At 70.8% G+C, this 43,388-nt stretch carries 39 protein-coding genes, 5 tRNA genes and 1 pseudogene; 22 read left to right on the top strand and 23 right to left on the bottom strand.

All coding sequences use genetic code 11. The features are described from left to right. The 3 genes from A3G1_RS39955 to A3G1_RS0129950 all read right to left on the bottom strand — a co-directional run. The coding region (locus A3G1_RS39955) for a helix-turn-helix domain-containing protein (RefSeq protein ID WP_157641023.1) at window positions 1-180 on the bottom strand (180 nt) is incomplete at its 3' end. Window positions 181-338: 158 nt separating this feature from the next. Further along, entirely contained in the window at window positions 339-905 is a 567-nt protein-coding gene (locus A3G1_RS37515; RefSeq protein WP_018353199.1) for a cysteine dioxygenase family protein, read from the bottom strand. Next, window positions 902-1,591 (bottom strand): hemerythrin domain-containing protein, encoded by a 690-nt coding sequence (locus A3G1_RS0129950; RefSeq protein WP_018353198.1) that lies wholly within the window; start codon window positions 1,589-1,591, stop codon window positions 902-904. Before A3G1_RS0129950 ends, A3G1_RS37515 begins: the two co-directional genes overlap by 4 nt. 118 nt (window positions 1,592-1,709) lie before the next feature. On the opposite strand from A3G1_RS0129950, the gene A3G1_RS0129945 reads away from it, so the two are divergent. The 5 genes from A3G1_RS0129945 to A3G1_RS0129925 all read left to right on the top strand — a co-directional run bounded on the left by A3G1_RS0129945 (window position 1,710) and on the right by A3G1_RS0129925 (window position 4,425). Next, the gene (locus A3G1_RS0129945; RefSeq protein ID WP_018353197.1) at window positions 1,710-2,006 is read left to right on the top strand and encodes a hypothetical protein; all 297 of its coding nucleotides are present in this window, start codon (window positions 1,710-1,712) and stop codon (window positions 2,004-2,006) included. Window positions 2,007-2,193: 187 nt separating this feature from the next. Further along, the gene (locus A3G1_RS0129940) at window positions 2,194-3,354 is read left to right on the top strand and encodes a sialidase family protein (RefSeq protein WP_018353196.1); all 1,161 of its coding nucleotides are present in this window, start codon (window positions 2,194-2,196) and stop codon (window positions 3,352-3,354) included. Window positions 3,355-3,483: 129 nt separating this feature from the next. Further along, window positions 3,484-3,840: an STAS domain-containing protein gene (locus tag A3G1_RS0129935; RefSeq protein ID WP_018353195.1), complete on the top strand. Its 357-nt coding sequence runs from the start codon at window positions 3,484-3,486 to the stop codon at window positions 3,838-3,840. Window positions 3,841-3,873: 33 nt separating this feature from the next. Further along, the gene (locus tag A3G1_RS0129930; protein ID WP_157641489.1) at window positions 3,874-4,191 is read left to right on the top strand and encodes a hypothetical protein; all 318 of its coding nucleotides are present in this window, start codon (window positions 3,874-3,876) and stop codon (window positions 4,189-4,191) included. Between the two features lie 51 nt (window positions 4,192-4,242). Beyond that, the gene (locus A3G1_RS0129925; protein ID WP_018353193.1) at window positions 4,243-4,425 is read left to right on the top strand and encodes a hypothetical protein; all 183 of its coding nucleotides are present in this window, start codon (window positions 4,243-4,245) and stop codon (window positions 4,423-4,425) included. Window positions 4,426-4,514: 89 nt separating this feature from the next. Here the strand turns inward: A3G1_RS0129925 and surE are convergent, their stop codons facing one another. Together surE and A3G1_RS0129915 are read right to left on the bottom strand one after the other, a co-directional pair. Continuing rightward, a complete protein-coding gene (gene surE / locus A3G1_RS0129920) occupies window positions 4,515-5,252 on the bottom strand; it encodes a 5'/3'-nucleotidase SurE (RefSeq protein WP_018353192.1) in 738 nt (245 codons plus the stop codon). Then, window positions 5,249-6,259, bottom strand: coding sequence for a PfkB family carbohydrate kinase (locus A3G1_RS0129915; RefSeq protein WP_018353191.1), 1,011 nt, complete (start codon window positions 6,257-6,259; stop codon window positions 5,249-5,251). The genes surE and A3G1_RS0129915 overlap by 4 nt, the downstream gene beginning before the upstream one ends. A gap of 105 nt (window positions 6,260-6,364) precedes the next feature. Between A3G1_RS0129915 and A3G1_RS0129910 the strand changes: the two genes are divergently transcribed. Next, window positions 6,365-7,198, top strand: coding sequence for a glucose 1-dehydrogenase (locus A3G1_RS0129910; RefSeq protein ID WP_018353190.1), 834 nt, complete (start codon window positions 6,365-6,367; stop codon window positions 7,196-7,198). Window positions 7,199-7,201: 3 nt separating this feature from the next. On the opposite strand, the gene A3G1_RS0129905 is transcribed toward A3G1_RS0129910, so the two are convergent. Both A3G1_RS0129905 and A3G1_RS0129900 read right to left on the bottom strand, forming a co-directional pair. Next, window positions 7,202-7,861, bottom strand: coding sequence for a dienelactone hydrolase family protein (locus A3G1_RS0129905; RefSeq protein WP_026212666.1), 660 nt, complete (start codon window positions 7,859-7,861; stop codon window positions 7,202-7,204). A 29-nt stretch (window positions 7,862-7,890) separates the two neighbouring features. Next, window positions 7,891-9,927, bottom strand: a complete 2,037-nt coding sequence (locus A3G1_RS0129900) for a HelD family protein (RefSeq protein ID WP_018353188.1) — start codon at window positions 9,925-9,927, stop codon at window positions 7,891-7,893. A gap of 233 nt (window positions 9,928-10,160) precedes the next feature. Here A3G1_RS0129900 and A3G1_RS0129895 point away from each other — a divergent pair, with 233 nt between their 5' ends. Then, window positions 10,161-12,341, top strand: a complete 2,181-nt coding sequence (locus A3G1_RS0129895; RefSeq protein WP_040480135.1) for a DEAD/DEAH box helicase — start codon at window positions 10,161-10,163, stop codon at window positions 12,339-12,341. Between the two features lie 14 nt (window positions 12,342-12,355). On the opposite strand, the gene A3G1_RS0129890 is transcribed toward A3G1_RS0129895, so the two are convergent. Both A3G1_RS0129890 and A3G1_RS39190 read right to left on the bottom strand, forming a co-directional pair. Continuing rightward, a complete protein-coding gene (locus A3G1_RS0129890; RefSeq protein WP_018353186.1) occupies window positions 12,356-13,498 on the bottom strand; it encodes a KamA family radical SAM protein in 1,143 nt (380 codons plus the stop codon). Window positions 13,499-13,605: 107 nt separating this feature from the next. Beyond that, entirely contained in the window at window positions 13,606-14,694 is a 1,089-nt protein-coding gene (locus tag A3G1_RS39190) for a hypothetical protein (protein ID WP_018353185.1), read from the bottom strand. 281 nt (window positions 14,695-14,975) lie between these two features. Between A3G1_RS39190 and A3G1_RS0129880 the strand changes: the two genes are divergently transcribed. Next, a complete protein-coding gene (locus A3G1_RS0129880; protein ID WP_018353184.1) occupies window positions 14,976-17,027 on the top strand; it encodes a hypothetical protein in 2,052 nt (683 codons plus the stop codon). A gap of 95 nt (window positions 17,028-17,122) precedes the next feature. Here the strand turns inward: A3G1_RS0129880 and A3G1_RS40970 are convergent. From A3G1_RS40970 to A3G1_RS40965, 5 genes are all read right to left on the bottom strand, one after another. Then, a tRNA-Ser gene (locus A3G1_RS40970) sits at window positions 17,123-17,212 on the bottom strand. 32 nt (window positions 17,213-17,244) lie between these two features. Continuing rightward, window positions 17,245-17,316, bottom strand: a tRNA-Arg gene (locus tag A3G1_RS0129875). Window positions 17,317-17,349: 33 nt separating this feature from the next. Then, window positions 17,350-17,442: transfer RNA gene (locus A3G1_RS0129870), tRNA-Ser, on the bottom strand. Between the two features lie 180 nt (window positions 17,443-17,622). After that, window positions 17,623-17,695: transfer RNA gene (locus A3G1_RS0129865), tRNA-Trp, on the bottom strand. A 372-nt stretch (window positions 17,696-18,067) separates the two neighbouring features. After that, window positions 18,068-18,159, bottom strand: a tRNA-Arg gene (locus A3G1_RS40965). 151 nt (window positions 18,160-18,310) lie between these two features. Between A3G1_RS40965 and A3G1_RS0129855 the strand changes: the two genes are divergently transcribed. The 3 genes from A3G1_RS0129855 to A3G1_RS0129845 are packed head-to-tail and all read left to right on the top strand — an operon-like array spanning window position 18,311 to window position 20,572. Then, on the top strand, window positions 18,311-18,814 hold the full coding sequence (locus A3G1_RS0129855; RefSeq protein ID WP_018353182.1) for a hypothetical protein: 504 nt from the start codon (window positions 18,311-18,313) through the stop codon (window positions 18,812-18,814). Window positions 18,815-18,818: 4 nt separating this feature from the next. Continuing rightward, entirely contained in the window at window positions 18,819-19,922 is a 1,104-nt protein-coding gene (locus tag A3G1_RS37500; protein ID WP_018353181.1) for a sensor histidine kinase, read from the top strand. Then, on the top strand, window positions 19,919-20,572 hold the full coding sequence (locus A3G1_RS0129845) for a response regulator (protein WP_018353180.1): 654 nt from the start codon (window positions 19,919-19,921) through the stop codon (window positions 20,570-20,572). Before A3G1_RS37500 ends, A3G1_RS0129845 begins: the two co-directional genes overlap by 4 nt. 9 nt (window positions 20,573-20,581) lie before the next feature. Here the strand turns inward: A3G1_RS0129845 and A3G1_RS0129840 are convergent, their stop codons facing one another. Beyond that, entirely contained in the window at window positions 20,582-21,118 is a 537-nt protein-coding gene (locus A3G1_RS0129840) for a hypothetical protein (protein WP_018353179.1), read from the bottom strand. Between the two features lie 139 nt (window positions 21,119-21,257). Here A3G1_RS0129840 and A3G1_RS0129835 point away from each other — a divergent pair, with 139 nt between their 5' ends. Genes A3G1_RS0129835 through A3G1_RS0129815 form a run of 5 tightly spaced genes read left to right on the top strand, consistent with a single transcriptional unit; the run spans window position 21,258 to window position 24,935 of the window. Then, window positions 21,258-21,707: an SRPBCC family protein gene (locus A3G1_RS0129835; RefSeq protein WP_018353178.1), complete on the top strand. Its 450-nt coding sequence runs from the start codon at window positions 21,258-21,260 to the stop codon at window positions 21,705-21,707. A gap of 29 nt (window positions 21,708-21,736) precedes the next feature. Beyond that, window positions 21,737-22,003 (top strand): GlsB/YeaQ/YmgE family stress response membrane protein, encoded by a 267-nt coding sequence (locus A3G1_RS0129830; RefSeq protein ID WP_018353177.1) that lies wholly within the window; start codon window positions 21,737-21,739, stop codon window positions 22,001-22,003. Window positions 22,004-22,051: 48 nt separating this feature from the next. Beyond that, the gene (locus tag A3G1_RS37495) at window positions 22,052-23,170 is read left to right on the top strand and encodes an AI-2E family transporter (RefSeq protein WP_018353176.1); all 1,119 of its coding nucleotides are present in this window, start codon (window positions 22,052-22,054) and stop codon (window positions 23,168-23,170) included. Between the two features lie 54 nt (window positions 23,171-23,224). Further along, window positions 23,225-24,223 carry a YihY/virulence factor BrkB family protein gene (locus tag A3G1_RS0129820; RefSeq protein ID WP_018353175.1) on the top strand — a complete coding sequence of 333 codons (999 nt, stop codon included), beginning with the start codon at window positions 23,225-23,227 and terminating at the stop codon, window positions 24,221-24,223. A 37-nt stretch (window positions 24,224-24,260) separates the two neighbouring features. Beyond that, the gene (locus tag A3G1_RS0129815) at window positions 24,261-24,935 is read left to right on the top strand and encodes an SDR family oxidoreductase (protein WP_018353174.1); all 675 of its coding nucleotides are present in this window, start codon (window positions 24,261-24,263) and stop codon (window positions 24,933-24,935) included. A gap of 12 nt (window positions 24,936-24,947) precedes the next feature. Here the strand turns inward: A3G1_RS0129815 and A3G1_RS0129810 are convergent, their stop codons facing one another. Next, the gene (locus tag A3G1_RS0129810) at window positions 24,948-25,619 is read right to left on the bottom strand and encodes a TetR/AcrR family transcriptional regulator (protein ID WP_083937191.1); all 672 of its coding nucleotides are present in this window, start codon (window positions 25,617-25,619) and stop codon (window positions 24,948-24,950) included. 74 nt (window positions 25,620-25,693) lie between these two features. Between A3G1_RS0129810 and A3G1_RS0129805 the strand changes: the two genes are divergently transcribed. Beyond that, window positions 25,694-26,680, top strand: coding sequence for an NAD(P)-dependent alcohol dehydrogenase (locus A3G1_RS0129805; protein WP_018353172.1), 987 nt, complete (start codon window positions 25,694-25,696; stop codon window positions 26,678-26,680). A gap of 17 nt (window positions 26,681-26,697) precedes the next feature. On the opposite strand, the gene A3G1_RS37490 is transcribed toward A3G1_RS0129805, so the two are convergent. The 4 genes and pseudogenes from A3G1_RS37490 to A3G1_RS37480 all read right to left on the bottom strand — a co-directional run. Further along, window positions 26,698-27,645, bottom strand: coding sequence for a GNAT family N-acetyltransferase (locus A3G1_RS37490; RefSeq protein ID WP_018353171.1), 948 nt, complete (start codon window positions 27,643-27,645; stop codon window positions 26,698-26,700). A gap of 47 nt (window positions 27,646-27,692) precedes the next feature. Further along, complete coding sequence (locus A3G1_RS37485) at window positions 27,693-28,988, bottom strand: hypothetical protein (RefSeq protein ID WP_018353170.1); 1,296 nt, start codon at window positions 28,986-28,988, stop codon at window positions 27,693-27,695. A gap of 214 nt (window positions 28,989-29,202) precedes the next feature. Next, window positions 29,203-30,768 (bottom strand): ABC transporter permease, encoded by a 1,566-nt coding sequence (locus A3G1_RS0129790; protein WP_018353169.1) that lies wholly within the window; start codon window positions 30,766-30,768, stop codon window positions 29,203-29,205. Between the two features lie 62 nt (window positions 30,769-30,830). Beyond that, a pseudogene (locus tag A3G1_RS37480) lies at window positions 30,831-31,514 on the bottom strand (ABC transporter ATP-binding protein); the annotation flags it as partial. Between the two features lie 129 nt (window positions 31,515-31,643). On the opposite strand from A3G1_RS37480, the gene A3G1_RS0129780 reads away from it, so the two are divergent. Then, window positions 31,644-33,584, top strand: a complete 1,941-nt coding sequence (locus A3G1_RS0129780) for a helix-turn-helix domain-containing protein (RefSeq protein ID WP_157641488.1) — start codon at window positions 31,644-31,646, stop codon at window positions 33,582-33,584. Window positions 33,585-33,955: 371 nt separating this feature from the next. Here the strand turns inward: A3G1_RS0129780 and A3G1_RS37475 are convergent, their stop codons facing one another. Further along, window positions 33,956-34,363 carry a DUF6463 family protein gene (locus tag A3G1_RS37475; RefSeq protein ID WP_018353166.1) on the bottom strand — a complete coding sequence of 136 codons (408 nt, stop codon included), beginning with the start codon at window positions 34,361-34,363 and terminating at the stop codon, window positions 33,956-33,958. Between the two features lie 68 nt (window positions 34,364-34,431). On the opposite strand from A3G1_RS37475, the gene A3G1_RS0129765 reads away from it, so the two are divergent. Then, the gene (locus A3G1_RS0129765; RefSeq protein WP_018353165.1) at window positions 34,432-34,989 is read left to right on the top strand and encodes a TetR/AcrR family transcriptional regulator; all 558 of its coding nucleotides are present in this window, start codon (window positions 34,432-34,434) and stop codon (window positions 34,987-34,989) included. A 261-nt stretch (window positions 34,990-35,250) separates the two neighbouring features. Here A3G1_RS0129765 and A3G1_RS0129755 read toward each other — a convergent pair whose 3' ends face one another. After that, window positions 35,251-35,436 carry a hypothetical protein gene (locus A3G1_RS0129755; protein ID WP_018353163.1) on the bottom strand — a complete coding sequence of 62 codons (186 nt, stop codon included), beginning with the start codon at window positions 35,434-35,436 and terminating at the stop codon, window positions 35,251-35,253. A gap of 100 nt (window positions 35,437-35,536) precedes the next feature. Here A3G1_RS0129755 and A3G1_RS39185 point away from each other — a divergent pair, with 100 nt between their 5' ends. Together A3G1_RS39185 and A3G1_RS0129745 are read left to right on the top strand one after the other, a co-directional pair. Continuing rightward, on the top strand, window positions 35,537-38,074 hold the full coding sequence (locus A3G1_RS39185) for an ATP-binding protein (RefSeq protein WP_026212663.1): 2,538 nt from the start codon (window positions 35,537-35,539) through the stop codon (window positions 38,072-38,074). A gap of 46 nt (window positions 38,075-38,120) precedes the next feature. After that, on the top strand, window positions 38,121-38,708 hold the full coding sequence (locus A3G1_RS0129745) for a hypothetical protein (RefSeq protein ID WP_040480129.1): 588 nt from the start codon (window positions 38,121-38,123) through the stop codon (window positions 38,706-38,708). A 157-nt stretch (window positions 38,709-38,865) separates the two neighbouring features. Here the strand turns inward: A3G1_RS0129745 and metH are convergent, their stop codons facing one another. Beyond that, entirely contained in the window at window positions 38,866-42,363 is a 3,498-nt protein-coding gene (gene metH, locus A3G1_RS0129740; protein WP_026212662.1) for a methionine synthase, read from the bottom strand. 75 nt (window positions 42,364-42,438) lie between these two features. Here metH and A3G1_RS0129735 point away from each other — a divergent pair, with 75 nt between their 5' ends. Further along, window positions 42,439-43,296: a PAC2 family protein gene (locus tag A3G1_RS0129735; RefSeq protein ID WP_018353160.1), complete on the top strand. Its 858-nt coding sequence runs from the start codon at window positions 42,439-42,441 to the stop codon at window positions 43,294-43,296. The last annotated feature ends 92 nt before the right edge of the window (window positions 43,297-43,388 follow it).

Here is a 43,388-nt window from a genome sequence, read left to right as displayed (position 1 = left end):
GGACCGGTCGGCCATCCCCGCCTCACCGAGCTCGCGATACCGGCCGGCCCACCGCGCCGCGGTCGTCGCCGACACCTGGAACCGCTCCGCGGCACGGCGCAACGGCCACTGATCATCAACAACGCAACGGGCAAGACGCAGCCTGCCCGTCTCGGACAAGGGTGCATTACGGTGGACCATCGAGGGCCTTCCGGCTCGGGTGCGGCTGACTTGGTAGCTCCACACCTAACCGGCAGGCCCTCACCCTTTCAAGACCCCACATCACCAACGTCCATGGACAGAACATCTAGGGCCGGTCCGGCAGGTGCTCCGGGGCCGGCCAGGAACGCCAAGCGCCGTCAGGCGGCCCGGCGTTCGGTGCGCCAGTGGATCTGGCGGGCTCCGGGCGGGGGTTCGGCCGCGATGGGCTCGCCGAAGACCCGGTTGATCGAGCTGTTGCCGTTGTGCCGGATGTCGGCACCGTAGATGTGCAGGGATACGGCTGGTACGCGGCCGGGGTTGGACACCCGGTGGATGTCCTCGTCGGGTGGTTCGAGGACGGTGACGCGGCCGGCGGTGCTGGTGGTCTGCCCGGCTGGTACGAGGACGCGGCGGCCGCCGATCCGCCACAGCTGGAAGGACTCGTCGAGTTCGGCGCCGGCCAGTACGCCGACGACGCACCACGAGATGTGGTCGTGTATCGGCGTCATCTGGCCGGGGAGCCAGGTCAGCGCGAGCACGGAGCAGGCCGGGGTCGCGTGCAGGAGGCGGGCGGAGTAGCCGTCCGTCTCGCCGGCGCACAGTTCCGGGTCGAGGTCGATGCCGCTCGCGATGCGGCGGCGGAGCAGGTCGGCGGCCGTATGGGCACAGAGGACACCGTCGCGGGCGTACCGGTCGAGATCGGCACAGAGTTCCTGGACGTTCACCGGGCACCGGCACCCTGGGCCGGGCCCTGCCGGAGCCGGGCGGTCGCGCGCCGGTACCTCCGGGCGCCGGCCGCGTACCAGGCCAGCCGGACCAGCAGCGGCAGGCGCCCGAGGAACGTGGCCTGCTCCGACGGGCTGGCGTCCTCGAGGATGCGGCCCGTGGCCATGAGTACCCGGCTGAGCGGCTGGCCGGCCATTCCGGAACGGCCCAGCTCGGCCCACTCCGCGACCGTCAGGAACTCGGCGGCCAGCGGCAGGATGAACTCCTCCTCGTCGTCGAGGTGCTCGGTGAGGACGATGGCCAGCTCGTCGAGCCGGTACGCCAGCTCGGCGCGCCTGGCGAGGCCGGCACCGATCCGCCACGCGGCCAGCGGCCCGGCGATGTCGGTGATGGCTGCGGCGATCCGGTGGTGCTGCTCGGTCATGCGGTCGATCACCAGCCCGTCGACCCGGACCCGCTGGCGGAGCTTCGGCCAGAGCAGCTTGTCCTCGACGTGGTGATGGTGGTGCAGGCCGCGCAGCATGGCTTCGATGTGGATGGTGAGCTCGGCGGCCCGGGCCGTGTCGCCGGGCTGGCACTCGCGGACGAGCCGGGGTGCCAGTGCGAACTCCCGGCGGAACACCCGGTGCACGAGCACCATGTCTGTGACGTCGGGGCGGGCGGAGGCAAGCGTGCGGTCGATCATGTGAGCAGCGTGCCGGGCAGGCGTCAGTACGAGATCAACAGGACGTCAACGCCGGGCTGCCTGTCTCATCCGGGACCCTCGCCTGGCGTACACATTGATGATTTTCCATACTGATCCCATGACTCACATCAGGATCGACTCCAACGACGATCGCCCCGCCCCGGAGATCCTGGCCGACATCGACCTCGGCCGCCGGATGATGCGCAGGGTCCGCAAGGTCGGATGGGCCTGCTATCTCGTCTTCGCCGCGATCGTGGCCGGCGTCACAGCTCTCGTGGCCGACGGCTGGCCGGTGTGGACCGCGCTGGGCGTGCTGGCAGCGATCGCCGTGCTGGCCGAGATCGTCTACGCCCGCATCACGCGCGCTATCGACCTCGCGGAGGCGGAGGTCAGGGCACGCGAGGCCACCGGCTAGCCCACGGACGCCCGGGTGGAGGTCATCTAGAACTGCCTGCCCGGATCATCGACCGTCCGGGATATCCGGTTAGAGTTCCCGACTGTCCACTTGAGATCGTTCACACCCCGGCGTTCTAGGAATGATTGCTTAACGCAGTTGATACTGAGCGGCGTCATCCAACGCCCACCAAGGGGTATGTACATAAATGCGTAAGCTCATCACCGGGTTCGCCGCGGCGCTCACCGTCACCGCGGTCGCGCTCGCCCCGTCCGGAGTGGCCACCGCCGCTCCACTGTGGAACAACCCGACCTGCTCGACGATCACCGGCACGTCCGGCATCACATACACGAAGAACGCTGGCGCCACCCTGACCCCGACCGCGACGTCGTCCGTGCCGATCACGTACACGTGGGGGCTCGTGGCGCTCGACGTCGCCAACACCCTCATCGCGACCAGGGAGTACACCGACCCGGTCACGCTGGTCCAGACGAGCACCGTCCTGCGTTCCACGAACGCCGGCTGCTCGTGGAGCACGATCGCGACCCTGCCCGGCGGCTGGATCATCAAGGCAGTCGCCGGCAAGGGCGGCCGGGCGTACCTGTACTCCGACTCCGGCACCCACGGCATCTACCGCGTCTCCGGCACCACGGTCACCGCACTGGCCGACCCGACCACCGACGGCATCACCGGCCTCGGCGTCGACCCGTCGGACGGGCTGCACGTGATGCTCGGTGACAACGCCGGCCAGCTCTTCGAGTCGTACAACGGCGGCGCGTCCTGGACCATCACCGGCAGCACGCCGCCCGGCGTGAACGCCTACGACGTCTACGACACCGCCATCGACCCGAAGAACCCGTGGCACGCCGTGGTCGGTACCGGCAAGGGCGCCTTCGTCACCTACGACGGCGGCGGCAGCTGGACCTCCTCGACCGGCCTGGACCTCACCCCCGGCGGGTTCGGCGCCACCGTGATGACGGTGGTCGGCTCCCCGTACAACAGCAACGTCTTCTACGCGATGGCCATCGACATCGACCAGGCCGACGCCCACACCAACGGCAACGGCCGGCACCTGTACCGCTCCACCAACGGCGGCCAGAGCTTCACGCCGATCGTGGAGAGCAGCGCGAGTGTCCTGCTGACCAACGGCCTCCAGCTCTGGCCGAGCGCCTCGAACAGCACCGACCTGTGGTTCGTGTACGGCACCCCGTACAACGCCTACGGCACCGACCTGTTCAAGTACTCGGCCTCGACCGGCCAGGTCACCAAGACGCACAACAACGAGCACGAGATCACCGCGATCGCGTTCAACCCGACCTACCCGGGCACGATGTACCTCGGCCTCGCCAAGGAGCCGGGCGGCTCCTGACCGGCCAGCCTGCTGTGAGCGCGGCCCCGTTCCCGGTCTCCGGGGGCGGGGCCGCCCTTTGCTGTACCAGCAGGTCAGGGGCTGGTAAGCGCGCGTTTCGGGTGCCGGGTGCCCGGGTATCGGTGCGGCATGGGATTCGCGTGCGAGGCGCAGCTGCTCGAGGCAGGCTGCCAGTACCTGTGGCTGTCGGGCGAGTTCGACGGGCAGGCCGCGTACCTGGTCACCGAGCTGATCAACCAGGGGATGGCCGGCGGGCAGGTCCGCGTCGTGGACGTCGACATGTCCCGGCTGTCGGCGCTCACGGCCGAGGGGCTCGGCGTGCTGACGGGGCAGTCCCGGATCTGCGCCGCGCGTGGCGTGCGGATGCGGATCGTGCACCCCGCTTCGGTGATCGCCACAGCCCTGCGGCGTTTCGGGACCGCCGACATCCCCGTCCGGTACGGGATGCCGCCGCCGATGGTGACCGTGACGACGCCGCTGCTGTGACTCTTGTCGTACCCACCGGGCATGATCGGACGGGTGAGCACAGTCTGGCCGGTAGCGGCGTTGGAAGGGTTCGCGGCGGAGCTGCGGCGGCTCGGTGATGGGCGCAACGCCCGGGTGCGGGCGGCTGCGGCGCACCACGTGCACCAGCTCCGCCTCATCCCGTGGATGGGCCGCGCCGAGCTGGAGATCCCGCTCCCCCAGTGCGGCACGTCCGCGTCGTTCTACGACCTGTCGGCGATCGAGTTCACCACCGAGCCGGTCGACTGCGACCTGTGCCTGGCCCAGGCCGAGCTGGGCGATCTGCTGCTGGAGGCCGGGGCTGCGCAGGGCGTGCTGTTCGAGCTGCCGTGACCGCTGCCCGCCGACGTTTGCCGGGTGGGTCACTGCGGGTAGTTCCTGGCCATGTCCAAGAACAATGACTTCACGGATGTACCGGACGCGCAGCCGCACGACGACGTCGCCGAAGGTGACCCGCGCAGCGGCACCGCGCACCACCGCAAGGCCGACCGGCAGGCACGCAAGGACACGGCCGCGTTGACGCAGCGCGACGCCGTCCGGAAGAGCAACGGCAAGCCTCGCGCCTGACTACGGCAGTGGCCGGTCCGCGGTGCACGGGGGTTCACCGGCGAACCGGCCACGACGCTGGCATACCCTCCGGCCGGCCTGGCCAAACGTCAGCCGGAGTCGGGCGGCCGTTCCGTGATCGCCTCGACCACGGTGATCGTGGCCCAGCCGGCGGTGAGCAGGACGAGGTCGGTGTCGTCGTCCTCGCGCTCACCCGCCGTCTCGGTGAGTTCGGTGCGGACGAAGTCCTCGCCGTGTTCGGCGAGGCTGATCTGGACGGTGCCGAAGGTGGCCAGCCTGGCCGTCCGCAGCCCGAGCACCCGGCCGTTGCCCGGCACGTTCAGGTTGAGCACGGTTCCCGGAGCGAGTTCACGGAGCCGGGGCAGTACCTGGCTGGTGATCGCGCCGGCCTCGTCCCACCGCGGTTCGGTCACGGCACCGAGCCCGACGTCGAGCGAGGCGGCCAGGGCCGGCACCCCGTGGTAGGCGGCCGTCAGAGCCGCGCCGACCGTGCCGGAGTGCAGGATCGCCCGCCCGATGTTCGCGCCACGGTTCACCCCGGACAGGACGATGCCGGGCGGGCCGCCGAACGCGCCGTGCAGGGCGAGCAGCGTGATCATCGCCGGGGTGGCCTCGACGGCGTAGGAGCCGTCCGGCTGCCGCGTGATCGGGATGTGGCCGTCGTGGCCCGCCACAGCTGTCACCCCTGCCCCGGTACCACTGGCCTGGCTCGCGGGTGCCGCGATCACGACCCGCCAGCCCTGCCGGGCCGCTGCCTCAGCGAGGACGGCCAGCCCCGGTGAGCCGATCCCGTCGTCGTTGGTGACGAGGGCGAGTGGCGCCGTCATCGCCCGGCCCCATCGTCTGTCCCTTGTGGAGTGAGGTTCGCCGCCAGTTCCTCCGGGGTGGTGACCTGTGCCGGCTCGGGTACCGGCGTCGCGTCGAGCGCGTGCAGGACGACCCGGGTGGTCAGCTTGGCGATCGCCCCGGGATCGCCGGTGCCGAGCCCGCGCCGGGTGACGTTCAGCGCTCCGGCGGCAGCCCCGACCCTGACCGCCTCGGGTACTGCCAGCCCGCGCGCCAGCCCGGCCGCGATGCCCGCCGTCATGGAGTCGCCGGCCCCGCGCGGGTCGGCCACCGCCATCCGGGGCATCCGTACCTCGCTCAGGCCCTCCGGCGTCAGCAGCAGGGCTGGCAGCTCGGCGCGGGACACGATCACGGTACCGGCGCCCGCCTGGCGCAGCCGGGCCATCTCCCGTGCCAGGGCCGGGACGTCGGTGCCGTCGAGCCCGAGTTCCTCGTGGCTGACCTTGAGGACGGCGAGCCCGCCGGCCAGGGCTGCTGCCAGGCGGGTACCGGAGAGGTCCGCGACGACCAGGCTGCCGTTGCCGGACAGGTCGGCGGCGAGCCGCTCGTACACCTGGTCTGGTACCTCGGCGCTGACCGGCCCGCTGAGGATCGCGACGGCCGCGTTGAGCGCTTCGGTGACGGTCAGTCCGTACAACTCGTCCATGGTGTGGCGGGGCAGCACGTCGCCGGGTCCCTCCGCGATGGTGACTCGTTCCCCGCTGCGCCGGTCGTGCACGTACGCGCCGTTCGAGAACGCCCCGTCCACGTGGACGACGTCGATGCCCTCGTCGGCCACGAGGTGCCGCAGGACGCGGCCCGTCTCGCCGCCGAGCGCCGCGCAGAGGATGACCGGCACGCCGAGCGCCTGCACCATCCGTGCCTGCCACACGCCCTGCCCGCCCGCGTGGACGTGCACGTCGGGCTGCCCGCCACGGTCCTCGATCGCGACCGTCAGTACCGGAGACGGGGCGAACACGACAACCCGTCCGGCCTCACCACCGGTCATACCTGGTGATTACCCGGCTATGAGCTGCCGAAACCCAGGTTTCCGCCCCGGGCGGGCTGGGCAAACCTCACTCTGAGGAGCGATCGCGGGGAGCGGGTGAGGACGATGGCGGAACGGCAGCAGGAACCGCCCGGGACACTCGGGCTGATGCGCGACAAGCCGGACCACGGCGAAGAGTCCTATGTGGGCAGTGGACGGCTTACGGGCAAGAAGGCGGTCATCACGGGAGGCGACAGCGGCATCGGCCGGGCTGTCGCGATCGCGTTCGCCCGGGAAGGCTGCGACGTGCTGATCTCGTACCTGTCCGAGCACGAGGACGCCCGCGGCACCGCGAACCTGGTCACCGAGGCTGGCCGCGCCGCAGTGCTCGTACCGGGTGACATCGCGAGCCGCCGCCAGTGCGAGGCGATCGCCGGGCGGGCGGCTTCGGAGTTCGGGCAGGTCGACATCCTGGTCAACAACGCTGCGCACCAGCTGACGTTCGACACCTTCGAGGAGATCTCGGACGAGGAGTGGACGCACACCTTCGACGTGAACATCACCGCGATGTTCCGCCTGGTCAAGGCCTGCCTGCCGCACATGGGCGACGGCGGTTCGATCATCAACACCAGCTCGATCCAGGGCGACGCCCCCAAACCGTACCTGCTGCCGTACGCCGCGACGAAGGGCGCCATCAGCAACTTCACGGCAGGCCTCGCGCAGATGCTCGCCGACCGGGGCATCCGGGTGAACGCCGTCGCGCCCGGCCCGATCTGGACGCCGCTGATCCCGTCGACGATGTCACCGGAGCACGTCGAGAAGTTCGGGGAGAACACCCCGCTCGGCAGGCCCGGCCAGCCGGCCGAGGTCGCGCCAGCCTACGTGCTGCTCGCCTCCGACGAGGCCAGCTACATCACCGGCGCGGTCCTCCCGGTCACGGGAGGCAGGCCGATGCTGTGAGGCTCAGGAGGCTTCGGGCGACAGGTGTCTCGTGAACCACTCCACGGTCTGATCGGCGGCTTCCTCCAGCGCGTCCGGCTCGGCGAACAAGTGCGTGGCCCCGGGGACGATGTGCAGTCCCACAACGCCGGGCAGGATTCCGGCTGCCTGCTGGTTGAGTTCGATCACCACCTCGTCGTGGCCGCCGACGATCAGCAGGACCGGTGCCGTCACCTCCGCCAGCAGGCTCCCGGCCAGGTCGGTCCGGCCGCTCCTCGACACGACGGCGCGGACAGCCTCGGGCCGCTGGGCCGCCGCGACCAGCGCAGCGGCGGCACCCGTGCTCGCGCCGGACAGCCCGAGCGGGAGGCCTGCCGTGGCTGGGTACTCCCCCAGCAAGTCCACGATCCCGGCCACCCGGCCCGCCATCATCCCGATGTCGAACCGCCACCGGGCCGTCAGCGCGTCCCTGGTCACCTCCGCCGGTGTCAGCAGGTCGGCGAGCACGGTGCCCAGCCCCGCCGCGCGCAGCCGCCCCGCGACCATCCGGTCACGGGGGCTCAGCCGCGAGCTACCGCTGTCATGCGCGAACAACACCACCCCGCTCGCGTCTTCCGGGACGTCCAGATCGGCTTCCAGGGTCACGCCAGCTGCCGCTATGCGCACGAGAGTGCCACTCAGCATTCTTCTGGTGTACCCGCTGAGGCGCCCTCTCAACCGCCGATCAGCTGCTCGGGCAGTGGCTCGGCGTGCACGATGTGCAGAGCGCTGACCGCGCGGGTGAGCGCGACGTAGAGCCGGTGCAGCCCGCGCTCCTCCGCCGCGGCGATCCGGCCGGGCTCGGCGAGGATCACGGTGTCGAACTCCAGGCCCTTGGCCAGGCCCGCCGGTACGCAGATCAGCCGGCCGGACTCCAGCGCGTCCTCGTCCCCGCCGAGCAGGGCCGGCTCGATCCCGGCCGCGCCGAGCCGCTCGCACAGCGCCTCGATGTCGGCGTCGGCGGCGATCAGCCCGGTGGAGCCCCCGCCAGCGGCCGCTTCCCGGCACGCGGCCAGCAGGACCTCGAACGCATGGTCCGGAGTGGAGTGCGTGATCCGCAGTGCGCCGGCGGCATGCCGGACGGACTCCGGTGCGCCGAGGCCTGGCGCGATGGCGGGCAGCAGCCGGGCCGCGTACTCCAGGATCTCCCCCGGCACCCGGAAGCTCCGGCCCAGCACGGCCAGCCGGGCATCGGGCTTGCTGAGGTGGGCCAGCACCGGGTCCCAGGTACCGGTGGCCCACGGGCTCGTGCCCTGAGCGATGTCGCCCAGTACCGTGACCGAGCCGCCGGCGCAGCGCCTGCCCAGCGCCCTGCACTGCATCGGGCTGAGGTCCTGGGCCTCGTCGACCATCAGGTGGCTCAGGGACGGGGACCGGTCGATCAGCCCGGCCAGCTCGTCGAGCAGGACGACGTCGGCCGGCGACCACTTGGCGGACTTCGCCGACCGGTACGGCTTCGGCCAGAGCAGGGCCGCCTGCTCGGCTTCGGTGAGAATTCCGCCGGCTGCGGCGGCGAGCCGTTCCGGGCTCGACAGCACCTCGAAGAGGACCTGCTCGGGGGTGACCTTGGGCCACAGGGCATTCAGCATGTCGCGTACCGGCTTGGACCGGGTCACGGCCCGCTGCTCCCGGTCGTCAGGCGAGGCTCCGCGCGCCTCCATCCTGGACAGCACGAGGCTGGAGAGGCGCTGGCCGAGGGCGTCGCGGCCGGAGGCGTAGCGGATGCCGGTACGCAGGTCGGCCATCGCCTTCGCCACGTCCTCGCGGTCCACACGGTGCCGGGTCGAACCGTGCACGTACACGAGATCCTCACCCGGCTCGGAAAGGTGACTCCACAGTGCACGGTGCAGCACTTCGGCCATGCGGGCGTCGCCCTTGACCCGGACGGCCTCCGGAGTGTCCGCACCGGTCGCCGGCCGCTCGATCAGCTCGTCGATCGTCCGCTGCTGGACGGAGGCCTCGCCGAGCGTGGGCAGCACGTGCCGGATGTAGGAGAGGAAGGACGTGTTGGGGCCGACGACGGTCACGCCGCCGGTCAGCCGGTGCCCCTCGTTGAACAGGAGATAGGCGAGCCGGTGCAGGCCGACGGCCGTCTTGCCTGTTCCCGGGGCGCCCTGGACGCAGATACTCGGCTGCGAGGGTGCCCGGACCAGCTCGTCCTGCTCCGGCTGGATGGTCGCCACGATGTCGCGCATCGAACCCGACCGGGTCCGCTCGATCTCCTGGGCGAGCAGCGTCCCCGGCTCCCCGCCACCGCCACCGCCACCGGCCAGCGGTTCGTCCTCGAAGGCGGTCAGCTCCCCGCCATCGGAGAACCCGAACCGGCGGCGCAGCCGGACTCCCTGCCGGTCCTCCCTGGTCGCCCGGTAGAACGGCGTCGAGATCGGCGCGCGCCAGTCGACCACCAGCGGACGGCCCTCGGAGTCGCGGACGTGCCGGCGTCCGATGTAGACCCGCTCCTCGCCGTCGTCCCCGGCCAGGCCCGGGTCGTAGTCGAGCCTGCCGAAGAACAGCGGCGTGCCCGGCAGGTCCACGAGGTCGCGGCCCCGGCGGGCTCTGGCCATCCGGTACATCGTGTTGAACCAGACCTCGTCGGTACCGGAAACGAACTCTGGGGTCTCGGTCGCGAGCACGTCGGCGCGCATCCGCGCGAGTTCCGCCCTGGCGGAAGCCAGGTATGCGGCCTCGGCCTCGATCTGGGATGTGTGCATGCCGGAGCTGTCCCTTCGCATGGATCATGGATTCGCGTGGATCATGGATCGGCAGCCACATGTCACAGCCTCGTCCCGGGCACTGCCCACCGGGCCTGGCTGGTGGCCGGCGGCGGAAACGGGGCCGGCCAGAAGGATCGCGAGGCTACGCGCGGGCCCGCCCGGCCGCAACTGGTTTACGGCGGCCACCGCCAGAGCCACGCCACCGGGGCTGATGAACGATGATGGGTCCCATGTCGAGCAGTTCGCCCATGACCGGCGATCCGTTGTCCCGCAGCGAAGCGAAGGCCCTCGTCGGCGGCGCCCGTCGGCTGCACGACACGGCGACCGCGCTGCTCGCAGCCCACGAACTGGCCATGTCCGCCGCTCGCACGGCGCTGGACTCCGTGCAGGCCGGCCTGATCGCCACCGAGCTCGACCGGATACCCGTCACCCGGCTCAAGGAGGTCACCGAGGGCCGCCTGCGGCTCGGGGCGCTCGAAGCCGCCGGCTACACGACCGTCGGCCACGTCTACCGGGCCACGCGCCCAGCCCTCTACCAGGTCAACGGGGTGGGCGCGCAGACAGCGGACCAGGCGCTCGCCGCGGCCGGGCAGATCGCCAAGGCCGTCGAGGAGATCCTGACCGTCCGGCTGGCCGTCGGCGACCGTGACGAGAACACGTCAGGGCTGGTGGTCGCGCTACGCACCCTGATCCGCGCCGAGCCGGACCTGCGCAGGGCGCTCAGCACGGCTCAGCGGCTCGCAAGCACTCTGCCCGCGCTCGTCCACGCCGCCAGGCCCGCGACCGGATTCCTCCGGGGCCTGTTCGCGGGCCGGGCACGCCGTGACGCCTCCGCAGCCGCCGTGCACGAGCTGGACCGCACACTCCGGAACGAGGCCGCTCAGGACACCACACTGCTGCTCAGCCAGGCTCACGTGCACCTCGTGGACGCCCCGGCGCCAGCCGAGGCCGCCTGGGTGGACTTCGAGGTCCGGTCAGCGGAGTACTACAGCCTGATCGCCGAGATCTCCGGGCGGAAGCCGGACGCGCAGGCGGCACAGGGCTTCCTGCCCGGCGAGGTCGCGGCGCGGGTCAACGAGCAGCCGCTCGACGAGAAGTACCTGCGGGTGTCGCTGCGCGGGTACCAGTCCTTCGGCGCGCGTTTCGCGCTCGTCCAGCGGCGCGTGATCCTCGGCGACGAGATGGGGCTCGGGAAGACGATCCAGGCCATCGCGGCCCTCGCGCACGTCGCCGCACGGGGCGCGTCCCACCTGCTCGTCGTCTGCCCGGCCAGCGTGCTGGTCAACTGGACCCGGGAGGTGCAGGGCCGAAGCCAGCTCCGCGTCGTACCGATGCACGGGCCCGACCGGGAGGCGGCCTTCAGCGACTGGCGCGAGAACGGTGGCGTCGCCATCACCACATTCGACGTGCTGCACAACTTCGCGCCGCTCGCGCCGGGGTCGGTCGGGATGGTGGTCGTCGACGAGGCCCACTACGTCAAGAACCCGGACACCCGCCGGTCGAAGGCCGTGCACGCGTGGCTGGGCAGTGGCGGCCGGGTCCTGTTCCTCACCGGTACCCCGATGGAGAACCGGGTCGCCGAGTTCCGCAACCTCGTCGGCTACCTCCAGCCTGGCCTGCTCGGCAGCATCGAGGGCTCGGACGCCGTGGCCGGTTCGCGCGCGTTCCGGATGGCCGTCGCGCCAGCCTACCTCCGCCGCAACCAGGAGGACGTCCTCCCAGAACTTCCCGACCTCATCGAGACCGACGAATGGGAAGAGCCGAGCGCCACCGACCTGTCCGCGTACCGGGCGGCAGTCGAGGCCGGCAACTTCATGGCCATGCGCAGGGCGGCGTACGCCCACCCCCCGCACTCCGCGAAGCTCGAACGGCTCCGCGAGCTGGTCGCCGAGGCAGCGGCCAACCACCTGAAAGTCGTTGTCTTCTCCTACTTCCGCGACGTCCTGAACACCGTCCACCAGGCTCTCGGCGCGCACGTGTCCGGCCAGATCTCCGGCAACGTACCAGCGGCCCGCCGCCAGGCGATCGTCGACGAGTTCACCACCAGGCCAGGACACGCCGTGCTGCTCAGCCAGATCCAGGCCGGCGGTGTCGGGCTCAACATGCAGGCCGCCTCGGTCGTCGTGATCTGCGAACCCCAGATCAAGCCGACGATGGAACAGCAGGCGATCGCCCGCGCGCACCGGATGGGCCAGGTCCGCCCGGTCCAGGTACACCGGCTGCTGACACCCGGGGGCGTGGACGAGCGGATGCTCCAGCTGCTGGGCCGCAAGTCACGGCTCTTCGACTCCTACGCCCGGCGCAGCGACGTCGCCGACTCCACACCGGACGCGGTCGACATCTCCGAGGAACGCCTGGCCCGCCAGATCGTCCACGAGGAACAGGCCAGGCTCCGGAACGCGGGCAGCTAGACCGGGACCGCGGCTCAGGACAGCAGGTCGGGCAGGCCCCTGGCCGGCTTGAGGTCCGTGAACCAGGTCGCTGCCGGGTCCAGCGCGGCGAAGAACGGCCTGCCGACGAGACCGGGATCGCGGGCCTGGAGGTACCTCAGGACGAACACGTCCTCCCCGCCGATCTCCGCGACCCCGTCGATGATCACCTTGCCGGGCGTGGCGGACATGACCGGCCCCCGCACCGTCCGGGCCAGCCCCGAAACCTGCGCGTACGCCGAGCGGAAGACCTCGTACGCCCGCTGCAACGGCACGGCGAAGTGGTCGTGCGGGCCGGTGTCGCGCTCGACGAACAGGTAGTACGGGATCGTGCCGAGCCGGACCATCGTCCGCCACAGGTCCACGAGGACGGCCGGGTCGTCGTTGATGCCCCGGATCATCGGGGCCTGGCAGCGGATCACGGCGCCCGTCGAGCGGATCCGGCTGACGGCTAGCCGGGAGACCTCTGTGGACAGCTCGCGGGCGTGGGACATGTGCGCCATGATCGCGAGGTGGCGGCCGCTGGCGGTCACCGACTCGAACAGGCGCAGCAGCTCGTCCGCGTCGGGGTCGCTGACCACCCGGTGTGGCCAGAAGGCCAGGGACTTCGTGCCGATCCGGATCGAGGAGACCTGGTCGAGGGCCAGCAGCGGCCGGATGTAGCGCGCCAGCACCTCCGCCGTCATGATCAGCGGATCGCCACCTGTGATCAGCACGTCGGTGATCTCCGGGTGCGCCCGTACGTAGGCCACCATCGACGCCACGTCGTCCGTCGCGATCTTCATCTCCGGATCGCCGACGAACTGCGGCCACCGGAAGCAGTACTGGCAGTAGGCGTGGCAGGTCTGCCCCGGCCGGGGAAACACCAGCAGCGTCTCGGCGTACTTGTGCTGGAGCCCCGGCAGCTGCTCGCCGCCGAGCGCCGGCTCGTTGAGCGCGACCTGCCCGGCCGGATGCGGGTTCATCCGGGCCCTGATCTCCTGCGCGGCGGCCCGGACAGCCACCGCCGGGGCGTCCTCGCGCAGCAGCGCGGTCATCCTGGCCAGGTCGGCGGGCGCCAGCATGCCGGCCTGCGGGAACGTGAGGCGGAAGATCGGGTCCTCGGCCGCCGCCTGCCAGTCGATCAGGTGGTCGACCACGTACTCGTTCGTCCGGAAAGGAAAAACCGCCGCAACGGCGCGAAGGGCGAGCCGTTGATCAGCGGAAAGTCCGGCACGGTGCAGGATCTCGTCTAACGAGCGCTCGGTCAGCGCCCGGAACCTCGTCGGTATGATGCCCCCTCGGCAGGCTGCTCAGGCCTCAAGAGTACAAACGAGTGTCCCGAGCGGTCGTACTTCGCTCTATAGTGCGTCACCAGGTCCGCGTGCAGGCTCGACTCGCCGGGCACCAGTTCCAGCGTGTACTGGGCCGACAGGTCGTGCGCCAGGTTCGCCCTGACCTCGTCGTCCCGCGCTCCGGCCAGGTGGGCCAGCACGTAGGAGTCCATGACGTAGTAGTGCCCGTCCGCGCGCACGTACTCGCAGCCGACGTGGCGCTCCCCCGACGTGTCGCGCAGCACCAGCGTGATCGCCATGAAGTCCGTCATCGGCACGCCGTGCCGCCACAGCTCGGTGAAGCGTTCACTGACGAAGGTACCCAGCGGCGAGGCCACCTGAACCTCCAGCTGCGTGCCATCACCGGACAGCCGGCCGATCGGGAGGAAGGACACGAGCGCACGGTCGTCCCACCGGTACATGGTCACTGAGGCGGAAGCACTGTAGAACCGCACCTCGAACCGCTGCCGCGACCGCTCGCTCAGGCCGGCCTGGAACTGGCTGAGCACCCGCACGTTGCGCAGGATCTCCGTCCGCACGTCGAGCAGGCTCGTCTCGCTGCCGAGCTCGGAGGTCCGCTGGGCTGCGGCGAGCGAGTCGGGGTCGAGGATCAGGATCCGGACGGCGGCGTGCCGGGACATCGCCTGCTGCAGCGCCCGCAGGAACCGCGTCGTCCCCGGCCGGTCGAGCAGCCCGGAGAACGTGTCGAGGATCCGCACGTCGGACGTCGCGTGGAAGACCTGGTCGGTGAACCAGTCGTAGTCGAGACGCAGGTGCTCGCGCACCCGGCCGTTCAGGCCCCGGGTGATCAGCGGCGTGATCACGAAGATGACGACGATCGCGCCGAACAGGTCAGCTCCGAGGTTGAGCGCCAGGTTCTCCCCGAAGCGCTCCACGTTGCGCGCGTCCCACAGCAGCACACCCGCCAGCACCGCGATCAGGACGGCCGCGGCGACCACCTTCGGCCTGAGCTGCTGGAGCGCCCAGATCCGGAACGCCCTGACGTGCCGCCCCAGTCTCACGTGGACCTCCACCCCCTTCGATGCACCGCAAATATACCGAAGGGTACGGCCGGGCACCGGCCCGCAGATCCATATCGGACGGCCGCCGGTACGGGCCAGCGGCTTCACGGTACGCGGCAGGAACATCACCGACTGTTCCACATTTCGTCCAATATGTCGGGTCCGGAGTCGGGGATGTGCCGTTGGCGATGTGTGATATTGCACTAAGGTTCAGCGTTCATTCATGATGGCCTCTCCCTGGCCGGGCACCCCTCGCCCGGCCGGACGGGAAAGGACCCCTCATGCGCCACATCAGACAGTTGTCCCTCACCGCGATCCTGGCGCTCGGCGCCGGACTCGCGCCGGCCACCCTCGCAGCCGCGTCGCCGGCGGCCACGGCCTGCTCGTTCACCACCTCCGCGCACAGTGAGGCCGCGCCGAAGTGCGTGGCAGCAGAGGTCAGCCTCGACCGGCTCCCCGCTGTCGGCGAGTCGGCCACGGTCCGGATCCGGGTGCGTTCGCAGGTATCGGTGGCCTCGGCCCGGCTCAGCGTGCGGTTCTCTGACACGCTCCGGATCGACACTGCCGGGACGGGCCTGGCGGCTGCGCGTCAGGTCGGCCTGGACCGGCTCACCGAGCAGGGTTTCGCCCTGAACACCAAGGGCCGGACCGTCACCCTGCGGGTCACCGCGCTGGCCGCCGGGCCGGCACAGATCCAGGCGGATGTCACCGACGCCGGCCAGCCGGACCAGGAGCGTTCCGCCCACGGCTCGGCCGAGTTCACGGTCGGCGCCAAGGCCTCCGCCGCAGGGATCGCGTCCACTGAGGACGGCGGGATCACGACGGTCGCGCCGCGCCTTGCTCCCGCGCTGGCGCCGCCCGGGCAGATCTGCGCCACTGGCCAGTTCACGGTGGCTGACAAGACCGGGGCCTGGCTGGCCGGGCGCAACATCCCGGTCGCCGTGCAGGGCAAGACGACGTCGTCGGCCAGCCTGACCACGTACGCGACCGGGCTCACCGCCGTGGCCGACGGCCGGTACAACCTGTGCTTCACCGCGCCGGTGAGCACCATGTACCAGGTACAGGTCAAGTTCACCGCCGACTCCAGCGTCTGGCGCGTGACCAACAACGCCGGCAGCACGGTGTACACGGTGACGACAACGGCGAAGAGCAACTTGCCGTCCGGTACCGACGCCGACTTCGGCACCACGTCGCCGACCAGCACCAACATGCGCGGCTGGCACGCCTTCGACGCGGTCAACTACCTGTGGTTCATCCGGTCCTCCGGCACGAACTGCTGGACGGCCCGCGAGTCCAGCAACTGCACCAAGATCACGATCCACTGGCAGCCGGGCAGCACCGACGGCACGTACTTCTCGCCGTCCGGCCGGTACGTCGCCCTCGCCGACGCCGACCCGGACTCCGAGCACCTGGTCCTCCACGAGGCCGGGCACGCCTTCATGGACCTGCTGTACAACCGGTGGTGGCCGCCGTCGGACTGCCCGAGCCCGCACTACCTGCACAGGCGCTCCGGCTCGTCCTGCGCGTGGACCGAGGGCTTCGCCAACGCCATCACCGGCTACGCCAAGGGCGACGGCATGTTCTACTGGCCGACCGGCGAGTCCGTGAACCTGATGGACACCAACTGGTTCGACCCGTCCAAGCCGGCCAGCCGGACCAACATCGAGAACGGCGACCAGGTCGAGTGCCGGGTGGCGGGTTCCCTGATCGACCTGTGGCGCAACGTCGACGGCGGGCCGGCCGGCACGTTCAACCTGATGCGGCAGTACCAGTCGAGCTCGTTCCGCGAGTACTTCAACGACGACCGGCCGCTCACCGGCCAGAGCACCTCCACGGCGGCCCGTGACCTGGTCTACGCCCACACCATCGACTACCGGATCGCCCAGGGCGGCCCGCTCACCAACGGCGGCTTCGAGAGCGGCACCGCCAACTGGACTGTTGTCGGCGGCGTGATCGGCAACTGGAGCAGCTACCCGGCCCAGGCCGGCTCCTGGTACTCCTGGTTCGGCGGCAACGGTGTCACCAACACCGACTCGATCACCCAGCAGATCGCCGTACCCACCACCGGCAACGCCAGCCTCGGCTACCACCTGCGGATCGTGACCAAGGAGACCGGCAGCACGGTGTACGACACCTTCAAGGTCCAGGTCATCGACGGCTCGACGACGACAACGCTCGCGACGTTCTCGAACGTCAACCCGAGCGGTTCCTACGTCGCCCGCACCGTCAGCCTGGCCAGCTACCGGGGCAAGACGGTGACGCTGAAGTTCGTGAGCTCCGAGGACGCCAGTCTCCAGACCGACTTCCTGCTCGACAGCCTCACCCTCGCCTGACCCTGAGATGCCGAGACACCTGTGGCCGGGCCACCGGATCGAATCCGATGGCCCGGCCACAGGGAAGTCCACAGTGAACGGCATGGTGCGGTGCGCGGAGGAAGGCGGGGTCGAACCGCCACGGGACTCTCGTCCCCAACCGTTTTCGAGACGGTGGCCGTCGCCATCTGTCGGCTGGCTCCTCCTCGGTCGGATGCGATGGACTCCACCCGATGCGTACCCCGGCCAGGAATCGAACCTGGGCCTCCGGCTTCGTAGGCCGGCGCTCTGTCCGCTGAGCCACCAGGGCATGTCGTGCTGAACGGTACTTCTTCGTACTGAGTGGAGGGGGCGGGATTCGAACCCGCGGGCGGACCCATTGGGCCGCCTCGCCCTTAGCAGGGGCGCGCCTTAGACCAGACTCGGCCACCCCTCCGCGACGTGCTCTGCTGTGTGCCAGGCCGGCCGGCGGGGGTGATGGACCCGCCGGACGACCACAGCACCCCGCGAACTGGCAAATGCCATCAGCACGGCACGTACCTGCTTTCTTTCATGCCATTCACTGTGGAATTCTCAAGAAACAATTAGCCGCAGGGAGCGGCTATTGCTGCTATTGCACGGGCGGCAGGAATCGAACCCGCAACCGCCAGATTTGGAGGCTGGTGCTCTGCCAGTTGAGCTACACCCGCTTGTGTGGAACCCGTCCGCGTGGGGCGCGAACCGGGGAAAAGAAAAACCGCCCTGTCCGAGAAGGACCGGGCGGTGGCGGCAACGCTGGATGCGCTACGCCTGCCACCTGCCCGTCGCCGCCCAGCTGGCCAGACGCGGCTGGCTCAGGGACGGCTGGGGGTCCATGCTCACAACGGAATAGTGTCCGGAGGATCGGTAGGACATGTGCGCGGCGAAATCGCCGCTCACAGCGATGCGCTGCCAGCTGGTGGCGACGAGCTGTGACATGTCTTCCCTCCTCAGAATGCGGTCTTCCCTCAAGCGATGGGCCAACCATAGGCAACGACGGAGGCCCTGGCAATCCTTTTCCGCCGGCTATTCGAGATGTCTCGTGGCGGAGAGGGCAGGATTCGAACCTGCGGGGGTCTTGCGACCCCTCCGAGCCGGAGCCCAGATCCCGATAGGCCACTACGGGGACCTCTCCCAGTTCCTTGCTGCTTTCTTTCGTGTACCCAGTCTGGCAGCCGGCCCTGATCAGGCCCTGACTCCGCGCTGATCCCGTACGCCCGGTGACGTAGCCGGGGCTGCGCCGACGGCCGGATGTGTCGGGGCGGGTGCGGCGGCACGATCGGCGCATGACGGTTTCCTTCCGGCTCGGCGGGCCGGCCCGTAAGGCGGTACTCCTGCTGCACATCGTGGCGATCTGCGTGTGGCTCGGTGTGGACGTGGCGCTGGCGATCCTGGTGTTCACGGCCGAGTTCACCGCCTCGGACGCCACGGCAGCCCTCTGCTACCAGGCGATCGGGATCTTCGCGATCTGGCCGCTGATCGTTTCGAGTCTCGTGAGCCTGGTCAGCGGGGTCGTGCTCGGGCTTGGCTCCAAGTACGGGCTGGTGAAGTACTGGTGGGTCACCGTCAAGCTCGTCCTCAACGTGGTCCTCAGCGGACTGATCGTGTTCCTGCTCAGGCCCGGGCTGGCCGCGGCGGCGGAGTACGGGGAGGCGGTGGCCGCTGGGCGGGCTGCGACTCTTCCCGAGCACCTGTTCATGCCGCCGGCCGTGTCGATGGCGGCCCTGCTGGTCGCCACGGTGCTGACGGTGTACAAACCGTGGGGCCGGACGCGGCGGCGGATAGGCTGAGCCGGTGGCTTCCCTGCTGACCCGGTCGCGGCTCGCGGACTACGGCGTGGGTGTGCTGCTCGCCTGCGCCGGGGCCGCCGGCGTCCTGATCACCGATCAGTACAGTCCTGCCGATCGGGAGGCCGATGGGTGGGGGCTTGGCCTGGCGGTGGCTGCCGGGCTGGTGCTGTGCGCGCGGCGGGTCAGCCCGCTGGCCGTACTCGGCGCGAACACGGTGGTGGTCACCGCTTACCTGCTCATGGGCTACCCATACGGCCCGGTCCTGTTCACGTTCTGCGTCGCGGTGTACACAGTGGCCGGTCGTGAGCCGCTGGCCCGGTCGGTCCCGGCTGCCGGGATCGCACTGGTGGTACTGCTCAGCCACCTCCTCACTCATCCGGCCTCCCTGCCGGGGCTGCTCGGCCTGGTGCCCGGTACCGCGTGGGTGGTCGTGCCGTACGCGGCCGGGCGCACAGTACTCCTGAACCGCAGGGTCGCCGAGCGCGACCGGGCCGAGGCACTGCACCGCCGGGTGATGGACGAGCGGCTGCTGGTGGCCCGGGAGGTACACGACGTCGTCGGGCACGGGCTGGCCGCGATCAAGATGCAGGCCGACATCGCCCTGCACGTCCTGGAACGCCAGCCGGCCCACGCCGCCACCGCCCTCGCCGCGATCAGCGAGACCAGTGCCGGTGCCCTCGCCGAGCTGCGGGCCACCCTGAACGTCGTCCGCTCCGCCGTACCGGCCCAGGGGCTGGGCGACCTGGAGGCGATCAGGGGGCGGATGGCTCTGGCCGGGCTGACGGTTGAGCTCGGCATCCGGGGCGAACGGCCTGACAGCCTGCCGGCCACTGTGGACCTCGCCGGGTACCGGATCGTGCAGGAAGCCCTGACCAACGCGCTCCGGCACGGTACAGGCGAAACTGCTCTTGTGCGGATCTGCTATCGGCCCGCAGCCGTCGACGTGACGGTGACCAACCCGTCGCCTGCCCTTCCCCCGCGTGCCGGAGGGCTCGGCCTCGCCGGGATGCGGGAACGGGCCACAGCGCTGGGCGGGACGTTCTCCGCCGGCCTGGCCGGGGAGTCCTTCGAGGTCAGGGCCACGCTGCCGTGCGGAGACCACGCGTGATCCGGGTCCTGGTCGCCGACGACCAGCAGCTCGTCCGGGTCGGCCTGCGTGTCCTGATCAGCAACGAGGACGACCTGGACCTCGCCGGCGAGGCCGCCGACGGGCTGGCAGCCGTGGCCGCCGCCCGCGACCTCCGGCCCGACGTGGTGCTGATGGACATCCGGATGCCGGGAGTGGACGGCCTCGAAGCCACCCGCCGGATCACCACCGATCCGGAACTCGCGGATGTCCGGGTGATCGTCGTGACGACGTTCGAAGTGGACGAGTACGTCTTCGACGCGCTGCGCAACGGGGCCAGCGGGTTCCTGCTCAAGGACACCAGCCCCGCGGATCTCGTGCAGGCCATCCGTACCGTCACCGACGGCGGGGCGCTGCTGTCGCCCTCGGTGACCCGGCGGCTGATCCGCGAGGTCGCCGGCCGTCCGGTGCCCAGAGCCGATCCCCATCCGGCGCTGGGCACCCTCACCGAGCGCGAACGCGAGGTGATGGCCCTGGTCGGCGAGGGCCTGAGCAACCACGAGATCGCCGGCCGCCTCGGCATGAGCCCCGCCACGGCCCGCACCCACGTCAGCCGCGTGATGGGCAAGCTCGGTGCCAGGGACCGCGCGCAGCTCGTCGTACTCGCCTTCCGGGCTGGCTGGGTCACCTGACGGCCTCCTTCACCGCGACCTGCGGCGCCGGATGGCGTACGCGACGGTGAGCACCAGGACCAGCGGGCCCCACAGGGTTCCGGGTGCGATGCAGACCTTGGCGAGGATCTCCCAGCCGAGGCCCTCGTACCCGGCCCCGGGATCGGCGAGACCCAGCCAGGACAGCACGCTCGGCAGCCAGAAGATCGTGGCACCGATGCCGCCGAGCGTCGCGGGGACGATCGCGGCGTACGGCGGGATCCGCCTGCCGCCGAGCAGCGGGACCCAGGCGGGTACGACCTCGCCCCACCAGCGGACCAGCCCGAGGCTGAGCAGGGCCAGGGCCTCGCTGACGACGCTGAGTCCCAGCACGTACAACGGCGTCCACCAGAACCAGCCGCGCGGCTCGTCGATGATCATGCCCATCCGGTAGTCGAACGCGAACGGCAGCCGCCACAGGCACTGCGGCAGCAGCAGAAGCGGGATCGCGTGGGCGAGCCGGACCGCCCACGCGGGAGCGGGCCGATCGGTGGTCGGCACAGCAGCGACTTTCAGAGGAGCGGTCATGCCACTGACTCTTGTGGACCGGGGCTCCTACGGCCTCACCTGCGCTGGTGAGCGGCCTCCCCCGCCGGAGTGAACGCTGCCGGCGGTTGGGTTACCTCCCAGCCGGGTACACCTCCGGCATCAGCTACGGAGGTGAGTGATGAGTGTCGTGACCGAGTCGGTCGACGTGGAACTGCCGGTGCGCGCGGTGTATGACCAGTGGACCCAGTTCGAGGAATTCCCGCAGTTCATGGAGGGTGTGGACTCCGTCGTGCAGCAGGGCGACGACCATACTCATTGGAGGGTCAGCATCGGTGGCGTGCGCCGCGAGTTCGACGCGGTGATCCTCGAGCAGGTGCCGGACCGGAGAGTGTCGTGGGCTTCGGTGAACGGTCCCCGGCACGCGGGCATCGTCACTTTCGCCCAGCAGGGCGAGCACCGCACGACCGTGACAGCACAGATGGACATCGAACCGGAGGGCCTGGCCGAGAAGGCCGGCGACGCGCTCGGCCTGATCAGCCGCCGGGTGCAGGGTGACCTGGAGCGGTTCAAGACCTTTATCGAACGACGCGGCGAGGCGACTGGCGGCTGGCGCGGCCAGATCGGCTGAGTGCCGGGTTCGCCGAGGGAAGGAGCGCCATGACTATCACTGGGATCGTGTCGGCTGTACTGATCGGACTGCTGATCGGTGCGCTCGGCCGCTTGGTACTGCCCGGCAGGCAGGCGGTGCCGCTGTGGCTGACCGTCGTCCTGGGCATCCTCGCCGCGCTCGCCGGTACCGCGATCGCCCGGGCGCTGGGCGTGGTCGAGACGGCGGGCGTGGACTGGATCGAGATCGCGATCCAGGTAGTGCTCGCGGCGGCCGGCGTCGGCGTCGCAGCGGCGGTGGGCAGCCGCAGGGCGTGACACCCACCCTGTCCCGGCACGCCGGCCGCAGGCCACATGGAGCAGACAATGGCAGTGAACACGGAGCCGGGCACGAGCGTTTCCGAGCAGGGCGACGAACCAGGGCCGGCCTCCGCTGAGGACGGCCGGCCCTGGGTTACCGGGGTACAGATCCGGCGGGTGGCAGCACTGTCGGCAGTCGCCACCGCCAGCGGCCTGGCGGTCTGGGCAGCGGCGCAGGGCCTGCTGGCCATCCGGGGGCTGCTGACACTGGCCGGGGTCGCGCTGTTCGCGGCGGTCAGCCTGGATCCGGTGGTGCGATGGCTGTGCAGGCACCGGCTGCCGCGGCCCTGGGCGGTGGCTGTGACCGCCGGTAGCGTGTTCCTGCTGATCGCCGGGTTCGTGGCCTCGGTAGTGCCGATCCTGATCGACCAGGGCGGCAGGCTCGCCGGGAACCTCCCGGCCTATCTGGAGACCGCGAGGGAGCAGTCCCGGGCCGTCCGGGACCTCGGCGACCGGCTCCACCTCACCGGGCAGGTCTCGTCCCTGCTCGGTGATCTGCCGGGCAAGGCGGGGCCGTGGCTGCTGGCCTGGGGCGGGCGGCTGCTCGGCGGCCTGGCCTCGGCGCTGCTGGCAGCCGTGCTGACCGTGTACTTCATGCTCGACCTGCCGAGGATCCGGCGCGGTGTCGTCGCGCTGTTCCCGCCCGCCAGCCGTCCGGCAGCCGCGCGGGTCGTCGCGGTGGTCGTGGACAAGGTCGGTGCGTACATGATCGGCAATCTGATCATCTCGGCCATCGCCGGAGTGGCGGCCCTGCCCGTGCTCGTGCTGCTGGATGTGCCGTACGCGGCCGTTCTCGCCGTGATCGTCGCGGTCACCGACCTGATCCCGCTCGTCGGCGCGCTGCTGGGCGCGGCTGCCAGCGTGGCGGTCGCCGCATTCAGCGGCGGTCTCTGGCCAGACGCGATCGTCGTGGCCCTGTTCTTCCTGCTGTACCAGCAACTGGAGAACTATGTGATCGCCCCGCGCGTCCTGCGCGACGCCGCGAACCTGCCAGCCCTGGTCGTCCTGCTCACTGGCCTGTTCGGCGGGGCACTTCTGGGCCTGGCCGGCGTGCTCATGGCCGTGCCGGTCGCTGCCGCGGTGAAGGTCGTCCTGGACGATCGCCGCCGCGATCCTGTGTCCTGAGAGGACAGAAGTACTCCGTGACCGGTGTTCCGTAACTGTGGGAGGAGAGGACAGATGCCAGAATCGGCGGGGCCGCTCGCTCTGAGCCGGCGGGAGTGGCTGCGGGTGCTGTGGCGTACCGGACGCGAGTTCTCCAGCGACAATCTCGCCGACTGGGCCGCCGCGCTGACCTACTACGGCGTGCTGTCGATGTTTCCCGGCCTGATCCTCCTGGTCGCGGCCCTCGGGTATCTCGACGCGGGCAGTACCCAGCCACTGGTCGACAACCTGACCGTCATCGCGCCGGCCGAGGCGCAGGAGATACTCAACTCCGCGATCGCCGGCCTGCGCGAGGCGAAACAGACAGCGGGCACCGTCGCCCTGATCAGCCTGGCAGTGGCGCTGTGGTCGGCGACGGGATACGTGGGCGCGTTCATGCGAGCCGCGAACGTCATCTTCGGCGTGCCGGAGGGCCGTCCTATGTGGAAGGTGCTGCCGTTGCGGCTCGGCATCACCCTCGCCGTGGGGATCCTGTTCGCGGCGTCGGCCGTGATCGTCGTCCTCACCGGCCGGCTCGCCACGGTGGCCGGTGACCTCCTGGACGCCGGGCCGGCCGCCCGCACCACGTGGGCCATCGCGAAGTGGCCGGTACTGGTGCTGCTGATGACCACGATCATCACCCTCCTGTACTGGGCCGCTCCCAACGCCCGCCAGCGTGGCCTCCGGTGGGTCACGCCGGGCGGGCTGCTCGCTGTCCTGCTGTGGGGCGCGGCCTCCGCCGGGTTCGCCTTCTACGCCGCGCGCTTCGGCTCGTACAACAAGACGTACGGCGCGCTCGGCGGCGTCATCGTGTTCCTGGTCTGGCTGTGGATCTCCAACCTCGCGATCCTGCTCGGCGCGAAGCTCGACGCCGTACTGCACCGGGCGCGGGCGATCGCGGCCGGCCAGCCCGGTGACGCCGGACCCGGCCTCCCGCCCCGCGACACCAGCGCCCTCGCCGAGCAGCGGCAGGCGGATGTCGCAGCCGATGCCCCGCTCCCCCGAACACGGCCGGAGTCCGGCGTGATCAAATAGCCGCAGCGTCCGCAGGCAGCCGGAGAGGGAGACTGTGATGCCAGCTCATCTGATCACCGGCGCGGGTTCGGGTATCGGCGCGGCCGTGGCCCGGCGGCTCCAGCAGCGAGGTGACGACCTCTGGCTGGTGGCCCGCTCGCCCGGGCGGGCTGAGGCCCTCGGAGCGGAGTTTCCCGGTGCCAGCGTCCTCGTCGCCGACCTCGCCGAACCAGCCACTCTCGCCGGGCTGCACGGTCTCCCCGGCCAGCTGGACAGCATCGTGCACAGCGCGGGCGTCATCGACCTCGGGCGCACTGAAGAACTCACCGTCGCGCAGTGGACGCGGCAGCTCACCGTGAACCTGGTATCCGTCGCCGAACTGACCAGGATCGCCCTGCCAGCCCTCCGGCAGGCCCGTGGCCGGGTCATCTTCGTCAACTCCGGTGCCGGCCTGCACGCCCACCCGAACTGGGCAGCCTACGCCGCCAGCAAGCACGGGCTCCGCGCCTTCGCCGACGCGCTCCGCGCCGAGGAACCCGAGCTGGCCGTCACCTCCGTCTACCCTGGACGGACAGCCACGGCCATGCAGCAGCAGGTACGCGGTCAGGAAGGTGGCGCATACCACCCCGGCGACTACATCGACCCCGACACCGTCGCCGCTGCGATCGTCCACGCGCTCGGCACGCCCCGCGACGCTGTCCTCACCGAGCTGACCCTCCGGCCACGCCCCTGACCCGCGCCGTCGTCACGCCGCCCGCGCCCTGGCCTCGATTCCCTCCAGGATGAGGTCGAGAGAGAACTCGAACTCGGTCTGGTCGTCGCACCAGCCCAGTGTGGACTCCGGATCGTCGTGCGCGACCTCGGCCAGCATCGCCGCGATGTTCGGCAGCTCGGGTGCCATCGCCGTGATGACGCTCTCGTCGACGGGGCCGTTGCCCGGGTCGAACAGCTCCTGCGCGAAGCCCAGCGCCCGGCTGCCCAGGGCGTGCAGGCCGTGGTGAATGAGGTCGAAGGACACGCCGTCTGACCGCATGAGCCCGATCAGCCCGTCGTGGTACTTCGCGACGGACGGGCTGATCGACGTGCGCGTCGCCAGGACTCCCGGTGCCCAGCGGTGCCGGAGGAGCACCTCACGGGCGGCCAGGATGCGCTGGCGCGCGACGGCCCGCCAGCCCTGCGCGTCCGGCGTACCACTGATCCGGCTGGTGATCTCGTTGATCTCCTGGCCGAGCAGCTCCACCATGCCGTCGAGGACGTCCTCCTTGTTCGACACGTGGTAGTAGAGCGACATCGCCTCCGCGCCGAGGTTCTCGGCCATCCGCCGCATCGTCACCGCGGCGATGCCACCCTCGTCGGCCAGCGCGATCGCGGCCCGCAGCACCCGTTCCCTGGTGAGGGCGGTTCTCGTCTCTGTCACCTTGACCACCTTACGGTGTACGGCTAGCCTTACGGCGTAAGACTTACAACGTAAGAATTACCGAGGAGCCCCCCGTGAAGGCGATAGTCCAGGACCGTTACGGCCCGCCAGACGTGCTGGAGCTGCGCGAGATCCCCAAGCCGGCGCCGGGGCCCGGCCAGCTGCTCGTCCGGGTCAGGGCAGCCTCGATCAACGCCCGCGACTGGCACTTCCTGCGCGGAGACCCGCTCCTGGCCCGGGCGATGGCACCGCAGCTCGGCTGGAAGGCGCCCCGGACCACGATCCGGGGCAGCGACTTCGCCGGGGTGGTGAAGGAAACCGGGGCCGGGGTGACCAGGTTCCGGCCCGGCGACGAGGTGTTCGGTGACCTCTGCCCGGCCGACGGGGCCTTCGCCGAGTACGCCTGCGTTCCCGAAGCCGACGCGGAGCACAAGCCGGCGGGCATCAGCCTGGAGGAGGCCGCGGCCCTGCCGATGGCCGGGGCGACAGCCCTGCGCGGCCTGCGCGACACCGCCCAGGTCCAGCCAGGGCAGCACGTGCTGATCAACGGGGCTTCCGGCGGGGTGGGGACCTTCGCCATCCAGATCGCCAAGAGCTTCGGCTGTACCGTGACAGCGGTCTGCCGCACCGGAAACGCCGACCTCGTCCGCTCGGCCGGCGCTGACCACGTCGTCGACTACACCCGCGCGGACTTCACGGCCACAGGCCCCTACGACGTCGTCTTCGACCTCGTCGGCAATCGGTCACTGGCCGAGCTGCGCCGCCCGCTGACCCCGGCCGGGGTCGCCGTACTGTCCGGCGGCGGCAACTCCGGCAACGGCCGCAACAGCGTCCTCGGCCCGATGGGGCTCTTCATCAGGGCCAAGGTGAGCAGCCGGCGAGTCCGGATCCTGGAAGGGGTCTCGCCGGCCCGTGAGCTGGGCGCGCTCAGGCAGCTCGTGGAGGCGGGGAAGCTGCGGCCGGTGATCGACCGCAGGTACACGCTCAGCCAGGTGCCGGACGCCATCCGGTACATGGAGGCGGAGCACGCCCGGGCCAAGGTCGTCATCACGGTCGCCTGACGGGCAGGCGGAGACGGCTAGCGGAGCGGGACCTGCACCCAGCCGCCCACGTCCACCCGGCCCGACCGCTCGGCGGCGTGCCGCGCTCCCCGGTTGCTGGCGTGGATGGTGCCGAGGAGGACCCGTTCCGGCTCCGGCAGCGCCCTGGCGAGCAGCGTGGTCAGGTGCTGCCCGTAGCCGCGCCCCCGGAACCGGGTCGCCAGCATGAGTTCCTGGACGACGTAGGCCGGCAGTCCGAGGCTCTCCCCCTCGGTGCTCACCGCCAGGTACCCGGCCCACTGGCCGCCGGCCGTGACGTCGAACAGGTGGCCCTCGGCGAGGTTCTCCTCCAGATCCTCAAGGTCCTGGATGGTGGCCTGCCCGGGATGGTCCGGGTGCTGGGCGGCCAGGGCGGCGTAGGCGGCGCTGGCCTCGGCGTAGTGCTCCACCGAGGTCGCCCTGGCGATCCCGAGCTCGGCGGGCATCGGCCCGCCCGCCCGGAGGTCCGCGACCGGCGCGGCGAGGAAGCGCTTGTCCGGGCCGGTGCCGGCGAAGTGGCCGGCGGGCTCGGCGCTCCACAGCCGCAGGTACCGGGGCTGGAGAGCGCCGTAGGCCCGCACAGCCGCCTCCGCCAGCGCCGGCAGGTCGGCTGCCGTGAACGGCCTGCTCAGCACCGTGGCGTCGACGAACGGCTTGCTGGGGTCGAGCCCCTCGTACCGCATGCTCAGCATGGCGTGCAGGCCGTCCGGGCTGTCGTCGCCCTCCACGGCGGCCCACTGGTTGAGCAGGGCCTCTGGCGGCTGGCCGGGCGCGAAATGCCCGGCACGGGTCGCGGCGATCGACAGGTCAGCGGCCAGGAGCACGTCGACCTCGCGCTGCTCCGTGAGGAGGTCGAGCCTGGTGTCCTCCGCCGCCCACGGCAGGGTGCGGGGGTGCTGGGCCGCGAGAAAGTACTCGGCCAGCTCGCGTGCTGTCGGAGAGATCATTCCGGCGAGTCTAGGGACTTCCCGCGCCGCCCGCGTGCCCGCCGCCCTCAGGCTGCCTGCAGGCGGCCGGTGTGCGCCAGCTGGCTGGCCAGGGCATTGATCCTTTCCTGCAGGGCGATGATGGTCTCCCGGAGCTCGTCGTCGGCGAGGTCGGCCACGCCGTCCTGGTCGATCGACTCGATCTGCTTGGCCGAGGACACGATCGCCTTCCGGAACTTGTGCCGGCGTTCCTGGAGCTGCACCTCGGGGTCTGCCTCCACAGCCTCGGCGATGAGAGCCTGGACCGTCTCGTACGCGACGGCGACGTCCTCCGAGCTGACCTCGGCCGGGAGCTGCTCGGCGATGTGCTGGACTGCGGCGGCGGGCAGCGCGATCTCGCCGGAGGGGATGCGGGCCTTACCCGACTCGGCGACCTTGCGGACGTACTCCGCCTGGTCGGTGCGCTTGGCCTCCTCGGCCACCGCCTTCCTCATCTCCGGCATCGCGGCGATGTCGCGTGCGAGGAGTACCTGCAGAGCCTCGTCCTTGTCCAGCCTGTCCACCAGCGCCTGCCGGGCGGCCTCGGCGGTCTTGAAGTCGGCGAGGATCGCGGTCCGCAGGGCGCTGGGGTGCTCGGCGGCCCGTACGGCGTCCCCGTAACTCGTCCCGTCGGCCGTCGCCTGCTCGGCGATGTTCTCCCGGCGTTCGCTGCCCCGCTCGTAGGAGGTGAAGTACTCCGACCACAGCTCCGGCTCGGGAAGCTCGATGTCGATTCCCGGCGTCAGGTCGCCGAAGGCGGGGACGACGCCGGCGTCCGCGGCGCGTTCCCAGGCGTGGTAGTACCGGCTGACCCGGTCCTTCGAGCAACCGGCCCTGAGGGCGAAGTCGGCGATGGACACCTTGGCGTCCCGCTCGGAACCCTCCGATCCTGGGCGCACGTTCCTGGCCACCAGGAGCCCGAACAGCCAGCCTCCGGCTCGCATGTACCGGCCGAAGTGGCGGGCGTCCTCGTCGACCGGATCAGCGGCGGCCGCAGCGGGCTGCGGGAAGGCGGGCTCGGAGCCGGCGGGTACCAGGTCAGCGGGGTGAACTCCCAGCGCGGCAGCCATCAGCCCCAGCGTCTCGGGGTCTCCGGCGGCGAACCGGACGAGATCCGGGATCCCCACTCCCAGCCCCTCGGGCCGCGCGGCGGTGACGAACGAGTCGAAGCGGTCATGGCTCACCTCTTCCCCGTCGGGGGTGGTGAAACTCCGCCACGCCTCCTCTTCGAGAACCCGCAGGATCAGCGCGGGATCGGCCCCGGACTCGTCGAGCGCGGAACTCACGGCGTTGACCAGAACCGTATTACCGTCGGCGGTGTTCACGTGTACTCCTTAAGCCAGCCGTCGAGCGCCCAGGAACCGTACCCCGCCGGATCTCGCCAGCTCCTGAAGCACGCAGGCGCAGTGACGGTCGCTATTCCATTTCCCCGGACGCGGGATCCCGTCCGCCGCGAAGCGCCCGGACGAGGACCTCTGGCTGGGGTCCTCGTCCGGGCGCTGGTCTGGCTTGGTCGATGGCCGGGCCGGGTCTCTCGCGTCAGACCACGTCGCGGCGGCGGTAGGCCGCCAGGGCCGCGCAGCCGATGGCCAGGGTGATCGTGGTCATCGCCAGGACCGGGCCCGCTGCCCACTGCCCGCCGGAGAGGACCTTGGGCAGGTGGTGGAAGGGCACCACGAGGTTGGCGATCCAGTAGTCGATCTTCATGATCGGGCCGAGTACCTCGCCGAAGAGGTTCACGAAGAAGAACACCGCCCAGGAGATCCCGGCCGCGGCCCTCGGCAGCAGCCCGAACGCGAGCGCCGACACCGACCCGATCAGCAGCACCGCCGGAGCCTGGAGCAGGACCGCGCCGAGGACCCGCCACATGTCCCCGGCCGCCGCGCCCATCGTCACACCGGCGGCCAGCAGTACGACCACCGTGCCGGCCGCGGCGACCGCGAACTGTGCTCCGGCCATGCGGACCCGGGTCATCGGAGTGGCGAGCAGCAGCTCGGTCAGCCCGTTGCTCTCCTCGGCGCGGAGCCGCAGCACGGCGAGCATCGGGTAGAGCGCCGCGACGTAGCCGAGACTCAGCGCGGTCAGCCAGAGGTACGCGTCGGTCATCGAGGCGTTGTCGCCCTCGGCGAACCGGCGGAAGAACTCCTGTGCGGCGGGCCCGCCGGACGTCATGCCGGGGATCGAGGTGGCCAGCGCGCCGAAGAACAGGCCCGCGATGGCGAACGCCGCCGTCCAGCCGCCGAGCAGGCCGCGCTGCTGGCGCCACGCCAGGGCGAAGGGGCCGGTCAGTGCCGGGTTGGCCGCCGGCCCGAGCCGTTGCGGGATCAGGCCGAGGCCGAGGTCGCGGCGACCGCGCAGCCATCCGGCCAGCGCGCAGCAGGCGGCGGCCAGTACCAGGCCGAGCAGGGCGGGGGCCGGGTTCGTGTCCGCGAACGGCCGGATCAGGTGACTCCAGCCCTGCGGGGACAGCCACTTGAGCCATTCGGCGCCGCTGGCGTCCGCGCCGAAGCGGAGCAGGTACCCGAGCCCGAGGACCGCGCTGGCCAGCCCGATGGCGCTGCGGGCGTCACTGGTGAGCTGGGCGGCGACGGCGGCCACGGCGCCGAAGAAGGTACCGGCCACGGCGATGCCGAGCCCGAAGGCGAACGCGCCGCCCGCTCCGATGCTCATCGTGCCGAGCGCCGTGAGCAGGCCAGTGACGATGCTGGCCGCTGTGGAGACGGTCAGCGAGGCTGCCAGCGGCGCGTACCGTCCGACGATGCCGGCCCCGACCAGGTCGGCGCGGCCACTGTCCTCTTCGGCCCTGGTGTGCCGGACGACGGTCAGGATGGCCATCAGGCCGATCAGCGTGTAGATGGTGTCGCCGATCCGCCAGGCGACCAGCCCGCCGGCCGAGGGTTCGTAGATGCGGCCGGCGAAGGCGAGCAGTGCCCGGTTGTCGGCCATCTGCGCGGCGAACGCCGCCAGGGAACCAGGGTCGGGGAATGTGCTGGCGTACCGCTTGGCCTGGCCGGCAGTCATCAGCACCAGCAGTGCGGTCCACAGTGGAAGGATCCAGCGTTCCCGGCGGACGATCAGCCGGATGAGAAGCCCGGTGCCGGTCATCGCGCGTCAGCCTCTCCGGTCACGGCCTGGTGGGCCGTCGTGTAGTGGCGGAGGAAGAGTTCTTCGATCGTGGCGCCGGCACCTGCGGTGGAGCGCAGGGCCGCGAGCGTTCCGGACTCGGCGGTCCGCCCGGCCCGTACGATGCTCACCCGGTCACACAACGCCTCGACCTCGGCGAGAATGTGGCTGGACAGCAGGACGGTCCGGCCGTTGTCGCGTTCGGCGGCGACACACCGCTGGAAGATGGCCTCCATCACGGGGTCCAGCCCGGAGGTCGGCTCGTCGAGGATCAGCAGGTCGGCCCGCGAGGCGAACGCCGAGACCAGTGCGACCTTCTGCCGGTTGCCCTTCGAGTAGGCCCGGGCCTTCTTCCTCGGGTCCAGTTCGAACAGGCCGAGCAGTTCGGAGCGGCGCCGCGGGTCGTCGCCGCCGCGCAGCCTGGCCAGCAGGTCGAGGGCCTCGCCGCCGGTGAGATTCGGCCAGAGAGCCACATCGCCCGGCACGTACGCGATCCGCCTGTGCAGCGCCGGGCCGTCGCGCCACGGGTCGCCGCCGAACAGGCTGACCTGCCCGCCGTCGGCCCGGATCAGGCCGAGCAGGGTACGGATGGTGGTGGACTTGCCCGCGCCGTTCGGGCCGAGCAGCCCGTGCACCTCGCCGGCCCGGACAGTGAGGTCGAGCCCGTCCAGTGCCCGGGTCCGGCCGAACTTCTTGGTCAGACCGGTGATCCCGATGACCGTTTCCATGATTGCCATCTCCTGCTGGAGTGAGTGGTTCCCGCTACACACCAGACGCTATGGCTGAGCCGGTACCCCGGGGTATCGGACATGTTCCTGGTGATCTTGGCGGGGAGCGCGTCCGATACGTTGTCCGGCGTGACCGACACGACCACGATCTCCGCGCTGATCGAGCAGGCCGCACAGGGCGTGAGCAGCGCCGTGGTGGTACGCGGACCGGCAGCCGGCTGGCAGGCACCGCCCGGAACCCTGGTGCTGCGGATGACGGCGGTCGCCGAGGAGTCCGACCTGCCGTACGCGGGCCTGCACATGCTCCTGCACACCCACCTGCCCGCGATCGCCGCGCTCCCCGAGCCGCAGGCCGGCGCGCTGCGCGGGGCGCTCGGCCAGGCCAGGCCGGCCGGCTCGCCCGACGAGCGGTTCCTGATCGGACTCGGGCTGTTGTCGCTGCTGTCGGACCTGGCGGCTGGTCAGCCGCTGTTGTGCGTCGTGCAGGACGCCCAATGGCTCGACCCGCTGTCGGCTTCGGCTCTGCTGTTCGCGGCCCGCCGGCTGCACGCCGAGGGTGTGGTGCTGGTCTTCTTCGCCGACGGCACGTTCGCCGCGCCCGGCATTCCGGAGGCTGGTACGCGCGCGCCGCGAATGGCCGACGACCGGATACCCGAGCTGCCCGGCGAAGCAGGTGACCCGGCGACACTGGCGGCCCGGGCGCGGCTCAGCTTCGAGCGCGGGCACCCGCAGGCGGCCGGTGACCTGCTGATCGAGGCCGCCACGGTCGCGCTGCCGGAGCAGGCGGCCCAGTACCTGATCCGGGCAGTGCGCATCGGCTACGCGGCCGCCACGCCGGTGCCCCGTGTCATGGAGCTGATCGCTGCGTCCGCGCTGCCCGGCGAGCATCCACTCCGGCGGCTGCTGGCGCTGGCCGAGCGGATCGGCGGGTACCTGACCGGCCAGGCCCCCGCCGATCCCCTGCCCTCCTACCAGGACATTCAGGCCGCCCTCCGGCTGCACCCGATCGGGCTGGCCGAGCAGCTCGACGTCGCGTACCTCGTGAACCTGCTCTACGACTACACCGAAGCGGCCAGCAACGCAGCCGACCTGGTCGCGGCCTGCCGGCGTGACGGCTGCGCCGGGCTGCTCCCCGAGGCTCTGCTCCTCAGCGCCCAGGGCCTGATGGCCGCCGCCAGGCCCCGCGCGGCCCACACGGCCGTCCGCGAGGCGCTCCGGCTGGCCGAGGCGACGGACGTGCGGCACGTGACGGGCAAGCTCCGCGGTACCGGAGCCTGGGCCGCAGCGATGATCGGCGACGAGACCGGCTGCCACGAACTGGCGGCGGCCACCCTCACCGAACAGCCCACCGGAGCCGACGCAGCCCTGGCCGCCTGGGCGCTGTGCCTGCTGGACATCGGCCAGGGCCGGTACCCGCTGGCGCTGGACCGGCTCACCGAACTGGCCGCCCAGCACGGCGAACTGGCAGCCACGCACACCGCCCCCGACCTCGCCGAGGCCGCCAGCCGGGCCGGAGACCCGGGCAGGGCCGTGGCGGCCTTCACCCGGTTCACCGAGGCCACAGCGCAGCATGCCCAGCCGACCGCACTCGCGGTTGTCCGCCGCTGCCGCGCGCTGCTCGCGGCCGACGACGAGGCCGAGGAGCACTACACCGCGGCACTCGCCCACCACGCGGACGCCAGCCAGCCCTTCGAACAGGCCCGCACCCAGCTCGTGTACGGCGAATGGCTGCGCAGGCACCGCCGCAAGCGCGACGCCCGCCGGGTCCTCCGCGAAGCCCTGGCAGCCTTCGAGCGCATCGAGGCCCGGGCATGGGCCGGCCGGGCACGCGCCGAACTCCGCGCGGCGGGCGAGCCCATCGAGCGCACCGGCCCGGCCAGCCCCGCCGGCCTGCTCACCCCGCAGGAACTCCAGGTCGTCCAGCTCGCGGCCGCCGGAGCCACCAACCGGGAGATCGCAGCCCAGCTCTTCCTCAGCCCCAAGACCGTCAGCCACCACCTGTACCGGGCGTTCCCGAAACTCGGCGTCGTCAACCGCACCGAACTCGCCCGGATCTTCCTCGACATCTGATCGGCCGCCACATGCTGTCGCGCGGCTTAACCCTTGATTTTGTACCTCCGGGGCCAGGTGCCCGCCCGATCACGGCAGCACCATTGAGGACAGCACGAACCGGCGCGGCTTCGTACCATGAGACGCATGCTGGGGCGGGGGAAGCTGATCCTGACAGCCGTGGCCGGCTTCGCGATGACGGCAGCCCTCGAGTTCCCAGCACCCTGATCACCATTCTCGCAGCGCTCCGGGCTATGGCATGGACACCGCCCAGAGGCTCGGAACGGGCACGGAAGGCTGCCGCGATGCTCCGACAGGGAGCGCTGACCAGGTTGGGTGGTGCGCACTCAGCGAGTGCCGTGGCCGTGGCCACTGGAGTGTGCCGCAGTCGTTCACCTGGCGGTTTCAGCCGGGCGGCGGGGCGCATCGCGGCGGGCGGCGATGGCGAGCATGATGCCGCCGGCGACGTTGAGGATGGCGGGTGACAGTCCGGTCATGGCCAGGTCCAGCACTGACATGATCGCGACCGCCCACCCTACGAACGACGGCGGCGTCTGCCCCTTCCTGGCCACCGCCAGCACCCAGCACCCGAGCACCGCCATGACTGGGCCGAAGCTGGAGAGCGAGACCCAGTAGGCCCCGACCTCGGTACTCGGGTTGCTCAGGTGGCCGTTCGAGCCCCACAGGCCGCCGCTCAGCCAGCCGCCGATGTGGCCGCGCACCAGTACGAGGGCGATCAGGGTGTGACCGGCGCCGACGAACACCATGAAGCCACCTGCCCACATGGCCATCCTGTTCATGTCGTTCCTCCCATCTCTTATACGCATCCGTACAAGAGGACCCTACCCCCTGATGTACGGTTACGTATATGGGCGTACCCCGTACCCCGCGCGAGCGGTGGATCGACCAGGGCCTGGCCGCGCTTGCCGCCGGCGGGCCACAGGCCGTGCGGGTCGAGGCGCTCGCCAAGGCGCTCGGCGTGACCAAGGGCGGGTTCTACGGCTACTTCGCGGACCGAGAGCAGCTGCTCGAGGAGATGCTGGACCGCTGGGAACGGCGGGCAGCCGACGAGGTGATCAACCAGGTCAGGAGCGAGGGTGGCGATCCGAAGGACATGGTCCGGCGCGCCGGCCAGCTCACCCTGTCCGAGGAGCTGCTGCCGATCGACCTCGCCGTCCGCGACTGGGCTCGCCGCGACAAGGGGGTGGCCAGACGCCTGCGCCGGGTCGACAACAAGCGGATGGCCCTGGCCCGAGAGATGATCAGCACCTTCTGCGACGACCCCGACGAGATCGAGGCCCGCGCGCTGCTGGCCTTCTGCCTGGCCATCGGCCATCACTTCCTCGCCGCCACCCACCCCGGCGGCCGGCCCCGCGCGGAATTCCGGCTCCGCGCCGCCGACATCATCCTCAAACAGGACCGCTAGAACGCGCCCGGAGTGGCCGGNGGCCACCCCAGGCCGCACCTGGGATGGCCTGAACCCGCTTCTACCTGCAGGGGCCGCAGCCGCTGTACACGCAGCAGAGCCGCCAGCCCTTGCGCCCGCAGGGTTCCACCCCGCAGAGCTCCTTGGCCGCAGCGGTCACCCGCGGCACGAACACCGAGAGCAACCGGTCACCAAACTTGCCGAACATGCAACACCTCCGATGAATTACCTCAGCCACTGACACTGACCGCCTGGACTCGTTCAGCCGCCGAACCGGCCGGCGAAGCCGCGATCACGCGGCTTGTGGTCCGTCCCGGCAATGCCAGGGTCTCGCGGCTTGTGGCCGGAAGAACCGTGGCCGGCTGCGGCCGGGGTCGCACCGGCGAACAGGATCCCGCCGAGCACCATCGTCACGGCCAGCAGGCCGCCGGAAATCGTTGCCTTCATTGTCACCTCCCTGGGGCTCTCACTTCCCCAGGTACAGTGACATGGGTCGATGCGATGGCGGCCGGACTTCGGACGAACTTGGACGGGGGCAGGTTCTGCGATGACGATGCCGGATCCGATGCGCATCCGCACCACCGACGACTTCATCCTCGCGTTGCGCGAGCTCAAGGCGTGGGCAGGCAATCCGTCCATCTCGCAGCTGACCAAGCGGATCCGGGTCGCGTGGAAGCAGGCAGGCCGGCCGGAAAGCGAGCTGCCCGCCCGAGCCACCGTCGGCTACTGCTTCGCCGTGGGACGCCGCCGGCCGAACCCAGAACTGCTGGACGCCCTGGTCGCCGAGCTGGTGACCGGCACCGGAGAACTCGAGGCCTGGCGGGTGGCGCTCCGCAGGGTACTGGTGAACACGGAAGCGTCGGGCCAGGTGACGGTCTCGACGGCACTGCCCGCGCAGGCCCCCGGCTTCGTCGGCCGGCGCGGGCTGCTGACTCGCCTCCGCCAGCGGCTCCAGTCCCACCCGCCGTGCCTCGTGCTCGCAGGAATGGCGGGAGCAGGAAAGACCACCCTGGCTGTCCGGCTGGGTCATGAACTGCTCGCTGACGACCAGTACAAGAAAGTGCTGTTCGTGAATCTGCGAGGCTACGACTCCCGGTGGCCACCGGCGGACCCCGCGGCGGTACTGGAATCGTTTCTGCTCTTGCTGGGTGTGGCCGGGGAACGGATCCCGGCCGGGCTGGCAGAGCGATCCCGGCGTTACCGGGAAATGCTGGCCGGATCCGGGGCCCTGGTCATGCTCGACAACGCCTCCCACCTTGAGCAGATCCGGCCGTTGCTGCCCGGCACCCCCGGCTGCCTGGCGATAGTCACCAGCCGGAACAGCCTGGGCCGGATCGGCAGCCAGGCCACAGTGGGCACACTCACCAGCAGCGAATCTCTCGCCCTGCTCGGCGGCATCGCCGGCCCGGATCGCATCCGCGCCGACCGCCCGGCCGCCCAGCAGGTAGCCGAACGCGCTGGCCATCTGCCACTGGCCCTGTCAGTCCTCGGAGCGCACCTCCGCGACCACCCTGACTGGCCGATGGCCGACTATCCACACCGGCTGACCGCACTGACGCTGGAGGGTGGCCTGCGAGCCGCTCTGGACCTGACCGACGCGAGCCTGACACCCCAGTTGCGACAGATGCTGCGGCAGCTGGCGCTGGCCCCCGCGGCCGACATCGACGTCAACGCGACGGCGGCACTCTGCGGGCTCGTGCCAGCAGACGCACGAAGCAGACTGAACGCACTGACAGCCGCATACCTCGCCGAACAGCAGGAGACGGGCCGTTACCGGCTCCACGACCTCACCCGCGCCTACGCCGCCGAGCGAGCTGGCATCGACCAGGCGCCCAGCAACAACAGCGCGGCCGTGACGCGGCTTCTCGACCACTACCTGTCCTCGGCGGCGCAGGCGGTCTATCTGCTGTACCCGGAATGGCGCGACCGATTCCCCGCAGTCACCGCCGCGCCGGGGCCGGTGACGCCGGAGCGCGCCACCGCCTGGCTGACCGCCGAGCTGGACAACCTGATGTCCTGCATCGCCTACGCGGCCAGTCAGGGCTGGCCACGCCATGCCGTCGAGCTCACGGGGCTGCTGCTCCGCCACCTGGAGGGCACCGGCCGGCTCGAGGCTGGGCTGCGGGCGTGCAGGCAGGCCCTCCGTGCCGCCACAGACATCGATGACCAGGTCAGCCGAGGCCGGCTGCTGTCGAGAGCCGGCGTTCTCCGGTACCGGCTCGGCCAGCACGAGCGTGCCGTCAGCGAACTGCGCGAGGCCCTGACTGTCGCCATCGCATGCGGCGACCTGGACGGCCAGCGGCACACCGAAGGCAATCTGAGTCCCGTCTACTACAAACTCGGCCAGGCGGATCTCGCCCGGGACCATGCCCTGCGCGCCCTCGAACAGGCCGAACTGGCCGGGGATCAGCTCAGCGCGTTCCACGCCAGGCACAATCTCGCGCCCATTCTCCTGCGCCTGGGACAGCCGGAGGACGCGTTGCGGCTGCTACGGGTCAATCTGGGGCTGGCAGACGACGGCAGGCTACCCAGAAGCCGGGGCATGACGCTGACATCGCTCGGCTGGACGCTGAGCCGGGCCGGCCGCGAGGACGAAGCCCTCGAACAGCTGACCCTCGCCCTCACCGAGCACCGTGCCGAAGGACACCGCCCACTGGAGGCGATCACGCTGCACGAGATGGGCCGGGCGTACCGGCAGTCCGGCCGGCTCCACCAAGCACTCGGCCACCTCCAGCAGGCCATGCGGGTATACGAGCAGACCGGTTACCTGGACGGCACGGCGAGCGGATACGACGACCTGGGCCGGACCTACGCCGGCCTCCACCAGCTGGAGCGGGCACTAGAGCACCACGAGCGAGCTCTGGCCATGTTCCGGGAGTCCGGCGGGCGACTGGGCGAAATGGACGCGCTCAACGGGCTGGGTGAGGTGCTAACCGCGCTGGGCAGGTTCACAGAGGCTCAGCTCCATTTCGAGGCGGCTTTGGCACTCGGAGCGGAGCTGGGCGATGTCCGCGGGCAAGACCGGTCCCGGGCTGGCCTGGGCCGGATCAGAAGGGCGGATGCGCTCGTGGTTGATCGATCGTAGAAGGTCGATGGCAGCAGGCGGTCGGCTGGCCGGTAGGGTTGGCCAGATGGTGCAACCCCTTCCCGCCCGGGTGGCCGTGGTGTTCCCCGGCAGCCAGTTCGGCCCGTACGCCCCGACCCTGATGTACGCAGCCGACGCCGCCGACCTGCGCGGCGCGGAGATCCGCGCACACTCGTGGCCTGACCCGGACGAAGCACGACGCCTGACCCGTGACGAACGGGCCGGCTGGGTGGATCCCCAGGCCCGGCAGGTACTCGACGACCTGGCCGCCGAACATCCCGGGGTCACGCCCCTGCTGATCGGCAAGTCGCTGGGTACCTGCGCGGCCATCCAGGCCGCCCAGCGCGCACTGCCCGCGGTATGGATCACCCCGCTGCTCAGCCACCCCGAGGTGACCGGAGCACTGCGCGCGGCCACCGCTCCCTTCCTCCTGATCGGCGGGACAGCCGACTCCAGCTGGGACGGCGACCTGGCCCGCGAGCTGACCCCGCACGTACTCGAGATCGACGGCGCCGACCACGGCCTGTACGTGCCAGGCCGGCTCGCCGCCTCCACCGGGGCCATCGGGCAGATGGCCACCGCCGTGGAGGACTTCCTCGACCAGTACGTCTGGCCACTGCCACCCCAGACCTGACCAGCCCGCAAGACGAAGCGGGAGGCCCCAGCCGTCCGGGGCGGACGATGGCCGCACCGCGGCCGGCGACCTCGACGCGCTACGAGGACGCGTACTACGAGGAGGACCCCGCTGAGGTCAGCAGGGTCCTCCCGGCGTCGAAGTCACGCGGCCGACATCATTTGGCGTTGAAGTAGCTCGCCTCCGGGTGGAACGTGATCATGGCGTCGGTGGACTGCTCGGGGACGAGCTGGTACTCCTCCGACAGCTCGACACCGATCCGGTCCGCGCCGAGCAGTTCGACGAGGGTGCCGCGGTCTTCGAGGTCCGGGCAGGCCGGGTAGCCGAAGGAGTAACGGCAGCCCTGGTAGTCGACCCGGAACAGGCCTTCCACGTCGGCCGGGTCCCGGTCGGCGATCCCGACCTCGGAGCGGATCCGCCGGTGCCAGTACTCCGCGAGGGCCTCGGTGAGCTGGACGGACAGGCCGTGCACCTCGAGGTAGTCCCGGTAGGAGTTGGCCGCGAACAGCTTGTTGGCGTACTCGCTGATCGGCGTGCCCATCGTCACCAGCTGGAACGCCACGACGTCCAGCTCCCCGCTCTCCTTCGGCCGGTAGAAGTCGGCCAGGCACAGCCGCCGGTCGCGGCGCTGGCGCGGAAACGTGAAGCGCGCCCGTTCGCTGTGCGCGTTCTCGTCGAGCACCACGAGCGTGTTGCCCTCGGAGTACGCCGGGTAGTAGCCGTAGACGACCGCCGCCTCGAGGACCTGGTCGGTGCTGAGCCGGTCGAGCCAGTACCGCAGGCGCGGCCGGCCTTCCGTCTCCACCAGTTCCTCGTAGGACGGCCCCTGCCCGCCGCGTGAGCCGCGCAGGCCCCACTGGCCGAGGAAGGTGGCCCGCTCGTCGAGCAGCGCCGCGTAGTCGCCCAGCGGGATGCCCTTGACGACGCGCGAGCCGTAGAACGGCGGGGTCAGTACCTCCGAGGGCACCGCGACGTCCGAGCGGGTCGTGTCGTCCAGTGCCGGCCCGTCCTCGCGGACGATCGCCTGGTGGCGGGCCCGGCGGGCCTTGCGCTCGGCGGCCCGTTCGACCTGCTCCGGGGTGAGCACCGCCGCTCCGCCCCGGCGGGCCGTCATGACCCGGTCCATGAGGGACAGGCCCTCGAAGGCGTCGCGGGCGTAGTACACCTCTCCGCCCTCGAACATGTCCCGCAGGTCGTCCTCGACGTACGAGCGGGTCAGTGCCGCACCGCCCAGCATGACCGGCCAGCGCGAGGCCATGCCGCGCTGGAGCATCTCGGCCAGGTTCTCCTTCATGATGACCGTGCTCTTCACCAGCAGGCCGGACATGCCGATCGCGTCGGCCCCGTGCTCGGCCGCGGCGTCGAGGATCGCGTTGATCGGCTGCTTGATGCCGAGGTTCACGACCGTGTAGCCGTTGTTCGACAGGATGATGTCGACCAGGTTCTTGCCGATGTCGTGCACGTCACCCTTCACGGTCGCGAGCACGATCGTGCCCTTGTCCGTGGAGTCGGCCTTGTCCATGTGCGGTTCGAGGTGGGCGACGGCGGTCTTCATGACCTCCGCCGACTGGAGGACGAACGGCAGCTGCATCTGGCCGGAGCCGAACAGGTCTCCGACCGTCTTCATGCCCTCCAGCAGCGTGTCGTTGATGATCGACAGTGCCGGGCGGTCCTGGAGGGCCAGGTCGAGGTCGGCCTCCAGCCCGTTGCGCTCGCCGTCGACGATGCGCCGCTGGAGGCGCTCGCCGAGCGGGAGCGCCGCCAGTTCCTCGGCGCGGCTCGCGCGGGCCGAGGCCATGTCCACGCCCTCGAACAGCTCGATGAGCCTCTGGAGCGGGTCGTAGCCCTCGGCACGCCGGTCGTAGACGAGGTCGAGTGCGACCTGGCGGAGTTCGTCCGGGATCTTCGACATCGGCAGGATCTTGCTCGCGTGCACGATCGCGCTGGTCAGCCCGGCCTCCGCGCACTCGTGCAGGAACACCGAGTTAAGGACCTGCCTGGCCGCGGCGTTCAGGCCGAACGACACGTTCGACACGCCGAGCGTGAAGTTCACCCCCGGGTACAGGGCGGAGATCCGCCGGATGGCCTCGATCGTCTCGATGCCGTCCCTGCGCGTCTCCTCCTGGCCGGTGGAGACCGGGAAGGTCAGGCAGTCGACCATGATGTCCTGGAGCTTGAGGCCCCAGCGGCCGGTCAGGTCGTCGATGAGCCGGCTGGCGACCCGGACCTTCCACTCGGCCGTGCGGGCCTGCCCCTCCTCGTCGATGGTCAGCGCCACCACGGCGGCGCCGTGCTCCTTGACGATGGGCATCATCCGCGCGTACCGGCTGCCCGGCCCGTCACCGTCCTCGAAGTTGACCGAGTTGACGATGCACCGGCCGCCGAGCTGCTCCAGCCCGGCCTCGACGACCTCCGGCTCGGTGGAGTCGAGCATGATCGGCAGCGTGGAGGCGGTGGCGAACCGGCCGGCCAGCTCCCGCATGTCGGTGGCGCCGTCCCGGCCCACGTAGTCGACGCACAGGTCGAGCATGTGCGAGCCCGACCGGGTCTGCTCCCGGGCGATCTCCACGCACTTCTGCCAGTCGGCGGCGAGCATGGCCTCACGGAACGCCTTCGAGCCGTTCGCGTTGGTCCGCTCGCCGACCATCAGCACCCCGGCATCCTGCACGAAAGGTACGTGGTGGTACAGCGAGGCGACGCCGTGCTCCTCGGTGACCGTCCGGGGGCCCGGGGCCTGGTCCCGCAGCGCGTCGGCGGTCTGGCGGATGTGCTCCGGCGTGGTGCCGCAGCAGCCGCCGACCAGGCTCACGCCGTACTCGCGGACGAACCGGCCCAGCGCCTCGGCCAGCTCGGCCGGGCCCAGCGGGTACCTGGCGCCGTCGGCGGTCAGCTCTGGCAGGCCGGCGTTGGGCATCACGGACAGCGGGATGGAGGCGTGCTGCGACAGGTACCGCAGATGCTCTGTCATCTCCGCGGGCCCGGTGGCGCAGTTGAGGCCGATCAGGTCGATGCCGAGCGGTTCGAGAGCGGTGAGGGCGGCACCGATCTCGGAACCCAGCAGCATCGTGCCGGTGGTCTCGACCGTCACGTGGCAGATCAGGGCGACCTGCTTGCCGAGTGCGGTCATTGCCCGGCGCGCACCGATCAGGGCGGATTTGGCCTGGAGCAGATCCTGGCTGGTCTCGACGAGGATGCCGTCGGCACCCCCGCTGATCAGCCCTTCCGCACAGGCTTGGTACGCGTCGCGCAGGACGTGGTAGGGCGCGTGGCCCAGGGTCGGGAGCTTGGTGCCCGGCCCGACCGAGCCGAGCACGAAGCGCGGCTGGCCGGGCGTCGACCAGGCGTCGGCGGCCTCGCGGGCCAGCCGGGCGCCGGCCAGCGCCAGCTCGTGGGTTCGGTGAGGGATGTCGTACTCGCCGAGGGCCGAGTGATTGGCCCCGAACGTGTTCGTCTCGACGCAGTCTGCGCCGGCGGCGAGGTACGCCTCGTGGATGGTCCTGACAATGTCCGGGCGGGTGACGTTCAGGATCTCGTTACAGCCCTCCTGGCCCTCGAAGTCCGCCAGCGGCAGATCGTGGGCCTGGAGCATCGTCCCCATCGCACCGTCACAGACGAGTACTCGGCGGGACAAGGCGTCAAGCAGCGAAATCGTCACCCGCCCAGCCTAGTCGGCCAACTCACCCGGCACCGCTGTGACCTACCGCGCGCTCCAGCGACGTAGGCTGGCCGGGTGACCGAATTCGACGGGCTGCCCGTGCTGCGCTCCCCCATCGCCATCGCGGCTTTTGAAGGCTGGAACGACGCCGCCGACTCCGCGACAGCCGCCATCGAGCATCTCGATGCCGTGTGGGACGCCCGGCACCTGGCGACCATCGATCCTGATGACTACTACGACTTCCAGGTCACCCGGCCGGTCATCTCCCTGGTCGACGGCGAGGCCCGGCGGATCGACTGGCCGTCGACCCAGTTCCTGGTGGCCAGCCCGCCCGGGGCGGACCGGGACATCGTGCTCATCCGGGGCATCGAGCCCAACATGCGGTGGAAGGCCTTCTCGAACGAGATCCTGGAGCTGTGCCACAGCCTGGGCGTCGAGCGGATCGTACTGCTGGGCGCGCTGCTCGCCGACGTGCCGTACAGCAGGCCGCTGCCGGTGTCCGGCACCTCGGCCAACCCGGCGGAGGCCGAGCGGCTGGGCCTGGTCGGCGCCCGCTACGAGGGGCCGACCGGCATCGTCGGCGTGCTGCACGAGGCGGCGACCCGGGCCGAGCTGGACGTGGTGAGCTTCTGGGCCCACGTCCCGCACTACGCGTCGAACCCGCCGTGCCCCAAGGCCACCCTGGCCCTCCTCCACCACATCGAGGAGCTGCTGGACCTGCCCGTGCCGCTGGCCGACCTCTCCGAGGAGGCCGCTGAGTGGGAGCGGCGGATCAGCCAGCTCGCCGAGGAGGACAGCGAGCTCGGCGACTACGTCCGCCAGCTCGAGCAGCGGGAGGGCGACGCCGGACTGCGGCCGCTGTCCGGTGACGAGATCGCCAGGGAGTTCGAGAAGTACCTGCGGCGGCGCGGCGGGCCGAACGCCCAGGCGTGAGCCGTCGCCGAGCCGCCCGGCGCTCACGGTGAGCGAGGGCCGGGCGCGCGCGGACGGGAACGCACAGTAGTCGCAGGTACAGGAAATAACTT

This window comes from Longispora albida DSM 44784 (assembly GCF_000379825.1).
Taxonomy (GTDB): domain Bacteria; phylum Actinomycetota; class Actinomycetes; order Mycobacteriales; family Micromonosporaceae; genus Longispora; species Longispora albida.
The sequence above is the reverse complement of the archived record's forward strand: the minus strand, read 5'-3'. Positions and strand labels throughout refer to the sequence as shown.

Bases quoted from the DNA above. Each gene is read 5' to 3' on its own strand.
- A3G1_RS0129950 (WP_018353198.1), bottom strand. From the start codon at position 1,591: ATGATCGACCGCACGCTTGCCTCCGCCCGCCCCGACGTCACAGACATG.
- A3G1_RS0129945 (WP_018353197.1), top strand. From the start codon at position 1,710: ATGACTCACATCAGGATCGACTCCAACGACGATCGCCCCGCCCCGGAG.
- A3G1_RS0129940 (WP_018353196.1), top strand. From the start codon at position 2,194: ATGCGTAAGCTCATCACCGGGTTCGCCGCGGCGCTCACCGTCACCGCG.
- A3G1_RS0129935 (WP_018353195.1), top strand. From the start codon at position 3,484: ATGGGATTCGCGTGCGAGGCGCAGCTGCTCGAGGCAGGCTGCCAGTAC.
- A3G1_RS0129925 (WP_018353193.1), top strand. From the start codon at position 4,243: ATGTCCAAGAACAATGACTTCACGGATGTACCGGACGCGCAGCCGCAC.
- surE (WP_018353192.1), bottom strand. From the start codon at position 5,252: ATGACGGCGCCACTCGCCCTCGTCACCAACGACGACGGGATCGGCTCA.
- A3G1_RS0129915 (WP_018353191.1), bottom strand. From the start codon at position 6,259: ATGACCGGTGGTGAGGCCGGACGGGTTGTCGTGTTCGCCCCGTCTCCG.
- A3G1_RS0129910 (WP_018353190.1), top strand. From the start codon at position 6,365: ATGGCGGAACGGCAGCAGGAACCGCCCGGGACACTCGGGCTGATGCGC.
- A3G1_RS0129905 (WP_026212666.1), bottom strand. From the start codon at position 7,861: ATGCTGAGTGGCACTCTCGTGCGCATAGCGGCAGCTGGCGTGACCCTG.
- A3G1_RS0129900 (WP_018353188.1), bottom strand. From the start codon at position 9,927: ATGCACACATCCCAGATCGAGGCCGAGGCCGCATACCTGGCTTCCGCC.
- A3G1_RS0129895 (WP_040480135.1), top strand. From the start codon at position 10,161: ATGTCGAGCAGTTCGCCCATGACCGGCGATCCGTTGTCCCGCAGCGAA.
- A3G1_RS0129880 (WP_018353184.1), top strand. From the start codon at position 14,976: ATGCGCCACATCAGACAGTTGTCCCTCACCGCGATCCTGGCGCTCGGC.
- A3G1_RS0129855 (WP_018353182.1), top strand. From the start codon at position 18,311: ATGACGGTTTCCTTCCGGCTCGGCGGGCCGGCCCGTAAGGCGGTACTC.
- A3G1_RS0129840 (WP_018353179.1), bottom strand. From the start codon at position 21,118: ATGACCGCTCCTCTGAAAGTCGCTGCTGTGCCGACCACCGATCGGCCC.
- A3G1_RS0129835 (WP_018353178.1), top strand. From the start codon at position 21,258: ATGAGTGTCGTGACCGAGTCGGTCGACGTGGAACTGCCGGTGCGCGCG.
- A3G1_RS0129830 (WP_018353177.1), top strand. From the start codon at position 21,737: ATGACTATCACTGGGATCGTGTCGGCTGTACTGATCGGACTGCTGATC.
- A3G1_RS37495 (WP_018353176.1), top strand. From the start codon at position 22,052: ATGGCAGTGAACACGGAGCCGGGCACGAGCGTTTCCGAGCAGGGCGAC.
- A3G1_RS0129820 (WP_018353175.1), top strand. From the start codon at position 23,225: ATGCCAGAATCGGCGGGGCCGCTCGCTCTGAGCCGGCGGGAGTGGCTG.
- A3G1_RS0129815 (WP_018353174.1), top strand. From the start codon at position 24,261: ATGCCAGCTCATCTGATCACCGGCGCGGGTTCGGGTATCGGCGCGGCC.
- A3G1_RS37490 (WP_018353171.1), bottom strand. From the start codon at position 27,645: ATGATCTCTCCGACAGCACGCGAGCTGGCCGAGTACTTTCTCGCGGCC.
- A3G1_RS0129790 (WP_018353169.1), bottom strand. From the start codon at position 30,768: ATGACCGGCACCGGGCTTCTCATCCGGCTGATCGTCCGCCGGGAACGC.
- A3G1_RS37475 (WP_018353166.1), bottom strand. From the start codon at position 34,363: ATGAACAGGATGGCCATGTGGGCAGGTGGCTTCATGGTGTTCGTCGGC.
- A3G1_RS0129765 (WP_018353165.1), top strand. From the start codon at position 34,432: ATGGGCGTACCCCGTACCCCGCGCGAGCGGTGGATCGACCAGGGCCTG.
- A3G1_RS0129755 (WP_018353163.1), bottom strand. From the start codon at position 35,436: ATGAAGGCAACGATTTCCGGCGGCCTGCTGGCCGTGACGATGGTGCTC.
- A3G1_RS39185 (WP_026212663.1), top strand. From the start codon at position 35,537: ATGACGATGCCGGATCCGATGCGCATCCGCACCACCGACGACTTCATC.
- A3G1_RS0129745 (WP_040480129.1), top strand. From the start codon at position 38,121: ATGGTGCAACCCCTTCCCGCCCGGGTGGCCGTGGTGTTCCCCGGCAGC.